At 61.8% G+C, this 56,248-nt stretch carries 56 protein-coding genes, 1 tRNA gene and 1 pseudogene (2 of these 58 running past the window's edge); 36 read left to right on the top strand and 22 right to left on the bottom strand.

Annotation, left to right across the window (positions count from 1 at the left end; all coding sequences use genetic code 11):
* Positions 1–121, bottom strand: partial view of an alanine dehydrogenase gene (ald, locus tag NKJ94_RS06905; RefSeq protein WP_352523821.1) — the beginning only. 995 nt of this gene lie to the left of the window's left edge; 121 of the gene's 1,116 nt are visible here — the first part of the coding sequence; its start codon is at positions 119–121; its stop codon lies beyond the left edge, outside the window.
* 155 nt (positions 122–276) lie between these two features.
* On the opposite strand from ald, the gene NKJ94_RS06900 reads away from it, so the two are divergent.
* Positions 277–750 carry an Lrp/AsnC family transcriptional regulator gene (locus NKJ94_RS06900; RefSeq protein WP_023675099.1) on the top strand — a complete coding sequence of 158 codons (474 nt, stop codon included), beginning with the start codon at positions 277–279 and terminating at the stop codon, positions 748–750.
* On the opposite strand, the gene NKJ94_RS06895 is transcribed toward NKJ94_RS06900, so the two are convergent.
* Positions 747–1,403: a 5-formyltetrahydrofolate cyclo-ligase gene (locus tag NKJ94_RS06895; RefSeq protein ID WP_352523819.1), complete on the bottom strand. Its 657-nt coding sequence runs from the start codon at positions 1,401–1,403 to the stop codon at positions 747–749. The genes NKJ94_RS06900 and NKJ94_RS06895 overlap by 4 nt on opposite strands.
* A gap of 180 nt (positions 1,404–1,583) precedes the next feature.
* Between NKJ94_RS06895 and NKJ94_RS06890 the strand changes: the two genes are divergently transcribed.
* Positions 1,584–2,849: an NAD(P)/FAD-dependent oxidoreductase gene (locus NKJ94_RS06890; protein WP_352523818.1), complete on the top strand. Its 1,266-nt coding sequence runs from the start codon at positions 1,584–1,586 to the stop codon at positions 2,847–2,849.
* Positions 2,850–3,000: 151 nt separating this feature from the next.
* Positions 3,001–4,980, top strand: coding sequence for a bifunctional 2',3'-cyclic-nucleotide 2'-phosphodiesterase/3'-nucleotidase (locus tag NKJ94_RS06885; protein ID WP_352523817.1), 1,980 nt, complete (start codon positions 3,001–3,003; stop codon positions 4,978–4,980).
* A gap of 56 nt (positions 4,981–5,036) precedes the next feature.
* On the opposite strand, the gene NKJ94_RS06880 is transcribed toward NKJ94_RS06885, so the two are convergent.
* Positions 5,037–6,026, bottom strand: coding sequence for a glycerophosphodiester phosphodiesterase family protein (locus NKJ94_RS06880; protein WP_352523815.1), 990 nt, complete (start codon positions 6,024–6,026; stop codon positions 5,037–5,039).
* A 199-nt stretch (positions 6,027–6,225) separates the two neighbouring features.
* On the opposite strand from NKJ94_RS06880, the gene NKJ94_RS06875 reads away from it, so the two are divergent.
* Both NKJ94_RS06875 and NKJ94_RS06870 read left to right on the top strand, forming a co-directional pair.
* The gene (locus NKJ94_RS06875) at positions 6,226–6,360 is read left to right on the top strand and encodes a hypothetical protein (protein WP_352523813.1); all 135 of its coding nucleotides are present in this window, start codon (positions 6,226–6,228) and stop codon (positions 6,358–6,360) included.
* A gap of 102 nt (positions 6,361–6,462) precedes the next feature.
* Positions 6,463–6,750: a Dabb family protein gene (locus tag NKJ94_RS06870; RefSeq protein ID WP_352523812.1), complete on the top strand. Its 288-nt coding sequence runs from the start codon at positions 6,463–6,465 to the stop codon at positions 6,748–6,750.
* Positions 6,751–6,802: 52 nt separating this feature from the next.
* On the opposite strand, the gene NKJ94_RS06865 is transcribed toward NKJ94_RS06870, so the two are convergent.
* Complete coding sequence (locus NKJ94_RS06865; protein ID WP_352523811.1) at positions 6,803–6,928, bottom strand: hypothetical protein; 126 nt, start codon at positions 6,926–6,928, stop codon at positions 6,803–6,805.
* 127 nt (positions 6,929–7,055) lie between these two features.
* On the opposite strand from NKJ94_RS06865, the gene NKJ94_RS06860 reads away from it, so the two are divergent.
* The 14 genes from NKJ94_RS06860 (at position 7,056) to NKJ94_RS06795 (ending at position 19,903) form a co-directional block, all read left to right on the top strand.
* Complete coding sequence (locus NKJ94_RS06860) at positions 7,056–7,940, top strand: VOC family protein (RefSeq protein WP_352523810.1); 885 nt, start codon at positions 7,056–7,058, stop codon at positions 7,938–7,940.
* On the top strand, positions 7,937–8,788 hold the full coding sequence (gene kdsA, locus NKJ94_RS06855) for a 3-deoxy-8-phosphooctulonate synthase (RefSeq protein ID WP_352523808.1): 852 nt from the start codon (positions 7,937–7,939) through the stop codon (positions 8,786–8,788). Before NKJ94_RS06860 ends, kdsA begins: the two co-directional genes overlap by 4 nt.
* A gap of 130 nt (positions 8,789–8,918) precedes the next feature.
* Positions 8,919–9,284, top strand: a complete 366-nt coding sequence (locus NKJ94_RS06850) for a PRC-barrel domain-containing protein (protein ID WP_023717559.1) — start codon at positions 8,919–8,921, stop codon at positions 9,282–9,284.
* Positions 9,285–9,672: 388 nt separating this feature from the next.
* Positions 9,673–10,947, top strand: coding sequence for a phosphopyruvate hydratase (gene eno / locus NKJ94_RS06845; RefSeq protein WP_352523807.1), 1,275 nt, complete (start codon positions 9,673–9,675; stop codon positions 10,945–10,947).
* A gap of 135 nt (positions 10,948–11,082) precedes the next feature.
* Positions 11,083–11,403, top strand: a complete 321-nt coding sequence (locus NKJ94_RS06840) for an FtsB family cell division protein (RefSeq protein ID WP_352523806.1) — start codon at positions 11,083–11,085, stop codon at positions 11,401–11,403.
* Positions 11,404–11,574: 171 nt separating this feature from the next.
* The gene (pdhA, locus tag NKJ94_RS06835; protein WP_352523804.1) at positions 11,575–12,615 is read left to right on the top strand and encodes a pyruvate dehydrogenase (acetyl-transferring) E1 component subunit alpha; all 1,041 of its coding nucleotides are present in this window, start codon (positions 11,575–11,577) and stop codon (positions 12,613–12,615) included.
* Positions 12,616–12,630: 15 nt separating this feature from the next.
* Positions 12,631–14,016, top strand: a complete 1,386-nt coding sequence (locus NKJ94_RS06830) for a pyruvate dehydrogenase complex E1 component subunit beta (RefSeq protein ID WP_352523803.1) — start codon at positions 12,631–12,633, stop codon at positions 14,014–14,016.
* A gap of 18 nt (positions 14,017–14,034) precedes the next feature.
* On the top strand, positions 14,035–15,441 hold the full coding sequence (locus NKJ94_RS06825) for a pyruvate dehydrogenase complex dihydrolipoamide acetyltransferase (RefSeq protein WP_352523802.1): 1,407 nt from the start codon (positions 14,035–14,037) through the stop codon (positions 15,439–15,441).
* 18 nt (positions 15,442–15,459) lie between these two features.
* Positions 15,460–15,879 (top strand): hypothetical protein, encoded by a 420-nt coding sequence (locus tag NKJ94_RS06820; RefSeq protein ID WP_352523800.1) that lies wholly within the window; start codon positions 15,460–15,462, stop codon positions 15,877–15,879.
* Entirely contained in the window at positions 15,876–16,514 is a 639-nt protein-coding gene (locus tag NKJ94_RS06815) for an SGNH/GDSL hydrolase family protein (protein WP_352523799.1), read from the top strand. The genes NKJ94_RS06820 and NKJ94_RS06815 overlap by 4 nt, the downstream gene beginning before the upstream one ends.
* Positions 16,515–16,525: 11 nt before the next feature.
* Positions 16,526–17,971 (top strand): dihydrolipoyl dehydrogenase, encoded by a 1,446-nt coding sequence (gene lpdA, locus NKJ94_RS06810; RefSeq protein ID WP_352523798.1) that lies wholly within the window; start codon positions 16,526–16,528, stop codon positions 17,969–17,971.
* Between the two features lie 98 nt (positions 17,972–18,069).
* Entirely contained in the window at positions 18,070–18,327 is a 258-nt protein-coding gene (locus tag NKJ94_RS06805; RefSeq protein ID WP_352523796.1) for a GlsB/YeaQ/YmgE family stress response membrane protein, read from the top strand.
* A 136-nt stretch (positions 18,328–18,463) separates the two neighbouring features.
* Positions 18,464–19,429 (top strand): lipoyl synthase, encoded by a 966-nt coding sequence (lipA, locus tag NKJ94_RS06800; protein WP_352523794.1) that lies wholly within the window; start codon positions 18,464–18,466, stop codon positions 19,427–19,429.
* Between the two features lie 12 nt (positions 19,430–19,441).
* Positions 19,442–19,903 (top strand): type II toxin-antitoxin system RatA family toxin, encoded by a 462-nt coding sequence (locus NKJ94_RS06795; protein WP_352523792.1) that lies wholly within the window; start codon positions 19,442–19,444, stop codon positions 19,901–19,903.
* Here the strand turns inward: NKJ94_RS06795 and NKJ94_RS06790 are convergent.
* Both NKJ94_RS06790 and NKJ94_RS06785 read right to left on the bottom strand, forming a co-directional pair.
* A complete protein-coding gene (locus NKJ94_RS06790) occupies positions 19,879–20,388 on the bottom strand; it encodes a CinA family protein (protein WP_352523790.1) in 510 nt (169 codons plus the stop codon). The genes NKJ94_RS06795 and NKJ94_RS06790 overlap by 25 nt on opposite strands.
* On the bottom strand, positions 20,385–21,605 hold the full coding sequence (locus tag NKJ94_RS06785) for a bifunctional 2-C-methyl-D-erythritol 4-phosphate cytidylyltransferase/2-C-methyl-D-erythritol 2,4-cyclodiphosphate synthase (protein WP_352523788.1): 1,221 nt from the start codon (positions 21,603–21,605) through the stop codon (positions 20,385–20,387). Before NKJ94_RS06785 ends, NKJ94_RS06790 begins: the two co-directional genes overlap by 4 nt.
* Before the next feature lie 181 nt (positions 21,606–21,786).
* Between NKJ94_RS06785 and dusB the strand changes: the two genes are divergently transcribed.
* From dusB to hflX, 8 genes are all read left to right on the top strand, one after another.
* Positions 21,787–22,812, top strand: coding sequence for a tRNA dihydrouridine synthase DusB (gene dusB, locus NKJ94_RS06780; protein WP_352523787.1), 1,026 nt, complete (start codon positions 21,787–21,789; stop codon positions 22,810–22,812).
* On the top strand, positions 22,809–23,951 hold the full coding sequence (locus NKJ94_RS06775) for a two-component system sensor histidine kinase NtrB (RefSeq protein ID WP_352523785.1): 1,143 nt from the start codon (positions 22,809–22,811) through the stop codon (positions 23,949–23,951). The genes dusB and NKJ94_RS06775 overlap by 4 nt, the downstream gene beginning before the upstream one ends.
* Positions 23,948–25,408, top strand: coding sequence for a nitrogen regulation protein NR(I) (ntrC, locus tag NKJ94_RS06770; RefSeq protein ID WP_254817199.1), 1,461 nt, complete (start codon positions 23,948–23,950; stop codon positions 25,406–25,408). The genes NKJ94_RS06775 and ntrC overlap by 4 nt, the downstream gene beginning before the upstream one ends.
* 126 nt (positions 25,409–25,534) lie before the next feature.
* Positions 25,535–27,820, top strand: coding sequence for a sensor histidine kinase NtrY-like (locus tag NKJ94_RS06765; protein ID WP_352523784.1), 2,286 nt, complete (start codon positions 25,535–25,537; stop codon positions 27,818–27,820).
* Complete coding sequence (ntrX, locus tag NKJ94_RS06760; protein ID WP_352523783.1) at positions 27,810–29,171, top strand: nitrogen assimilation response regulator NtrX; 1,362 nt, start codon at positions 27,810–27,812, stop codon at positions 29,169–29,171. The genes NKJ94_RS06765 and ntrX overlap by 11 nt, the downstream gene beginning before the upstream one ends.
* 190 nt (positions 29,172–29,361) lie before the next feature.
* Complete coding sequence (locus tag NKJ94_RS06755) at positions 29,362–30,225, top strand: D-amino-acid transaminase (RefSeq protein ID WP_352523781.1); 864 nt, start codon at positions 29,362–29,364, stop codon at positions 30,223–30,225.
* Positions 30,226–30,370: 145 nt separating this feature from the next.
* On the top strand, positions 30,371–30,616 hold the full coding sequence (gene hfq / locus NKJ94_RS06750) for an RNA chaperone Hfq (RefSeq protein WP_006202172.1): 246 nt from the start codon (positions 30,371–30,373) through the stop codon (positions 30,614–30,616).
* Positions 30,617–32,008, top strand: a complete 1,392-nt coding sequence (hflX, locus tag NKJ94_RS06745) for a GTPase HflX (RefSeq protein ID WP_352523780.1) — start codon at positions 30,617–30,619, stop codon at positions 32,006–32,008.
* Positions 32,009–32,014: 6 nt separating this feature from the next.
* Here hflX and mazG read toward each other — a convergent pair whose 3' ends face one another.
* A complete protein-coding gene (gene mazG, locus NKJ94_RS06740) occupies positions 32,015–32,839 on the bottom strand; it encodes a nucleoside triphosphate pyrophosphohydrolase (protein ID WP_352523778.1) in 825 nt (274 codons plus the stop codon).
* Positions 32,840–32,922: 83 nt separating this feature from the next.
* Positions 32,923–34,107, bottom strand: coding sequence for an amino acid aminotransferase (locus tag NKJ94_RS06735; RefSeq protein WP_352523777.1), 1,185 nt, complete (start codon positions 34,105–34,107; stop codon positions 32,923–32,925).
* Positions 34,108–34,324: 217 nt separating this feature from the next.
* Here NKJ94_RS06735 and NKJ94_RS06730 point away from each other — a divergent pair, with 217 nt between their 5' ends.
* The 4 genes and pseudogenes from NKJ94_RS06730 to NKJ94_RS06715 all read left to right on the top strand — a co-directional run.
* Positions 34,325–34,855, top strand: a complete 531-nt coding sequence (locus NKJ94_RS06730) for a sigma-70 family RNA polymerase sigma factor (RefSeq protein WP_502896076.1) — start codon at positions 34,325–34,327, stop codon at positions 34,853–34,855.
* A complete protein-coding gene (locus NKJ94_RS06725; protein ID WP_352523869.1) occupies positions 34,855–35,628 on the top strand; it encodes an anti-sigma factor family protein in 774 nt (257 codons plus the stop codon). Before NKJ94_RS06730 ends, NKJ94_RS06725 begins: the two co-directional genes overlap by 1 nt.
* Before the next feature lie 27 nt (positions 35,629–35,655).
* Entirely contained in the window at positions 35,656–36,363 is a 708-nt protein-coding gene (locus NKJ94_RS06720; RefSeq protein ID WP_352523774.1) for a Bax inhibitor-1/YccA family protein, read from the top strand.
* A 21-nt stretch (positions 36,364–36,384) separates the two neighbouring features.
* Positions 36,385–36,864: pseudogene (locus tag NKJ94_RS06715) on the top strand (DUF2076 domain-containing protein); the annotation flags it as partial.
* A gap of 89 nt (positions 36,865–36,953) precedes the next feature.
* Here the strand turns inward: NKJ94_RS06715 and NKJ94_RS06710 are convergent.
* From NKJ94_RS06710 to NKJ94_RS06670, 9 genes are all read right to left on the bottom strand, one after another.
* On the bottom strand, positions 36,954–37,553 hold the full coding sequence (locus NKJ94_RS06710; RefSeq protein ID WP_352523772.1) for a hypothetical protein: 600 nt from the start codon (positions 37,551–37,553) through the stop codon (positions 36,954–36,956).
* Between the two features lie 399 nt (positions 37,554–37,952).
* Positions 37,953–38,771: an MBL fold metallo-hydrolase gene (locus NKJ94_RS06705; protein WP_352523770.1), complete on the bottom strand. Its 819-nt coding sequence runs from the start codon at positions 38,769–38,771 to the stop codon at positions 37,953–37,955.
* Between the two features lie 3 nt (positions 38,772–38,774).
* Entirely contained in the window at positions 38,775–39,569 is a 795-nt protein-coding gene (locus tag NKJ94_RS06700; RefSeq protein ID WP_352523768.1) for a TatD family hydrolase, read from the bottom strand.
* Positions 39,569–41,155 (bottom strand): methionine--tRNA ligase, encoded by a 1,587-nt coding sequence (gene metG, locus NKJ94_RS06695; RefSeq protein WP_352523867.1) that lies wholly within the window; start codon positions 41,153–41,155, stop codon positions 39,569–39,571. The genes NKJ94_RS06700 and metG overlap by 1 nt, the downstream gene beginning before the upstream one ends.
* Before the next feature lie 120 nt (positions 41,156–41,275).
* Positions 41,276–42,331: a DNA polymerase III subunit delta' gene (locus NKJ94_RS06690; RefSeq protein ID WP_352523766.1), complete on the bottom strand. Its 1,056-nt coding sequence runs from the start codon at positions 42,329–42,331 to the stop codon at positions 41,276–41,278.
* Complete coding sequence (tmk, locus tag NKJ94_RS06685; RefSeq protein WP_352523865.1) at positions 42,328–43,002, bottom strand: dTMP kinase; 675 nt, start codon at positions 43,000–43,002, stop codon at positions 42,328–42,330. The genes NKJ94_RS06690 and tmk overlap by 4 nt, the downstream gene beginning before the upstream one ends.
* A gap of 64 nt (positions 43,003–43,066) precedes the next feature.
* Positions 43,067–44,197 carry a D-alanyl-D-alanine carboxypeptidase family protein gene (locus NKJ94_RS06680; protein ID WP_352523863.1) on the bottom strand — a complete coding sequence of 377 codons (1,131 nt, stop codon included), beginning with the start codon at positions 44,195–44,197 and terminating at the stop codon, positions 43,067–43,069.
* A gap of 130 nt (positions 44,198–44,327) precedes the next feature.
* Entirely contained in the window at positions 44,328–45,545 is a 1,218-nt protein-coding gene (locus tag NKJ94_RS06675) for a septal ring lytic transglycosylase RlpA family protein (RefSeq protein WP_352523765.1), read from the bottom strand.
* 279 nt (positions 45,546–45,824) lie between these two features.
* Positions 45,825–46,709, bottom strand: a complete 885-nt coding sequence (locus tag NKJ94_RS06670; protein ID WP_352523763.1) for a GNAT family N-acetyltransferase — start codon at positions 46,707–46,709, stop codon at positions 45,825–45,827.
* A 323-nt stretch (positions 46,710–47,032) separates the two neighbouring features.
* Between NKJ94_RS06670 and NKJ94_RS06665 the strand changes: the two genes are divergently transcribed.
* From NKJ94_RS06665 to rimO, 4 genes are all read left to right on the top strand, one after another.
* A tRNA-Ser gene (locus tag NKJ94_RS06665) sits at positions 47,033–47,122 on the top strand.
* 67 nt (positions 47,123–47,189) lie between these two features.
* Entirely contained in the window at positions 47,190–47,597 is a 408-nt protein-coding gene (locus NKJ94_RS06660) for a DUF930 domain-containing protein (RefSeq protein WP_352523762.1), read from the top strand.
* A 182-nt stretch (positions 47,598–47,779) separates the two neighbouring features.
* On the top strand, positions 47,780–48,439 hold the full coding sequence (locus NKJ94_RS06655) for a TerC family protein (protein WP_352523761.1): 660 nt from the start codon (positions 47,780–47,782) through the stop codon (positions 48,437–48,439).
* A 158-nt stretch (positions 48,440–48,597) separates the two neighbouring features.
* Entirely contained in the window at positions 48,598–49,911 is a 1,314-nt protein-coding gene (gene rimO, locus NKJ94_RS06650; RefSeq protein ID WP_352523759.1) for a 30S ribosomal protein S12 methylthiotransferase RimO, read from the top strand.
* Between the two features lie 27 nt (positions 49,912–49,938).
* On the opposite strand, the gene NKJ94_RS06645 is transcribed toward rimO, so the two are convergent.
* On the bottom strand, positions 49,939–50,847 hold the full coding sequence (locus NKJ94_RS06645) for a LysR family transcriptional regulator (protein WP_352523758.1): 909 nt from the start codon (positions 50,845–50,847) through the stop codon (positions 49,939–49,941).
* 202 nt (positions 50,848–51,049) lie between these two features.
* Between NKJ94_RS06645 and NKJ94_RS06640 the strand changes: the two genes are divergently transcribed.
* Positions 51,050–52,267: a beta-propeller fold lactonase family protein gene (locus tag NKJ94_RS06640; protein WP_352523756.1), complete on the top strand. Its 1,218-nt coding sequence runs from the start codon at positions 51,050–51,052 to the stop codon at positions 52,265–52,267.
* 111 nt (positions 52,268–52,378) lie between these two features.
* Here NKJ94_RS06640 and NKJ94_RS06635 read toward each other — a convergent pair whose 3' ends face one another.
* The 4 genes in view from NKJ94_RS06635 to NKJ94_RS06620 are tightly spaced (at most 48 nt apart) and all read right to left on the bottom strand, a layout consistent with a single transcriptional unit that may run on beyond the window.
* Positions 52,379–53,446 carry a BMP family ABC transporter substrate-binding protein gene (locus NKJ94_RS06635; protein ID WP_352523755.1) on the bottom strand — a complete coding sequence of 356 codons (1,068 nt, stop codon included), beginning with the start codon at positions 53,444–53,446 and terminating at the stop codon, positions 52,379–52,381.
* Positions 53,447–53,494: 48 nt separating this feature from the next.
* Positions 53,495–54,415, bottom strand: a complete 921-nt coding sequence (locus tag NKJ94_RS06630) for an ABC transporter permease (RefSeq protein ID WP_352523754.1) — start codon at positions 54,413–54,415, stop codon at positions 53,495–53,497.
* Positions 54,415–55,527: an ABC transporter permease gene (locus NKJ94_RS06625; RefSeq protein WP_352523861.1), complete on the bottom strand. Its 1,113-nt coding sequence runs from the start codon at positions 55,525–55,527 to the stop codon at positions 54,415–54,417. Before NKJ94_RS06625 ends, NKJ94_RS06630 begins: the two co-directional genes overlap by 1 nt.
* A protein-coding gene (locus NKJ94_RS06620; protein ID WP_502904171.1) for an ABC transporter ATP-binding protein crosses the window boundary here: on the bottom strand, positions 55,524–56,248 show its 3' end. 868 nt of this gene lie beyond the right edge of the window; 725 of the gene's 1,593 nt are visible here — the last part of the coding sequence; the start codon falls outside the window, past its right edge; its stop codon occupies positions 55,524–55,526. The genes NKJ94_RS06625 and NKJ94_RS06620 overlap by 4 nt, the downstream gene beginning before the upstream one ends.

Raw genomic sequence — 56,248 nt, 5'->3', positions numbered from 1 at the left:
CGCCAGCCCCGGTCTCGACCAGCACTTCATGGCCATGAGCGACATATTCGCGGACCGAGCCCGGCGTCAGCCCGACGCGGTATTCGTGATTCTTGATTTCCCGGGGGCAACCGACGCGCATCTTTTTCTCCTGATCCGGCCCTTTGGGCTCGTTCCCTGTCTAGGGATAGTGAACCACGAATCGTTCGGTAAGTGTTTGCGAATGCGCTTGCCTGAGAGGCCGCTGTTCGATAATCGTTGCGCGAAACAGTAGAATTATCGCAGGAACCCGCAAAAATGCCGCTCGACAGGATCGATATCGCCATTCTCGAGACGTTGCAGAAAGATGGGCGGATACCGAACGCAGCCCTTGCCGAGAAGGTCGGCCTGTCGCAGTCGGCCTGTTCGCGGCGGCTGGACAATCTGGAGAAATCCGGAACCATCCGCGGCTATCATGCCCGGCTGTCCAATGCTGCACTTGGGCACCAGATGACGGCGATCGTGCATATATCGCTGTCCGGGCAGTTCGAGAAGACGTTGTCGGATTTCGAAGCGGCGATAAAGCGCTGCCCGAACGTGCTGTCCTGCCATCTGATGTCGGGCGAATATGACTACATCCTGCGCATCGCGGCGAAGGATCTCGTCGACTACGAACGCATCCACAAGGAGTGGCTTTCGGCAATGCCGCATGTGACGAAGATCAATTCGTCTTTTGCCTTGCGCGAAATCGTCGATCGCACAGCCGTGGGAATGAAGCCTGAACTCGCCTAGGCTTTGAATGCCTCGGTCACCACACGGTCCATCTGAATATCGTGCGGCTGCGGGTAGATGGTGACGATGCGCTGCAACTCGTAGCCGACGCCGATGACCAGCGGCTTGAACGGCATCGCGGCAAGCGTGCGATCGAAGAAGCCGCCGCCATAGCCGAGGCGAAACTGTCCGGGATCGATGCCGACGATCGGCGAAATGACGATGTCGGGCAGCACCGGATCGCCCTCGGCCGGTATCGGGATATTCCAGACGCCCTTCTCCAGCCGGTCTCCGTGAATATAGGCGCGAAAGACAAGCGGCCGGTCTTTCTCGACGACGACGGGCAACGCCGTGCGGCCGCCCCGCGCGTTAACGGTTTCCATCCACGGGCGCAGGTCCGGCTCGCCGCGAAACGGCCAGTAGAGGCTGACCATGCGGCCGGCGATGTCGCCGATCACCGCGTCGAGACTTTCGGCAATGCGCTGCGACATGGCCGTGCGCACGTCGGCGGAAACTGCAAGGCGGGATGCGATCAACCGCTCGCGCTCGGCCTTGCGCCAGCGCTTTACGTCGGTCCAGTCGGAGAGCGGCGCTTGGAACTCCGGATCGAGCTCGTGCATAAAACAAGGCGGCGAGGCGTACTGCGCAGAGCCTTCATCGTCATACCTAGCCATGCTTCACCTGCAATATACTGTTCCAATCAAGCCATATCTGGGACGTAAGCTATATCTGGGAATGAGTCTGCAGCATGCGTATTCACGACATCAAGCGACGAGTCCCAGGCAGTTGCAGCACAGGCATTGCTGCACTGCACAACGATGCTTACATCAGTTTTGGCGAGAGGGATGAGTGAGATGAACACAGCCAACCATCACGTCGTCGTCGTTGGCGCCGGTTTCGGCGGCCTCGAATTTACCCGCGCGCTTGCCGGCGCGCCGGTGCGCATCACCATGATCGATAGGCGTAACCACCATTTGTTTCAGCCGCTGCTCTACCAGGTGGCGACGACGGCGCTGGCCACCTCCGAAGTGGCCTGGCCGATCCGCCATCTTCTGCGCAAACGCAAGGACGTGACGACGCTGCTCGCCACCGTGACCGGCATCGACCGCACCGGCAAGCGCGTGCTGCTGCGGGATGGCGGCGCGGTCGCCTACGACACGCTGCTGCTGGCCACCGGTGCACGGCACGCCTATTTCGGCCATGACGAATGGGAGCCGTTCGCGCCGGGCCTGAAGACGCTGGAGGACGCCACCACCATTCGACGGCGTATTCTTTTGGCTTTCGAGCAGGCCGAGCGGGAAACCGATCCCGCCAAGCGCCAGGCACTGCTGACACTCGCGATCGTCGGCGGCGGGCCGACTGGCGTGGAACTGGCCGGCACCATTGCCGAACTGGCGCATGAGACGCTGCGCGGCGAGTTCCGCAACATCGACACGCGCGAGACGCGCGTGGTGCTGATCGAGGCCGGCGACCGCGTTCTTGCCAATTTCGCGCCGGAACTCTCCGATTATGCAATGAAGGCGCTCGAACGGCTCGGCGTGACGGTCGAACTCGGCCGGGCGGTTACGCGCTGCGATGCCGAGGGTGTCGTCTTCGGCGACACCCACTTGCCGGCCAGGACAATCCTTTGGGCGGCAGGCGTCGCCGCTTCGCCGGCCGCCGAGTGGCTCGGCGCGGCAGCGGACCGCGCGGGCAGGGTGCTTGTCGAGCCCGACCTCACTGTACCGGGAGACCCGGAGATTTTTGTCCTCGGTGACGCAGCGCACGTCCTGCGGCCGGATGGCCGGTTGGTGCCGGGCGTCGCGCCCGCTGCCAAACAGCAGGGACGGCATGTCGCCGCGACGATCAAGGCCAGGCTCGCCGGCGACGCGACACCGCGTCCGTTCCGCTACAGGCATGACGGCGACCTGGCGACGATCGGCAAGCGCGCCGCGGCCATTGATTTTGGCTGGATCAAGCTCACCGGCCGACCTGCCTGGTGGCTGTGGGGCTTCGCGCATATTTACTTCCTGATCGGCTTTCGTAACCGGCTTGCGGTTTCTCTGAGCTGGCTATGGATCTACTTCACCGGTCAGCGCAGCGCCCGGCTGATCACGCAGGGCGACGACGACAAGGGCTGATTTTTCGGTGGCGGATGTTCATCCGCCGGTCACCTTTTCCTGATCGACTGGACTTGCTGTTGGACCGGACTTCCTAATGGACTTGAGGGAATTTCGGCGCGAAGCTTTGCTTCGGGCAGGACTTGCCACGCCGTGGAAGAAAGAGAAACGAATGTCCCAATTGCGCCACCTCGTCTCACGCCGCGATTTCCTCGCCGCCGCCGCCGCCGGCGGAGCGCTGATCATGTTTCACCCGTTCTCCGCCCGGGCTCAAGTCAACCAGGCGCATCTGAGGATCATGGAGACGACCGACATCCACGTGAACGTGCTGCCTTACGATTACTACGCCGACAAACCTAACGACACGATGGGGCTGTCACGAACGGCATCATTGATTGAAGCGGTGCGCAAAGAAGCCACCAATGCGATGCTGATCGACAATGGCGACCTTCTGCAAGGCAACCCGATGGGCGACTACATCGCCTATGAGAAAGGCATGAAGGACGGCGACCTTCATCCGGTCATGAAGGGTATGAACCTGCTTGGCTACGAATGCTCGACGCTCGGCAACCACGAGTTCAACTACGGCCTGTCGTTCATGGACAAGGTGCTGGCCGGTGCCAATTTCCCCTTCGTCTGCGCGAATTTGATCCGCGGCACGGAACTTGCCGCGAACCCGCGCGACGACAAGCTCTATCTCAAACCCTACGTCATCCTCGATAGGAAGATCAAAGACGGGTCGGGCGCCGAGCAGCCGATCAGGATAGGCATCATCGGCTTCGTGCCGCCGCAGATCATGGTCTGGGATCTGAAAAATCTCGAGGGCAACGTCAAGACGCGCGACATCGTCGAGTCGGCCAAGGCGTGGGTGCCGCAGATGAAGGAAGAAGGCGCCGATATCGTCATTGCGCTCTCCCATTCCGGCATCGACGTGAAGCAGGGCGACATGATGGAGAATGCCTCCTTCTTCGTCGCCGGTATCGAAGGCATCGATGCGGTGTTCACCGGTCACCAGCATCTCGTCTTCCCTGGCAAGAAGGACTTTCAGTCGCTGGAGGCCGTCGATGCGGCAAAAGGCACGTTGCAAGGCAAGCCCGCCGTCATGGCTGGCTTCTGGGGTTCGCATATGGGGCTGATCGATCTGTTGCTGGAGCGCGACGGATCGACATGGAAAATCGTCTCGGCGACCTCTGAGGCAAGGCCTATCTTTGAACGGGTCGACAAGGCGAACAAACCGACGGTCGCGGACGACCAGCGCATCGTCGACGCGCTCAAGCTGGATCACGAGGCGACGCTTGCCTATGTGCGCCGGCCGGTCGGCAAAACCTCGGCGCCGCTCTATTCCTATTTTGCGCTGGTCGCCGACGATTCGTCGGTACAGATCGTCAGCCAGGCGCAGACCTGGTACTTGAAGGACATCCTAAAGAACACCGAGTGGAAGGATTTGCCGCTGCTTTCGGCGGCGGCACCGTTCAAGGCGGGCGGGCGCAACGGCGCCGATTATTATACTGACGTGCCGGTGGGCGATATCGCCATCAAGAACGTCGCCGACCTCTATCTCTATCCAAATACGGTGCGCGCCGTCGAAATTACCGGGGCTGAGGTGAAGGAATGGCTGGAAATGTCGGCCGGCATCTTCAACCGGATCGAGCCGGGCAAAGCCGACCAGGCGCTCATCAACACCGATTTCCCGTCCTATAATTTCGACGTGATCGATGGCGTCACCTACAGGATCGACCTGTCGCAGCCGCCGAAATATGATCCCAAGGGCGGGCTGGCGAATGCCGGCTCGAACCGCATCATCGAGTTGATGTTCGACCGAAAACTGATTGATCCGGCACAGAAATTCGTCGTCGCCACCAACAACTATCGCGCCGGCGGCGGCGGCAACTTCCCGGAGATCAATGCCTCGAAGGTCATCTACGAAGCGCCCGACACCAACCGCGACGTGATCGTGCGCTATATCATCAGCAAAGGCACCATCAACCCGTCGGCGGACGCCAACTGGTCGTTTGCACCGCTGCCGGGAAGCAGCGTCGTGTTCGAGACCGGCGCCAAGGCGAAGGAATTTATTGCGCAGGTGACGTCGCTGAAGATCGAGCCGGCGGGCGAGGGCGAAGCGGGGTTTTCCAAATACCGCATCACTCTTTGAAGCGAGGATTTGAGCGTCGGCTCGAGCTACTCCGGCGTAAACGTTCTGTCCCGTCCTCAAGCAGGTGGTGCGAAACGCCGCTTGACGGCAGGCATGACCAGATCCAGCGCGTCCGTCGAAATCCCACCGGAATAATCGTCCGGCAGTTGGTCGATCGAGGCGGGATCGTCGAGGCCTTGCGAAAAGTCGCCACCGAAATAGGGACCGAGCAGGTAGACGCGGCTGCCGACGCTGTCCATACGGTCGAGAAAACGGTCGGGCCAGCCCCACATCCAGTTTGCGACATTGACAGGAACGAGCAAGGTGCCTTGGCGGCAGGCATCCGGAACGTAGCCGCTCCAGCCGAGCGCAGCATAGCGAAGAATGCAGCGCGTCAGGGATGCGCGGCTCAGCGTATGCATGTCCGGCAACGCTGCCTTCACGGCTTCTATAGGTCTGTCCCCGCCGTAGACGGCCAGATCGGCGCGCTCGGCCGGCGTCAATGTGGCGAGCCAGCCGGCCAGCATTTCGCCTTCCTTGGGATCGTTGCTTTTGATGTTGATGTTGAAGCGCCGGTTCGGGAAGCGTTGCAAGACTTCGTTCAGCGACGGCATCATGCCGATTCCCTTGCCGCGAAACGGAAAGGTCCTGCCGCCGTCCGCCGTGTAGCCATAGCCGACATCGAGCTTCCTCAATTCGGACATTGCATGGCTGCGCGTTTCTCCCTTGCCGTCGGCGCGACAATCCAGCTTCCAGTCGTGGAAGACAGCGAACTTGCCGTCCGTGGTGGGATGGACATCGGGTTCGAGCGCGTCCGCGCCGAGTGCGAAGGCGGCCTCCATCGAGGGTATCGTGTTTTCGAGGAAGGAATGGCGCGGCGGCAGCATGCGATCGGCCGTGCATGTTTCCGGTCCGAGATTCGTGCGGTCGAAATCCTGAGCCAAGCCGCGATGGGCAAGTACCGAAGGGGTACCGGCCGGCCGGCTTGACAGCAGCGAGGTATTGTTGAGCCAGATGCCGCCCGCAGCGACAAGAATTGCAACGAGGAAGATTTTCCGTTTGCGCATAATGTGATTCCGATTGACCCGTAAAAGCCCGATCCTGGGTCACGATCGGGTTTTTTGACGGCCGCGAGCTTTTTAAAGCGATCGGCCCAAGCACGCATCGCGGCAAAGCAGATTTAACCACGCAAAAAATTTCAGGGGAGGGTCCCGGCAGCGCTGGAATCGCTATGGTTGCAACCGGCCATATGCGATAGTTTTAGCCATGCGTTATGTTATCGTTATCACGGCCGTCACTTTCTTCCTGATCTGGGACGGCATTTACAACCAAGGCCGTTACCTCGACAGGACCGTCAGGGAGGTAACCCGCGTCGTGCAATATGTAACCAGCATGGTGTAGTTTCTCTTCTTCGCCACGGGTCGCCGACGCGACATCCTGCCGATTGACGGCACGCTCCAGCTGACACAAAAGGACGCCGGTCCAACGGTCCAGGAGGCTGGGTTGATCCGGCATATCGTTTTCTTCAGCGCGCGGCGTAAAGTGGACGTCGAAGCAGTGCGTACGGGTCTGCTGGCGCTCGGCAAGATACCCCACTCGCGCCATTTCGAGGTGATGCTCAACACCAAGGTCGACCCGCTTTCGGATGAAATCGATGTGGTCGTCTACGCCGAGTTCGAGAACGAAGCAGCGCTCGCCTCCTACAAGGCGCATCCGCTCTATGCAGAGACGACCAGCCGGGTAAAACCGCTGCGCGAATTGCGTTATTCCGCCGATATCGTGGCAAGTTGATAGGCCCAAGGCAGATTTCACGTTGCGGAACGGGTTCGCGCCGCAGCCGGATTCATTCCGTCTGAGCCGCGGAGGTCTCGGTCGGATCGACGCCCGGCCGCTTTGGCGCGTTCCAGATCAGCACGACGATGATTGCCATCGCAATAACGGCCAGGGCGATGAAAAGGTCTCTTCCCATGGCAATGAGCTAGGATGATTTTTGACGGCGGCAAGTCGGCTCCTCGCCGGCCGGGCACTGCGATCGCCGCCGAGGCGCCGGGTAAGCCCTTGAACCATTTTCAGGAATGAGGCACACCGCGCGGGACATGACCGAGAACACGCCCGCAAGCCCTCTTCCGCTCGATCACCTTGTGCTGCCGACCGCGAGCCTCGATGTTGCGCGGGCGCGCTTGACCTTGCTCGGCTTTACCGTCGCGCCGACGGGTATCCATCCCTTCGGAACGGAAAACTGCTGTGTCTTCCTCACCGACGGTACCTATCTCGAGCCGCTCGCGGTTGCCGACCGACAGGCCGTGGCAACGGCGATCGGGAACCGCAATGTTTTTGTCGCGCGGGATCGCACCTATCGCGAAAGAAACGGCGATGAAGGATTTTCTGCCGTGGTGCTGGGCACCGAAAGCGCCGCCGCGGACCACGCGCGCTTCATCGAAGCCGGCCTGTCGGCGGGAGACACGCTCAGCTTTTCGCGCGCCTTCGCCGATGCGACAGGAAAGAGCGACACCGCATCGTTCAAGCTGGCCTTCGCGGCTCCAGGCAGGACAACGGACGCTTTTCTCTTCGCCTGCGAGCGGATCAATGCGCCGAAGGTCGACCGCTCCGCGTTGCAGTCCCACACCAACGGCGCAACGGGCACTGTCGAAGTCGTGGCAGTCAGCGGCGAACCTTCCGAACAGGGCCATGTGATTTCGATCGCAGCCGGGATCGAGGCGCAGAGCGGCACTGTCTATAAGCTGCCGAATACCGCTGTGACCGTTCTGGATCCTGCAGCCTTTGCGGCACGCTTCGGCATTCCTGCCGGCGCGCCGTCTGAACTCCGCTTTGCTGGGATCGTCTTTTCGGTTAAGCACGGCGACACCGTCGCAAAGCTGCTTGCAGCCAATTCCGTCGAACACGACATACGCGGCGGTGATATCATCGTGCCGCCGGCGTCAGGGCAGGGCGCAGCCTTCATTTTCCGGGAGATCGCATGAACAAGCTCAATCCTCTGATGCCAAATTCTTCCGTTGCGATCGGCAAAGTTATCTTCGGCAACAGCGCGCCCCTATCGTTGATCGCCGGTCCGTGCCAGCTGGAATCGCGGCAGCACGCTTTCGACATGGCTGGCGCGCTGAAGGAATTGACCGAAAGGCTCGGAATTGGGCTTGTCTACAAGACCAGCTACGACAAGGCCAATCGCACCTCGCTTGGCGGCACGCGCGGTGCGGGACTTGAAGCGGCAATGCCGATCTTCGACGATTTGCGCAAGAATTTTTCGCTGCCGATCCTGACCGACGTCCACACCGAGGAACAGTGCGCGATCGTCGCGCCGCATATCGACATTCTGCAGATTCCTGCGTTCCTCAGCCGGCAGACCGATTTGCTCATTGCCGCGGCAAGAACAGGCAAGGTGGTCAATGTAAAAAAGGGCCAATTCCTCGCGCCGTGGGACATGAAGAACGTCGTCGCCAAGATCACCGGCTCCGGCAACGCCAATGTCTTGGTGACCGAGCGCGGCGCATCGTTTGGTTACAACACGCTGGTGTCCGACATGCGGGCGCTGCCGATCATGGCCGAGATCGGCGCGCCGGTCATTTTCGATGCCACCCATTCCGTGCAGCAGCCGGGCGGGCAGGGCGGTTCGTCTGGAGGCGACCGGCGCTTTGTCGAGACGCTAGCGCGGGCGGCTGTCGCGGTTGGCGTCGCCGGTGTCTTCATCGAGACGCACCAGGACCCCGACAACGCGCCTTCCGACGGCCCCAACATGGTGCCGCTGAGGGATCTTCCAGCATTACTCGAACGGCTGATGGCGTTCGATCGCATCGCCAAGAGCGCGGGTTGAACCAGCAGTTGCGGTCTAGCGCCACAGTAGCGTCGCCAAGAAAACTTTGAAGAATTTCGAACCCGCCTGGAACCTTAGACCGCGGCCCTCATTGTCAAAATCTAATGTCAACGACGATGAGGAGCACACCATGACGACCCAGACAGGACACACCGAAGCCATTGCCGCTTCGCGGGTTATCGGCACATCGGTCTACAACACGGAAGGCACTCATATCGGCGACATCGAGGACGTCATGCTCGACAAATTATCGAACGGAATCATGTTTGCCGTGATCGGTTTTGGCGGTTTTCTCGGCATTGGCGAGAAATACCACGCCATTCCGTGGGCGAGCCTCGATTATGACGAGAACAGGGGCGGCTATGTCGTGCCGTTCACCAAGGACCAGCTGATGGCCGCTCCTTCCTATTCGATCAACGAACTGACCGGCGCCGACGGCGAGGCCGCGCGTGACGCCTCATACAACTACTACAAGGTCGAGCCTTACTGGCACTGACCAAGTCGCCTGGAATCAAAAAGGCCCCCGCGAAATCGGGGGCCTTTCGATGTGGCAGGATGCTACTGCGCAATTTGCAGGGCCGGCAAAGGCGACGATCCCTGCGGGGGTTGCTGATTGTCGCACGACGTCAGGAACGCAGCCGCAATCAGGAACAAACTCACAATACCGCTCAACTGGGACATGGCGAAACTCCTCCTGTTTCGCCCCGCGCGACAATAGCCATAAACCAGGAACCGGCATGCCGCGCATGACAAATGATAACAGCGCTTTGTGCTTCGTGAATCCCGTAGCGCGCGGGCAATATTTGCAAGTGCCCCGATTGCGTTTTGCAGCGCTTTGGCTAAGAGGTGCGCGACGCTTCAATCGATCAATCGGGGACATCGCAATGACGGCCATCATCGACATTGTCGGGCGTGAAATCCTGGACAGCCGCGGAAATCCGACCGTCGAGGTCGACGTCGTACTCGAAGACGGTTCTATGGGCCGCGCCGCGGTGCCGTCCGGCGCCTCGACCGGCGCGCATGAGGCGGTCGAACTGCGCGATGGCGGCCCCCGCTATCTCGGCAAGGGCGTGCTCAGGGCGGTCGAGGCAGTGAACGGCGAGCTGTTCGAAGCGATCGGCGGCATGGAGGCCGAGAATCAGATCCATATCGACCAGACCATGATCGAGCTCGATGGTACGCCCAACAAGAGCCGGCTCGGCGCCAATGCCATTCTCGGTGTGTCGCTGGCGGTGGCCAAGGCTGCGGCGGAAGCGGCCGGCCTGCCGCTCTACCGTTATGTTGGCGGCACCAAGGCGCATGTGCTTCCGGTGCCGATGATGAACATCATCAACGGCGGCGCGCATGCCGACAACCCGATCGATTTCCAGGAATTCATGATCCTGCCGATCGGCGCGCCGACGCTGCGCGACGGCGTGCGCTGGGGCTCGGAGATCTTTCATACGCTGCGAAAGAAGCTGAAGGATGCTGGCCACAACACCAATGTCGGCGACGAGGGCGGCTTTGCTCCCAACCTGAAAAGCGCGCCGGCCGCGCTCGACTTCATCATGGAATCGATCGAGAAGGCCGGCTTCAAGCCAGGCGAGGAGGTCGCACTCGGACTCGACTGCGCGGCGACCGAGTTCTTCAAGGACGGCAACTACGTCTATGAAGGCGAGAAGAAGGCCCGCGACCCGAAGGCGCAAGCCAAATATCTGGCTAAGCTCGCCGCCGACTACCCGATCATCACCATCGAGGACGGGCTGGCCGAGGATGACTGGGACGGCTGGAAAATGCTGACCGATCTCATCGGCAAGCAAACGCAGCTGGTTGGCGATGATCTGTTCGTCACCAACACGGCGCGGTTGCACGACGGCATCCGCATGGGTGTCGCCAATTCGATCCTGGTCAAGGTCAACCAGATCGGCTCGCTTACCGAAACGCTCGACGCCGTCGAGACCGCGCACAAGGCCGGCTACACGGCGGTGATGTCGCACCGCTCGGGCGAGACCGAGGATTCGACCATCGCCGACCTCGCCGTTGCCACCAATTGCGGGCAGATCAAGACGGGCTCGCTGTCACGCTCGGACCGCATGGCCAAGTACAACCAGCTCATCCGCATCGAAGAGGAGCTGGGCAAGCAGGCGCGATATGCCGGCAAGTCGATCGTGAAAAGCTGATTTTCGAGAGAAAATCCGGGACGGCGAGGACGGGGGACATTCCCGCCCTTTTGCTTTCAGGGCTCCGAATCCAACAGTCCGTAACCGTCCATTAAGCACAATCGGGCGAGAAAGGTACCATAGAGGATTCGGACCATGTGGACACGCCAGCACAAGCAAAGAAATACCGGCCGGCTTATCATCCCCTCGCTCTGCGTGGTGTTCCTGACCTATTTCGGCTTCCATGCCTATCATGGCGAGTTCGGCATTTATTCCAAGTATCGGCTCGAAGCCGAGACTGTCGAATTGCAGGGCAGGCTCGATGCCGTCAAGGCACGCCGGATCGACCTGGAGCGCCGCGTCCAGCTGATGCACGAGGGCACGCTCGAGAAGGACATGCTGGACGAGCAGGCGCGCAAAGCGCTTAATCTGTCCCATGCCGACGAGATCACCATCATGCTGCCGGCCGCAAGGTAACTTGATTTCAGTTAATCGGCGATATTTGCAATGATTTTAATCGCTTAGATGCATGACAGCCATGCGTTTTCGGCATGGCGAAAGCCTTCCCTGCATGTTAGCCTGCCTCAAATCGGTGGGAGAACTGATCTCCCTCGCTGTCCGCCAAGAGACGCCAACAGGGAGTGATGCATGGCCACCGCCGCCAGAAAAGCGCCTGCCAAATCCAAATCCGACGGCAAAACGCCGGGCCTTTCCACCCCAAAGCCTGTTGAATTCACTAAAGACCAGGAGCTTGCCGCCTACCGGCACATGCTGCTCATCCGCCGCTTCGAGGAAAAGGCCGGTCAGCTTTACGGCATGGGCTTCATCGGCGGTTTCTGCCATCTCTACATCGGCCAGGAAGCGGTCGTTACCGGCATGAAGATGGCGCTGATCGATGGCGACCAGATGATCACCGCCTATCGCGACCATGGCCACATGCTGGCCATGGAGTTGTCGCCGCGCGGCGTCATGGCCGAACTGACCGGGCGCCGTAGCGGCCTGTCCAGAGGCAAGGGCGGCTCCATGCACATGTTCTCCAAGGAGAAGCATTTCTACGGCGGCCACGGCATCGTCGGCGCGCAAGTGTCGCTCGGCACCGGCATTGCCTTCGCCAATCGCTATCGCGGCAACAACAATGTGACGCTGACTTATTTCGGCGATGGCGCTGCGAATCAGGGCCAAGTCTACGAAAGCTTCAATATGGCCTCGCTGTGGAAGCTTCCGGTGGTCTACATCATCGAGAACAACCGCTACGCCATGGGCACCTCGGTCTCGCGCTCGTCGGCCGAGACGGATTTTTCGCATCGCGGCGCCTCCTTCAAGATTCCAGGCATCCAGGTCGACGGCATGGATGTGCGCGCCGTAAAGGCAGCCGGCGACCTCGCCACCGAATGGTGCCGCGCCGGCAACGGGCCGCTCATTCTCGAAATGCAGACCTATCGCTACCGCGGCCATTCGATGTCGGATCCGGCAAAATACCGCTCCAAGGAAGAAGTACAGAAAATGCGCTCCGAACGTGACCCGATCGAACAGGTCAAAGCGCGGCTGCTCGATAAGAAATGGGCGAGCGAGGACGAGCTCAAGGCGATCGACAAGGAGGTCCGCGACGTTGTCGCCGACGCCGCAGAATTTGCCCAGAACGACGCGGAGCCGGATCCGTCCGAGCTCTGGACCGATATCGTACTTTAACGAGAGGGCAAGGACATGCCGATCGAAATTCTCATGCCCGCCCTCTCGCCGACCATGGAAGAGGGTAGTGTTTCCAAATGGTTGAAGAAAGAAGGTGACAAGGTCGCCGCCGGTGACGCTATCGCCGAGATCGAGACCGACAAGGCGACGATGGAAGTCGAAGCCGTCGATGAAGGCACGCTTGCCAAGATCGTGGTTCCTGCCGGCACGGAAGGTGTCAAGGTCAACAGCGTGATCGCTGTGCTGGCCGTCGATGGCGAAGACATCGACGAGGCACGCGAAGGCATCGGCGAGGAGCCTGCCAAGGCTGAAATAGCAGAGCCGGCGCCTGCCGCGGCCAAGAGCGAAGTTGCAGCACCTGTTGCCGCCGCGCCCAAGCTGGAAATTGCCGCCGATCCGGACATCCCGGCTGGCACTGAAATGGTCTCGACCACGGTGCGTGAGGCGTTGCGTGATGCCATGGCCGAGGAAATGCGCCGCGACGGCGACGTCTTCGTCATGGGCGAGGAAGTCGCCGAGTACCAGGGCGCCTACAAGATCACGCAAGGCCTGCTGCAGGAATTCGGTCCGAGGCGCGTGGTCGACACGCCGATCACCGAGCACGGCTTTGCCGGCGTTGGTGTTGGCGCGGCGATGGCCGGCCTGAAGCCGATCGTCGAATTCATGACCTTCAACTTCGCCATGCAGGCGATCGACCAAATCATCAATTCAGCCGCCAAGACGCTCTATATGTCCGGCGGCCAGATGGGCGCTCCGATCGTCTTTCGCGGCCCGAACGGCGCGGCTGCCCGCGTCGCCGCGCAGCATTCGCAATGCTATGCCGCCTGGTACAGCCATATTCCCGGCCTGAAGGTGGTGATGCCTTATACCGCCGCCGACGCCAAGGGCCTGCTGAAGGCGGCGATCCGCGATCCGAACCCGGTCATTTTCCTCGAGAACGAAATCCTTTACGGCCACTCCTTCGACGTGCCGAAGATGGACGATTTCGTGTTGCCGATCGGCAAGGCGCGCATTCACAAATCCGGCAAGGACGTCACCATCGTCTCGTTCGGCATCGGCATGACCTACGCGATCAAGGCGGAGGCGGAGTTGCGCGGCATGGGCATCGATGCCGAGATCATCGACTTGCGCACCATCCGCCCCCTCGACTTCGACACGATCATCGCCTCGGTCAAAAAGACCAATCGCCTGGTGGTGGTCGAGGAAGGCTTTCCGCAGAACTCGGTCGGCGACCATATCGCCAACCAGGTCTCGCAGCGCGCCTTCGATTTCCTCGACGCACCGGTCATCACCATTGCCGGTAAGGACGTGCCGATGCCTTATGCGGCGAACCTCGAAAAGCTGGCGCTGCCCAATGTCGGCGAGGTCGTCGAGGCGGTCAAAGCCGTCACGTATCGCTGAGCAGGGCGGGAGGACAAAATGCCGATCAACATCACCATGCCAGCCCTGTCGCCCACGATGGAAGAGGGCAATCTTTCCAAGTGGCTGGTCAACGAGGGCGACAAGGTCTCGCCGGGCGACGTGATCGCCGAGATCGAGACCGACAAGGCAACGATGGAAGTCGAAGCTGTCGACGAAGGCACGGTCGCCAAGCTGGTGGTTCCGGCCGGCACTGAGGGCGTCAAGGTCAATGCGCTGATTGCGGTGCTTGCGGCCGAAGGCGAGGATGTGAGCGCTGCCGCGAAGGCTGGTGACGGTACTGCATCGGCAAAGGCCGAGGCCAAGCAGGATAAGGCGCCAATCTCCCCACCCGTGGGGGAGACGTCGACGAAGTCGACAGAGGGGGGCGCTGTCCCGCCAGCCGCACGGAGCGAGGCGCCCCCCTCTGGCCTGCCGGCCATCTCCCCCATAGGGGGGGAGATCAGCCAATCGGACGGCCGCACCTTCGCTTCGCCGCTTGCCCGCCGCATCGCCAAGGAGGCCGGTGTCGACGTAGCGGCGGTGACCGGCTCCGGCCCGCATGGCCGCGTCGTCAAGGCCGACGTGGATGCCGCGATTTCCGGCGGTGGCAAGACGGCGCCGGCAGCAAAAGCGGCCCCTGCGGGCGCCCCGGCTCCGGCTGCCGCGCCAAGGCCGATGTCCGACGAGCAGGTGCTCAAACTGTTCGCCGAAGGCTCCTACGAGCTTGTCCCGCATGACAATATGCGCAAGACAATCGCGCGGCGGCTGGTCGAGGCCAAGACCACCATCCCGCATTTCTATCTAACGCTCGACTGCGAACTCGATGCGCTTCTGGCGCTGCGCACGCAGATCAACACGGCAGCCCCGGTGAAGAAAACCGAGAAGGGCGAAACGCCGGCCTACAAGCTATCGGTCAACGACATGGTGATCAAGGCTCTTGCCATGGCACTGATGGCGGTGCCGGATGCCAATGCCTCGTGGACCGAAAACGCCATGGTCAAGCACAAGCATGCCGATGTCGGCGTTGCCGTGTCGATCCCCGGCGGTTTGATCACGCCGATCATCCGGCGTGCCGACGAAAAGACGCTGTCGGTCATTTCCAATGAGATGAAGGACCTTGCCGGCCGTGCCCGCAGCCGCAAGCTGAAGCCGGAAGAATACCAGGGCGGCACCACGGCAGTGTCCAATCTCGGCATGTTCGGCATCAAGGATTTTTCTGCCGTCATCAACCCGCCGCATGCGACGATCCTGGCGGTCGGCGCCGGCGAGCAGCGCGCGGTGGTCAAGAACGGCGAGATCAAGATCGCGACTATCATGTCGGTGACGCTGTCGACCGATCACCGCGCCGTCGACGGTGCGCTCGGCGCCGAACTGCTCGTCGCCTTCAAGCGCATGATCGAAAATCCGATGGGCATGCTGGTTTAAGAGAAGGGAAACGGGGCGGTGCGGAAATTCTTCACCAGCCTTTTTGCCTTCTTCCTTTCCGGTTTGGCCGGCGGATTGGTGGCGCAGCAATTGGCGGTCATTACCGACGCTCAGGAAGAATACATCCTCGTTTTCATGACGTCGGTATTAGTAACCGTCATCCTGACAGCCGTGTTTTTCATCGCGCAGTTTATGCCGAACCCGCAAAAGGCAATAAATCTGACGATGTTTGTCGCGGTTGGATTTTTTCTGCTCGTCGGGGTTGGCCTGATCGGCTGGACTTTCTCCCAGCCGCCGGGCAAGCGCCAGTGGTCGGGCGATCTTCCCATTGTCGCCAGTCTCGTCCTGCCGGGCATCGCTACGGTGCTGGTCCAGTGGCTTTTCGTGCGCTGGCTATTGGGGCGCTCCCAACCAGGTTTCGGCGGGGCAGGCACATGAAGACGGTCCTCTGCTACGGCGATTCGCTGACCTGGGGCTATGACGCGGCAAGCCTCGGCCGTCATCGGCTGACGGATCGCTGGCCGAGCGTGCTGCAGGCAGAACTGGGCAGCGGCGTCGAGGTCATCGCCGAAGGCCTGAATGGCCGAACCACCGCCTTCGACGATCATTTGGCCGGGGCGGACCGCAATGGCGCAAGGCTGTTGCCGACGATCCTGACGACGCATGCACCGATCGACCTGATCGTCATCATGCTCGGCGCCAACGACATGAAACCGTGGATCCACGGCATTCCGGTCGCGGCCAAGCAAGGCATGCAACGCCTGATCGATATCGTGCGCGGTCACGATTACCCGTTCGATTGGCCGGCGCCGCAGATCCTGATCGTCGCGCCGCCCATAGTCAGCCGCACGGAAAACGCCGAGTTCAAGGAAATGTTCGCCGGCGGCGATGACGCGTCAAAGCGGCTGGCGCCGCAATATTCCGCCCTTGCCGACGAGGCCGGCTGCGGCTTCTTCGATGCGGGCACGGTGGCCGAAACGACGCCGCTCGACGGCGTCCACCTCGACGCGGAAAACACGCGGAACATCGGGCAAGCGCTGGCGCCGCTCGTGCGCGTCATGCTGGAATTGTGAAGGAGAAAGCCGTGGCTGAGAACTACGACGTCATCATCATCGGCTCCGGCCCCGGCGGCTATGTCACTGCCGTGCGTTCGGCGCAACTTGGCTTCAAGACGGCGGTTGTCGAGCGCGAGCACTTGGGCGGCATCTGCCTGAACTGGGGCTGCATCCCGACCAAAGCGCTGCTGCGCTCGGCCGAGATCATGCACTATTCGGATCACCTGAAGGACTACGGCCTGAAGATCGACGGCAAGGTCAGCGTCGACACAGCCGCCGTCGTCGATCGTTCGCGAAAGGTCTCGCTGCGGCTCAACGGCGGCGTCGGCTTCCTGATGAAGAAGAACAAGGTCGACGTCATCTGGGGCGAAGCCAAACTGACGAAACCTGGTGAGATCGTCGTGTCGAAGTCTTCGAAGAAGCCGATGGAGCCGCAGCCGCCGGCGCCGAAGGGCGTCAAGGGCGAAGGCACCTACAGCGCCAAGCACATCATCCTGGCGACCGGCGCCAGGCCGCGCGCGCTGCCCGGCATCGAGCCGGACGGCAAGCTGATCTGGACCTATTTCGAGGCCATGGTGCCGAAAGAGATGCCGAAATCGCTGCTGGTGGTGGGCTCGGGCGCCATCGGCATCGAGTTCGCTTCGTTCTACCGCACCATGGGCGCCGAGGTGACCGTGGTCGAGCTGCTGCCGGCGGTAATGCCGGTCGAGGACGCCGAAGTCTCCAAATTTGCGCAAAAGCAGTTCGAAAAGCAAGGCATGAAGATCATCCTCGAAGCCAGGGTGACAAAAGTCGAGAAGGGCGCCAATTCGGTCACCGCGCATGTCGAGATGAAGGACGGCAAGGTCGAGAAGATCACCGCCGACCGCATGATCTCGGCCGTCGGCGTGCAAGGCAATATCGAGAATCTCGGCCTCGAGGCGCTCGGCGTGAAGACCGAACGCGGCTGCGTCGTCGTCGACGGCTACGGCAGGACCAATGTGCCCGGCATCTATGCCATCGGCGATGTCGCCGGACCGCCGATGCTCGCCCACAAGGCCGAGCATGAGGGCGTGGTGTGCGTGGAAAAGATCGCCAATTTCCCCGGCGTGCATGCCATCGACAAGCTGAAGGTCCCGGGCTGCACCTATTGCAATCCGCAAGTCGCGTCGGTCGGACTGACGGAAGCCAAAGCGAAAGCCGACGGCAAGGACATCCGCGTCGGCCGCTTCCAGTTCGCCGCAAACGGCAAGGCGATTGCGCTCGGCGAGGACCAAGGCTTCGTCAAGACCATTTTCGACAAGAAGACCGGCCAGTTGCTGGGTGCCCACATGGTCGGCGCAGAAGTAACCGAACTGATCCAGGGCTTCGTCGTGGCGATGAACCTGGAGACCACCGAGGAAGAGCTGATGCACACGATCTTCCCGCACCCGACGCTGTCGGAGATGATGAAGGAGAGTGTGCTCGACGCCTATGGTCGCGCGCTGAATGCATGATAAATTAGTTGCGCGAGACTCACACGGAAGGCCCAAAGGAACTCGACGGCAAGGCAATTCGTTTCGCACGCATCATCCATCATACAAGGAGAGGGCATATGGAAATGAACGGCGTGGGCTGGGTAGCAGCCATCATCATTGGTGGCCTGGCGGGGTGGCTCGCCGAGATGGTCATGAAGAGCAATACCGGCGTCCTCATGAACATTATTCTCGGCATTGTCGGCGCCATCGTGCTGAATGCCATCTTGCAGGCACTGAACATCGGCATCTTCGGCGTCGGCTGGATCGCCTATCTGATCACCGGCTTCATCGGCGCCTGCATTCTGATTGCGGTCGGACGGCTGGTGCGCCGCTAACCTCTGTCGGCACTTGCTATGCGAAAAAGCCACCGCGGCATGCGCGATCGCGGCCTTTTTCTTTTCGCCGAAAAGTCCTAGATGACGTGGGTAGAGCGAGCGCCGGATAGGCGCTCGCGAATGAGCCGGGTTTCACATGGTCACCGTCCTCGACACGATTGCCAATGCGCCGCGCCCGCGGCATCCCGAAAAGGCGCACAAGCCGGATCAGGACGTGCTGCGCAAGCCTGACTGGATCCGCGTCAAGGCGCCGATGTCGAAAGGCTATGCCGAGACGCGCGAAATCGTGAAGTCTCACAGACTGGTAACCGTGTGCGAAGAGGCCGGCTGCCCCAATATCGGCGAGTGCTGGGAGAAGAAGCACGCCACCTTCATGATTATGGGCGAGATCTGCACGCGGGCCTGCGCCTTCTGCAACGTCGCCACCGGCATCCCCACTGCACTCGATCCCGACGAGCCGACGCGTGTCGCGCATGCGGTCAAGCAGATGGGCTTGAGTCATGTCGTCATCACCTCCGTCGACCGCGATGATCTCGCCGACGGCGGAGCCCAGCATTTCGCCGAAGTTATCCGCGCAATCAGGGCGGCGACGCCGTCGACGACGGTCGAAATCCTGACGCCCGACTTCCTGCGCAAGGACGGCGCGCTGGAGATCGTCGTGGCGGCCAAGCCGGACGTTTTCAACCATAATCTAGAGACCGTGCCGTCGAACTATCTGACGGTTCGGCCGGGTGCGCGCTATTTCCACTCGATCAGGCTCTTGCAGCGGGTCAAGGAACTCGACCCCTCGATCTTCACCAAGTCCGGCATCATGGTTGGCCTTGGCGAGGAGCGGAACGAAATCCTGCAACTGATGGACGATCTGCGTTCGGCCAATGTCGACTTCATGACCATCGGCCAATATCTGCAGCCGTCGAAGAAGCACCATCCGGTGATCCGCTTTGTCACGCCGGAGGAGTTCAAGTCCTTCGAGACGATCGGCAGAACGAAAGGCTTCCTGCTGGTGGCGTCGAGCCCGCTGACGCGCTCGTCGCACCATGCAGGCGACGACTTTGCCAGGTTGCGCGCGGCGCGCGAAGCTTTTCTCAGGAAGTCCGCCTAATACACTGGTTTCATGCCACAATTCGAAGCCAATCGCCGCGTTTCGCATACGCCGGAGCAGATGTTCGCTCTGGTCGCCGATGTCGAATCCTATCCGCAATTCCTGCCGCTTTGCGAGGCACTTACGGTTCGTTCGCGCAAGGAACGCGACGGACGCACCCTGCTCATCGCCGACATGAGCATCGGCTACAAGGCGATCCGCGAGACCTTCACCACGCAGGTGCTGCTGAAGCCGGACGAGAACGCCATCGACGTCAAATATATCGACGGCCCGTTCAAATATCTGAGCAATGTCTGGCGCTTCGACCCGGCGGACGGCGGCGGTTGCAACGTCTGCTTCTTTATCGACTATGAGTTCAAGAGCCGCATTTTGGGTGCGCTCATGGGAACCATGTTCGACCGCGCCTTCCGCATGTTCTCCGAGGCGTTCGAGAAACGTGCCGAAATCATCTACGGTGCGCCATCGGCAGCCTGATCCGCAGCGAGCGCGCGCAAACCCAGTTCAAGCGCATGCCGGACCGTCTCCCGGCGGATGAAATCACGGCCCTTGTCGGCGAACAGCTGGCATTCGCTGACCACCGGCCGGCCAGCCACGGCAACGCCGAACCAGACCAGGCCGACAGGTTTTTCCGCCGAGCCGCCGCCCGGACCAGCGATGCCTGTCACCGCCAGGGCGAGCCCGGCCGGCGAATGGGCCAAGGCGCCGGCCGCCATCTCCACCGCCGTCTCGCGCGAGACCGCGCCGTGCGCCTCGAGCGTGGCGGCTGAGACGCCGAGCATCTCGGTCTTGGCCTGGTTGGAATAGGTGATGAAGCCGCGATCGACCACCGTGGAAGAGCCGGCGATGTCGGTCAGCGCGGCGATGATCATGCCGCCGGTGCAGCTCTCGGCCGTCGCCAGCATGATGCCGCGCTGCTGGCAGGCCTGAAGCAGGGCATCTGCGAAATCGTTGTTGCTCATTCGGGGACGTCACCTGGAAATACGACGCTGGCGGTCGCGATGGCCGCTATGCCTTCCTCGCGGCCGATAAAGCCGAGCTTTTCGTTGGTTGTCGCCTTGATCGAGATGCGGTCCCGGGAAATTCGCAGTATTGCGGAAAGCGTTTCGGTCATGGCCTCGCGATGCGGGCCGACGCGCGGCGCCTCGCAGATCAGCGTGATGTCGGCATTGGCGATGCGCCCGCCGCGCTCGCGCACCAGCTTCGCCGCGTGTTCGACGAAAATGCGTGAAGCGGCCCCTTTCCACTGCGGGTCGGAGGGCGGGAAATGCGTGCCGATGTCGCCGGCGCCGCAGGTGGCGAGCAACGCGTCAGTCAACGCATGCAGGCCGACATCGGCATCCGAATGGCCGGATAATTTCCTGTCGTGTGGAATGGCGACGCCGCACAGGGTGACATGGTCTCCGGGCTCGAAGGCATGAACGTCGTAGCCATTGCCGGTTCGGATGTCCGGAAACCGTGACCCGCCGGAAAGCCGCTGATCCGCCATTGCAATATCCCGTGCCCAGGTCAGCTTGACATTGTCCGGCGAGCCGGGAACGATCTTCACCGGAATATGCGCCCATTCGGCGATTGCCGCATCGTCGGTGAAATCCGCTTTGCCCAGATGATGAGCCTTTTCGTGCGCGGCTAGGATCGGCCAGAACGGAAAGCCTTGCGGTGTCTGTGCGGCATGGAGCCCGGCCCTGGACACCGTTTCGCCGATCATGCCTTCGGCCGTTTCGCGCTTGAGCGTATCGGCAACAGGCAAAGCAGGCAGTGCTCCCTGGCGCTCTTCAATGGCGGCGATCGTGCGGTCTATCAGTTCCGCATCGACAAACGGCCGAGCCGCATCATGGATCAGGACCCGGCCCGGCGCGTGGCTTCTCAGCGCCAGCAGCCCAAGCCGGACGGACTCCTGCCGTGACGTACCGCCGGTCACAGCGACAACACGGTCGGCATTCGCGCCGGCGGCGCGACGGAAAAGCGCGCCGTCGTCGGCATGAACAGCAACGACGACAGGTCCGATCTTCGGATGCGTCAGAAAGGCGTCGAGCGTGCGTGCGATGACAGCGCCGCCGCCAATCTGCTGGTACTGCTTCGGCCCATTGGCCTGTCCGGCGCGCGCGCCGCGGCCGGCCGCAACGATGACCACGGCGACCTTGTCGTCCGCAGCTTGCTTTTCGCTCACATCTCTCATGCCGAGACGCTTAGCGCATGATCCCGAAAAGTGGTATCGCTTTCGGAAGACCTAGGGTTGGTGCGGTCCGGCGATCCGTATTTTTCCCAAATGCGCCTTAATGTCACGACATTGCGCGTTGCACATTGCCGTCGTTCTGGCTAGAGAATGTGCAGCAATCGAAGGTGCTTGGTTTTTGTGCATGCCTGATGTGACCAAATTGGCCTCGCCGCTGGACGTGGGTGGCGTGAGAATCCGCAACCGCGTGTTTCTCGCGCCGATGTCGGGCATTACCGACGAACCGTTCCGGCAGCGCGCCCATGCGCATGGCGCCGGGCTGGTGGTGTCGGAAATGGTGGCGAGCGGTGAGCTTGCAAAGGGCAGGGCCGGTTGCGGCCTGCGCATCCGTCATTCCGGGCTGCCTGTCCACATGGTCCAGCTTGCCGGCCGCGAGGCGGTGCACATGGCCGAGGGCGCGCGAATCGCAGCCGGCGAGGGCGCCGACATCATCGACATCAACATGGGCTGTCCGGCCAAAAAGGTGACGGGCGGCTATGCCGGTTCGGCACTGATGCGAGACCTCGACCACGCACTGTCGCTGATCGAAGCGGTAGTCGGCGCGGTCGAGGTGCCGGTCACGGTCAAGATGCGGCTCGGCTGGGACGAAGGCGCGCTCAACGCGCCGATGCTGGCGCGACGCGCCGAGCAGGCCGGCGTCAGGATGGTGACGGTGCACGGCCGCACACGTTGCCAGTTCTATCAGGGCAAGGCCGACTGGCGTGCCATCGCACGCGTCAAGCAGGCCGTCTCGATCCCGGTCGTTGCCAATGGCGATGTCGGCTCGCCGGCAGAGGCAGCGTTGATCCTCGAGCAGTCTGGCGCCGACGCGGTGATGATCGGCCGCGCGCATTATGGCGCGCCGTGGACTGCCGGCAGCATCGTAGCGGCCGCGCTGGCCGAGCCAGTATCCGGCATGCCGGAAAGCCCGGGGGCGCTGTCGGACTACGTCGTTGCCCATTACGAAGACATGCTGACGCTCTATGGCGTGGAAAGCGGATTGCGCCAGGCGCGCAAGCATCTCGGCTGGTATCTCGACCGGCATACCGCCGCAAGCGACGACCGGCGCAGGGCCATACTCACGTCTTTCGGGCCTGGGCGTGTCATCGCCTTGCTGCGCGACATGTTTTCAAGCGCTCCCGAAGCGGCGAACCTGCGGAGTGCGGCATGAACGCCACCGTCACACAGAGCACGGATATGGCGGACGCCGCGCATATTGTGCTCAACACCATTCGTCGGCCGGTGATCATGGTCGATCCGCAAGGCTTCATCACCTTCGCCAATGCCGATGCCGAGGATTTTTTCCGCTCGAGCGCCACGATGCTCGCCCGCAACACGCTGCACAAGCTCATTCCTTTCGGCAGTCCGCTGCTGACGCTTGTCGACCAGGTTCGCGAGCGCCGAGCGCCGGTCAACGAATACCGAGTGGACGTGTCGTCGCCGCGTCTCGGCATCGAGAAGGTGGTCGACCTCTACGTTGCGCCGGTGACGGAATTTCCAGGCTCCGTCGTGGTGATGTTCCAGGAGCGCTCGATGGCCGACAAGATCGATCGGCAGATGACGCATCGCGGTGCCGCGCGCTCGGTCACCGGCCTCGCCGCGATGCTTGCCCATGAGATCAAGAACCCGCTGTCCGGCATTCGTGGTGCCGCCCAGCTGCTAGAGCTGTCGGCATCCGACGAGGATCGCGCGCTGACCAGGCTGATCACCGACGAGACCGACCGCATTGTCTCGCTGGTCGACCGCATGGAGGTGTTTTCCGACGAGCGGCCGATCGACCGCTACCCCGTCAACATCCATATCGTGCTCGACCATGTCAAGGCGATCGCCAAGAACGGTTTTGCCAAGCGGATCAAGATATTAGAGGACTATGATCCATCGTTGCCTCCGGTTTTTGCCAACCGCGATCAGCTCATCCAGGTATTCCTCAACCTAGTCAAAAATGCCGCCGAGGCGATCGGCAGCGATCCGCAGGGCGAAATCGTGCTGTCGACCGCCTTCCGGCCGGGCATCCGTGTTTCGGTGCCGGGAACGCAGGATCGCGTATCGCTGCCATTGGAATTCTGCGTGCGTGACAACGGCTCGGGAGTTTCGGAGGATATTCTGCCGATCCTGTTTGATCCCTTTATCACCACCAAGCCGAACGGCTCCGGTCTCGGTCTGGCGCTGGTCGCGAAGATTGTCGGCGAGCATGGCGGCATCATTGAATGCGAATCGACGCCGCGCGGGACCACCTTCCGCATCCTGATGCCGGCGTGGAAAGAAACTCAGTTTGGCACCGACGACGACGGTGAAGGAGACCGCAAATGACCGTTCGCGGCAATATTCTCGTCGCTGACGACGATGCGGCCATCCGCACTGTCCTCAACCAGGCGCTTTCACGCGTCGGCCATGACGTGCGTGTCACCTCCAACGCTTCGACGCTGTGGCGCTGGGTGGCGGCGGGCGAGGGCGATCTGGTCATCACCGACGTCGTTATGCCTGACGAGAACGCCTTCGACATGCTACCGCGCATCAAGAAGGCGCGACCGGAACTGCCGGTCATCGTCATGAGTGCGCAGAACACGTTCATGACCGCGATCCGGGCCTCCGAAACCGGAGCCTACGAATATCTGCCAAAGCCGTTCGACCTGACCGAGCTCCTCAATATCGTCAACCGCGCGCTTTCCGAGCCGAGGCGGCCGAAGATCGATACGCGTGCCGACGAGCCGCCGGAAACGATGCCGCTGGTCGGCCGCTCGGCGGCCATGCAGGACATCTACCGCATGCTGGCGCGCATGATGCAGACCGACCTGACGGTGATGATCTCAGGCGAGTCGGGTACCGGCAAGGAACTGGTGGCGCGCGCGCTGCACGAATATGGTCGTCGTCGTGGTGGTCCGTTCGTCGCCATCAACATGGCGGCGATCCCACGCGACCTGATCGAATCGGAGCTGTTCGGGCACGAGAAGGGCGCCTTTACCGGCGCGCAGAACCGTTCCACCGGCCGTTTCGAGCAGGCTGAAGGCGGCACGCTCTTCCTCGACGAGATTGGCGACATGCCGATGGAAGCGCAGACGCGGCTGCTGCGTGTGCTGCAGCAGGGCGAATACACCACGGTCGGCGGCCGCACGCCGATCAAGACCGACGTGCGCATCGTCGCTGCTACCAACAAGGACCTGCGCACGCTGATCAATCAGGGGCTTTTCCGCGAGGACCTGTTCTACCGCTTGAACGTCGTGCCGCTCAGGCTGCCGGCGCTGCGCGAGCGATCGGAGGACATTCCGGACCTCGTCCGTCACTTCTTCAAGCTCGGCGTCAGCGAAGGCCTGCAGACCAAGCGCATTTCCACCGGCGGCATCGAGTTGATGAAGCGCTACCCATGGCCGGGCAACGTGCGCGAACTCGAAAACCTCATCCGCAGGCTGGCTGCACTGTATTCGCAGGACGAGATTTCCGCCGAGATCATCGAGGCGGAGTTGAAGACTGGCGAAAGGCCGGTCGTTCCAGGTGGCGGCAACCTCATTCCCGACGACCTTTCCATCGGCCAGGCGGTGGAGCATTTCCTGCAGCGCTATTTTGCCTCGTTTGCCGGCGACTTGCCGCCAGCCGGGCTCTATCAGCGAATCCTTTCCGAGGTCGAGTATCCGCTGGTCCTCGCCTCGATGACCGCAACGCGCGGTAACCAGATCAAGGCCGCCGAACTGCTGGGACTCAACCGCAACACGCTACGCAAGAAGATTCGCGAACTCGGCGTCAACGTCTACAAATCCTCCAGGCAGGTCTAGACGAACCCTTACGAGCGCTTTCCAGGGGATCGATCGCCGAAAGATTTCCGTCTCGGCCACACTTGTTGCATAATCGCCACAATGCGTTGCATACATCCGACGCAATCACTGGCTCCAGACGGCGACATGGCTTCACAGACACCAATATTGAGAGAGCCGCTTTTCAGCGGTACCGGCGCGCGGGACGGGCGCCGGCTGCTTGCACTGCCCGGCGTGGTCGCCGTTGCCGGTGCGCTGGTGACGGCGGCAATCTCCTTCGCCATTCTTGTCGGCGCCACGCCGATCACGCCCGACGCGAGGACCACGCTGGCACTGATTGCGCTCAACGCCGCGTTCGTTCTGTTCCTGATTGCGCTGGTCGGCCGCGAAGTGCATCGCATCCTGATGGCACGCCGGCACGGCAAGGCTGCGTCGCGCCTGCACGTGCGCATCGTGGCGATGTTTGCGCTGGTCGCCGCCATTCCCGCGATCATGGTGGCGATCATCGCGTCGATCACGCTCGACATCGGCCTCGACCGTTGGTTCGAGATCCGCACCAAGACGATCGTTAATTCGTCGTTGTCGATCGCCGACGCCTATGTGCAGGAAAACGCACGGAATCTTCAGGGCACGACGTTGTCGATGGCTTACGACCTCGACGCTTCCCGTACGCTTTACGGCCTCGATCGCACCGGTTTCCTAGATCTTATGAACAAGGAGGCCGTAGGACGCTCGCTGGCACACGCAGCACTCATCAAGCCCGATGGTTCCTTTGTCATGAGCGCCAAGACCGACGCGGACTTTGCCATGCCGGAGCCGCCGGAGGGTGCCGTGGCAAGTGCTGCCGACGGCAAGCCGGTGCTGATCGAGCCGCGCACCCGCAACATCATGGGCGCCATCGTCAAGCTGCGCGAGATTGAAGGGCTCTATCTCTACACCATTCGCCTCGTCGATCCCGAGGTGATCAAGGCACGGCAGATCGTCAAATCCAACACCGCCGAATATCGCGGTCTCGAAGACAATCGCCGCACCTCGCAAGTGGCTTTCGCGCTTCCCTATCTATCACTGACGCTGATCATCATCCTGTCCGCCATCTGGACCGGCATTGCGGTGGCCGACCGCCTGGTGCGGCCGATTCGTCAGCTTATCGGCGCGGCCGACGAGGTGGCCACCGGCAATCTCGACGTAGCCGTGCCCGTCCGCCCTTCCGACGGTGACGTCGCCTCACTCGGCGACACCTTCAACAAGATGCTGATGGAGCTGAAATCGCAGCGCAACGAGATCCTGTCGGCCAAGGATTTGATCGACGAGCGGCGGCGCTTTTCGGAAGCGGTGCTTGCCGGCGTCACCGCCGGGGTCATCGGCGTTGATCCATATGGCATCGTCACTATCGTCAACCGTTCGGCCGAAACGATGCTGGCCATATCCGCTACGGCAGCGCTTGGGCAGAACCTTTCCGCCGTGCTGCCGCATGTCGGCCGCGTCTTCGAGATCGGCCGCAAGTCGGGCAAGCCGGTCTATCGCGAACAGGTCACCTTCTATCGTGCCGGCACTGAACGGACCTTCAACGTGCAGATCACGATCGAAGCCGGCGACGACGGTTCGGAGGATAAATCCTACGTCGTGACAGTCGACGACATTACCGACCTGGTCCAGGCACAGCGTTCCTCCGCATGGGCCGACGTGGCGCGGCGCATCGCTCACGAGATCAAGAACCCGCTGACGCCGATCCAGCTTTCGGCCGAGCGTATCAAGCGCCGTTACGGCAAAGTCATCACCGAGGACCGTGAGGTTTTCGATCAATGCACCGACACCATCATCCGGCAAGTGGAGGACATCGGCCGCATGGTCGACGAGTTCTCGGCGTTCGCCCGCATGCCGAAACCGGAAATGAAGGCCATCGATCTGCGTGATTCGTTGCGCGAAGCCTCGTTCCTGGTCGAAGTGAGCCGGGCCGACATCACCTTCGAGCGCGCCTTCGGCAGTGAGCCGCTCAAAGGCACGTTCGACAGCCGCCTGATGGCGCAGGCTTTCGGCAACGTCATCAAGAACGCTGCCGAAGCCATCGACGGACTTGATGCAGAGGATCGTCCGCACGGCATAATCCGGATTCAAGCCGGGCGTCAGAATGGCGCGATTCGAATCGACGTCATCGACAACGGCAGGGGCTTGCCGCGCGAAAACCGGCAGCGCTTGCTCGAGCCTTACATGACGACACGCGAGAAAGGCACCGGACTTGGCCTCGCTATCGTCAAGAAGATCGTGGAGGACCATGGCGGGCGACTCGAATTGCACGATGCTCCAGCGGAATTCCACGACGGGCGGGGCGCAATGATTAGCATCATCCTGCCGGTTGCCGCCACCGTTCCGATACGCGGCGAAGGTAAGACGGAACACGAAAGAGAAACTGAAAAGGTCGGTAATGGCGTCTGATATTCTCATCGTCGATGACGAGGAAGACATCCGCGAGCTTGTCGCCGGTATCCTGAGCGACGAAGGTCACGAAACCCGCACGGCATTTGATGCCGACAGCGCGCTGGCGGTGGTTGCCGACCGGGCACCCAGGCTGATCTTCCTCGACATCTGGCTGCAGGGCTCGCGCCTGGATGGCCTAGCCTTGCTGGACGAGATCAAGACGATGCACCCGAACCTGCCGGTGGTGATGATCTCGGGCCACGGCAATATCGAAACGGCGGTCTCGGCCATCCGCCGCGGCGCCTATGATTTCATCGAAAAGCCATTCAAGGCCGATAGGCTGATCCTCATTGCCGAACGGGCGCTCGAAACGTCCAAATTGAGACGCGAGGTTTCGGATCTCAAGCTGCGCAGCGGCGAGACTTTCGACCTCATCGGCATGTCGTCGGCGATGAGCCAGTTGCGCCAGACCATCGAGCGCGTCGCGCCGACCAACAGCCGCGTCATGATCATCGGCCCCTCCGGCTCGGGCAAGGAACTGGCGGCGCGCGCCATCCACGCGCTGTCGGCGCGCAAGAGTGCACCGTTTGTGACGCTGAGCGCCGCCAACATCACGCCAGAGCGCATGGAGATCGAGCTGTTCGGCACCGAATCGAACGGCGTCGAACGCAAGGTCGGTGCGCTGGAGGAAGCCCATCGCGGCATTCTCTACATCGATGAAGTGGCCGACATGCCGCGCGAGACGCAAAACAAGATCCTGCGCGTGCTGGTCGAACAGCAGTTCGAGCGGGTAGGGGGCACTAAGCGCGTCAAGGTCGACGTGCGCATCATTTCGTCGACCTCGCAGAACCTGGAAGCCATGATCGCCGACGGCCGTTTCCGTGAGGACCTTTATCATCGCCTGGCCGTGGTTCCGGTCATGGTGCCGGGACTGGCCGAGCGTCGCGAGGACATTCCTTATCTGGTCGACAATTTCATGAAGCAGATCGCTCGCCAGGCCGGCATCAAGCCGCGCCGCATCGGCGACGACGCGCTGGCGGTGCTGCAGGCGCATAACTGGCCGGGCAACGTTCGCCAGTTGCGCAACAATGTCGAGCGGCTGATGATCCTGGCGCGCGGCGACGATGTTGAGGCGCCGATCACCGCCGATCTCCTGCCTGCCGAGATCGGCGACGTCATGCCGCGCACTCCAAACAAGTCCGATCAGCACATAATGGCGCTGCCGCTGCGGGAAGCGCGCGAACAATTCGAGAAGGACTATCTGATCGCCCAGATCAACCGTTTTGGCGGCAACATCTCGAAGACGGCCGAGTTTATCGGCATGGAACGCTCCGCATTGCACCGCAAACTGAAGTCGCTGGGCGTCTGACAGCCAAACCAGTCGTGGCCCACGCAATTATCGGTTACGGCGGCCGTGGAATCGCATAAGAAAGCACTACAGCGCCGCGCGTCTTTTGGGACGCGCAAAGGACGCTGTAGCATTTTGATTTTTGCGCATGATCCTTTCCAAAAATCGATTCCGATTCGGGGTCATGCGCTGACTTCTCCAGGGATTACCCATGTCGCGCATTGCCTATGTGAACGGACGCTATGTCGCTCACGCCGAAGCTTCCGTGCATATCGAGGACCGTGGCTATCAATTCGCCGACGGCGTCTACGAGGTCTGCGAGGTGGCAAGGGGGTTCATCGTCGACATGCCGCGCCATCTCGCCCGTTTGAACCGCTCGCTCACCGAACTCTCGATCGACTGGCCGATCACGCGCGGCGTGCTGCCGCTCGTCATGCGCGAAGTGGTGCGCCGCAACCATGTCGTCGACGGCCTGGTCTATGTCCAGGTGACACGCGGTGTCGCCAGCCGTGAGTTTTTCTTCCCGCCGGCAGGCACGAAGCCGTCGCTGGTGGTGACCGCCAAAAAAGCCGATCCTGCAGCTGCCGTGAAGCGGGCCGAGAGTGGGATCCGGGTTATCACGGTGCCGGAGAACCGATGGGATCGGGTCGATATCAAGTCGGTCGGCCTGTTGCCGAACGTGCTGGCCAAGCAGAAGGCCAAGGAAGCCGGCGCCCAGGAGGCGTGGTTCGTCGATGTTGACGGCACCGTCAAGGAAGGCGGATCGTCGAATGCCTGGATCATCACCAGAGATGGCGTGCTGGTGACGCGTCCGGCCGAGCACGGCATCTTGCGCGGTATCACCCGCACGACGCTGTTCGACGTGGCCGCCAAGCTCGGCCTGAAGATCGAGGAGCGCGGTTTTTCGGTTGCCGAAGCCAAGGCCGCACGCGAGGTCTTCATCAGCTCCGCGACCACGATCGCCATGCCGGTGGTGGCAATCGATGGCGCTCCCGTCGCCAACGGCCACCCGGGTTCGATAACAGTTTCATTAAGGCAGGCCTTTTTTGACGTTGCGGAAAAAAGTCCAGCCTGATAACCGCACAGATGGAATGAACATCAATATATCTCGTTCTGCTTGTCGTTGCTGACGGCAAGATGGTGTTTGCGTGCTTGACATGTGCCGGCTAATTTGGCGCATTGGCTCGCAAACCGAAGGGGATCGGCGAAAGACAAGAACAATGGCGGAACGATCGCAAAATCTTCAGGACCTGTTCCTGAATTCAGTTCGCAAGAGCAAAAACCCACTCACCATCTTTCTCATCAACGGCGTGAAGCTGACCGGGGTGGTCACTTCGTTCGACAATTTCTGTGTACTGCTGCGTCGCGACGGCCATTCCCAGCTCGTCTACAAGCACGCCATTTCCACGATCATGCCGAGCCAGCCGGTTCAGATGTTCGATGGTGAGGAAAGCCAGGGCGCCTGATTGGCACGTGAGAAAGACGCGGACCGCAGCGTTCGCGGAAAACCAGCACATCAGACCGGGACAGTGGCCAAAGGTCCGACCCGGGCAGTGGTCATCGTGCCGGTGCTTACCCGGCAGCCGCGTGGCGACGACGACACCAATCGCCCGCGCCTGACCCGTTCCGCCGAGGCCCGTCGCGACGAGGCGGTCGGCCTTGCCAGCGCCATCGACCTTGACCTGGTTCACACGGCGGTGGTGACCGTCAACGATCCACGCCCTGCGACCTTGCTCGGCAGCGGCAAGGTCGCCGAGTTCGCCGAGATCGTCAAAGAGGGTCACGCGGAAGTGGTCATTGTCGATCATCCGCTGACGCCGGTACAGCAGCGCAACCTTGAAAAAGAGTTGAACGCCAAGGTGCTGGACCGCACCGGCCTGATCCTTGAGATTTTCGGCGAGCGCGCCCGCACCAAGGAAGGCACGCTGCAGGTCGATCTTGCCCATCTGAACTATCAGAAGGGCCGCCTTGTGCGGAGCTGGACCCACCTCGAGCGCCAGCGCGGCGGCGCCGGCTTTCTCGGCGGCCCCGGCGAGACGCAGATCGAGTCGGACCGGCGTGTGCTTCAGGACAAGATCACCAAGCTGAAGCACGAGCTGGAAACCGTGCGCCGCACCCGCGACCTGCACCGCGCCAAGCGCAAGAAGGTGCCGTTTCCGGTGGTGGCGATCGTCGGCTACACCAATGCCGGCAAGTCGACGATGTTCAACCGGCTGACCGGAGCGGGGGTGCTGGCGGAAGACATGCTGTTTGCCACGCTCGACCCGACGCTGCGCCGTGTGCGCCTGCCGCATGGCACGCCGATCATCCTTTCGGATACGGTCGGCTTCATTTCCGACCTGCCGACACATCTGGTCGCGGCCTTCAGGGCGACGCTGGAGGAGGTGGTCGAGGCAGACCTCGTCATTCATCTGCGCGACATCTCCGACCCCGATACGGCGGCGCAGGCCGAGGATGTCGAGCGCATTCTTGCCGACCTCGGCGTCGATGCCCGCGATAGCAAGCGCGTCATAGAAGTGTGGAATAAGATCGACCGGCTCGACGAAGGCAACCGGGCGCGGCTGCTTGCCGATGGCGCTGATGGCAAGAAGGCGCCGCCGATCGCCATATCGGCGGTTACCGGAGAGGGTATCGATACGCTGAAGGCGATCATCGAGACGATGATGTCGGGCGAACTGGAATCGTTTACCGTCACGCTCAAGCCCGACCAACTCGGCGTCGTCGACTGGCTCTACCGCAACGGCGACATTGCCTCGCGCGATGACAATGAGGATGGCAGCGTGACCATCTCGCTCAAGGCCACACACAGTGCTCGGCAAGAGATCGAAAGCCGATTGCGCCGTCAAAACAACGGGTAGGGGCTTTTATTTCGCGTTTTTTGCCTGCTGCCAAAGCGCTTCCATTTCGTCCAGCGTCGCCTCTTCGAGGGTGTTTCCCGACGCGTGCAGCGTCCGCTCGATATAATGGAAACGTGCCCGGAATTTTTCGTTGGTGCCGCTGAGTGCCGCTTCGGAATCGATTTTAAGGTGCCGGCCGAGATTGACGACGGCAAACAGCATGTCGCCGAATTCGTCCTTGATCGGCGCAGTGTCGCCTTTGGCCAGCGCCTCGCGCAATTCGCCGATCTCCTCCTCGATCTTGTCGAGGATCGGTGCCGCCTCGCTCCAGTCGAAGCCAACGCGGGCGGCCTTTTCCTGCAGCTTGAGCGCCCGGGTCAGCGCGGGCAGGGCGACCGGCACGCTGTCGAGAAAGCCTTGGCCGTGGTCTTCCGGGTGGAGCCCGCGGGCGAGGCGCGCACTGCGCTTCTCCGCCTTCTCCTCCGCCTTGATCTTTTCCCACATGCCCTTGGCCATGCCGGCGCTGCGCGCCTTCTCGTCGCCGAAGACATGCGGGTGGCGGCGGATCATTTTAGTGGTGATGGCCTGGACCACATCGCCGAATGAAAATTCGCCGGCCTCCTCGGCCATTTGCGCGTGGTAGACCACTTGCAGCAGGAGGTCACCGAGCTCATCGCGCAGATCGTCGAGGTCGCCGCGCGCGATTGCGTCCGCCACTTCGTAGGCTTCCTCTATCGTGTATGGCGCGATTGTCGAAAAGTCCTGCTCGACGTCCCACGGACAGCCGGTTTCCGGCGCCCGCAGCGCTGCCATGATCTCGATCAGCCGGGAAATGTCTTTCGATGGATTCATCTGGCGAACGCTATCCTGCGCCCGGCCGCGCGGCCAACGGCTTCAGCCGGCGAGGGCGCAATGTCCACAGTTGGACGCCTATGTCAGTCGAGCACGGAGACAATCGCCTTGGCGAGCGCGTCCATGCCGTCCTCAGGCAGGCCGGCAACGTTGATGCGGCTGTCGCCGACCATATAGATACCATGGTCGGCGCGCAGCCGCTCGACTTGCGCTTCCGACAGGCCAAGCCGGGAAAACATGCCGCGATGGCTGGCGACGAAATCGAAACGATCGGAGGTCGACTGCCGGCGCAGCGCCTCGGCGAACTGGACGCGAAGCCGCAGCATGCGCAGGCGCATCTCTTCAAGCTCTGCTTCCCAGTCGGCCCGCAATGCGGGGTCTTCAAGCACCATGCGCACCGCAGCCGCGCCATGGTCCGGCGGCATCGAATACATGGCGCGCGCCGCCGACAGCATCTGGCCCATCGCCACATCCGCCTGAGTGCCGTCTTTCGCCATGATCATGGCCGCGCCAACGCGGTCGCGATAGACGGCAAAGTTCTTCGAGCAACTCGAGGCAACGACCATTTCAGGGACTTTCGCCGCCAGCAGGCGCAAGCCGGCGGCGTCCGCATCAAGCCCCTCGCCAAAGCCCTGATAGGCAATGTCGACAAAGGGCAGCAGGCCGCGCTCGCTGACAAGATCCGCAACGGCAGCCCATTGCGCCGCGTCCAGATTGGCGCCCGTCGGGTTGTGGCAACAGCCATGCAGCAGCACGACGTCGCCGGGATGCGCGGTTCTCAATGCATTCAGCATGTCGTCGAAGCGCACCGCGCCCGAGGCAGCGTCGAAATAGGGATACTCGTGTATCTGCAGGCCAGCGGCGCGCATCACCGGCATGTGGTTCGGCCATGTCGGGTCCGACAGCCAGATCGTTGCCTCGGCGCGTGTCCTTTTCAGCAATTCGGCGACCAGCCGCAGCGCGCCGGAGCCGCCGGGCGCCTGCGCAGCGCGGATGCGCGTCATGTCGGCCGCCGGGCCGAACACCAACCTAGCCATTGCGGCATTGAAGGCGGTGTCGCCGGCAAGTCCGAGATAAGTCTTGGTGTCCTGGCTTTGCAGCAGGCGCTTTTCGGCTTCGCGCACAGCGCGCATCACCGGCGTCTTGCCGTCGCGATCCTTGTAGACGCCGACGCCGAGATCGACCTTGTCGGGACGCGGATCGGCGCGATAGAGGCCGATCAAGGCAAGGATCTTGTCGGCAGGCGCGGGCTGGAGATTTTCGAACATCGATAAGGTTCCGTTGGCGGCGGAGTGATACGCAAACCGGCCGTGCTTTGCCAGCGGTTTCATGTGCGCCAACTCGGCGCCGGTTTTCCTCGAGCCCGGCCGATACTATCTGCCGGACTAGGGCAGGCGCGATATCTCCCAGAAAGAGCGCAGCGAGCCGCGCAAGAAAAATTCGGGGAAGCGGGATTAAAATCCCGACCTGCTCCGTAAACAGGACATGAAACGGCCGATGCCACGCTTCGATATTCTGGGACAGCTTGGTTCGCTGCGCCGCTACGCACGCTCGCTGACACGCGACAGCGCCGATGCCGAGGATTTGGTGCATGATGCGCTGGTGCGCGCCTATGAGCGACGCGGCAGCTTTCGCTCCGGCGGAAATCTTCGCGTATGGCTGCTGTCGATCGTCCACAATGCGTTCATCGACGGCTTGCGATCCCGCAAATCCGAAGCGATGCGCGTCGAGCAGGCCGGCTATCTCGCCGAGGCCAGCGTCCAGGCTCCCCAGGAACATTCAGTTCGTCTGGCACAGGTGCGCGACGCCTTTTTCACATTGCCGGAAGAGCAACGTTGCGCGCTGGATCTCGTTGCCATCGAGGGGCTTAGCTACAGCGAGGCGGCCGAGGTCAGCGGCGTGCCGCTTGGCACGCTGATGTCGCGCATCGGCAGAGCGCGTGCGGCCCTCCGCGAGATGGAGGACGCGGCACCGGCATGCACGAAAGGCCATCTGAAGATCGTCGGAGGTCGATGATGAACCAACTGCGCGATCCTGTGACCGATACCGATCTCTATGCCTACGTCGACGATCAGCTGGACGTTGCGCGGCGCATCGAGGTCGAAGCATTTCTTTCCGCGCGCCCGCAAGCGGCGGCGCGCGTGATGTCCGATCTCCGGACGCGTGACGAGCTGCGCGTGGCGCTTGCCGGATCGAAGGCCATGGCGCAGCCGAGAACGACCGATGCGGCACGGCGGCTGGAGCGAGGCTTGGCGCGCGGCCGCGTTCTCGGTGCTTTGCAGCGGGCGGCGGCGGTCGCTGTTTTCGTTGCCGCCGGCTGGCTTGCGAATGGGCTCATCGGACCGATATCGGTGACGGAAGTCGTCGCCTCGACCCATCCGCCCGCTTTTGTGGAGGAGGCGATCCGGGCGCACCGGACGACGCTCGTGCGCGAAGCCATGTCGTCGCAATCCGAAGCGCCCAACTACAATGCCGACGAAATCCGCGCTGCCACGGCGATCATTATGCCGTCACTGCCAAAGGACTGGAAAGTCCGTGACGTGCAGATCTACCCGTCACAGTTCGGCCCGAGCGTCGAGATGGCTGTCGAGACAAGGGAGATGGGCCTGCTCTCGCTGTTCGCTATCCGGCCCGGAACATTCGACGTCGTCAGGCCGACTGTCGTTCCGTCGGGCGAAGTTTCCTCGGCCTATTTCCAGATCGGCGAGGTCGCCTACGCAGTCGTCGCACGTAGCGGCGTCCAGGGCCTCGATCGCACGGCCGAAGCGCTCGCCAGAACGCTTTACTAATCGACTACCTCGAAGAAGGAGAACCAAATGAACAATCTGGGATATATCGGGGCCGGAGCCCGAGCCGGAGCAGTCTATGACGAGGGCCTGCGCCGGCACATGCTGCGCGTCTATAACTACATGGGCCTTGGCCTCGTCGTCACCGGCTTGATCGCGTTCGTGGTGTCTTCCACGCCCGCCCTTTACGTGCCGATCTTCTCCACTCCGCTGAAATGGGTGGTGATGCTGGCGCCGCTGGCCTTTGTGCTGCTGTTCTCATTCCGGATGCAGACGATGTCGGCAGCCGGCGCGCAGGCGATGTTCTGGGCTTTCTGTGCGGTCATGGGCCTGTCGCTGGCTTCCGTGTTCCTGGTCTTTACCGGCACCAGCATCGCGCGCACCTTCTTCATCGCCGCCACCATGTTCGGTGCGACCAGCCTTTACGGCTACACGACCAAACGCGACCTGACGCAGTTCTCGTCGTTCCTGATCATGGGCCTGATCGGCGTGGTGATTGCCAGCATCGTCAACATCTTTCTCGGCTCGACTGCGCTGCAGTTCGCGATCTCGGTAATCGGCATCGCTGTGTTCATCGGTCTCACCGCCTGGGATACTCAGACGATCAAGGAGCAGTATGCGGAAAACTTCGGTGCGGAATCGCAGCAGAAGCTCGCTGTCTTCGGGGCATTCTCGCTCTATCTGAACTTCATCAACATCTTCCAGCTGTTGCTGAACTTCACCGGAGAGCGCGAATAGCCGCGTCGCCAGGCACCGCCGCGCGATGCCGAGGCGGAGCGCTTCATCCAGGACCAGATCGCCCGGCAGTCAGGGGCACCATACTACATGGCGCAGACGATCGTAGTGCAAGAGCAGGCCCTGAACGCAGCACAGGCGCGCATCGAAGAACTGGAAGAGCAGGCGCGGCAGCCTGCCGGCGGTGGACCGCTCAGCGGCTTCTTCGGCCGCAGCGGCGGCAGGCGTTCTGGCTCGGTTCCGCGGGTAGGGCGCACCGCTTCTGCTGCAGCGGGAGGACCACAAGACAACCCACAGCGGGCCGGCGGCGGTTTTCTTGCCGGCGCGGCGCAGACTGCGATGGGTGTGGCTGGCGGCGTGCTGCTCGGCAATGCGATCCCCGGCATGTTTGGTGGCAACGAAGCGCAGGCAGCCGAACAGCCGGCACCCCAACCAGACGAAGCTGGCCAGCCAGACGATGCTGGCTCCGATAATGGCGGTGACTTCGGCGATATGGAATTCTGACGAGCGACCCAGCCTGCGCCGGTGCTCGTGGCGTTGCCGGTCAGCAGACAGGCGAGGGCAGCATCCGGGAAGCGAGCCCTCGCCGGCGGCTAATAGCCCAAGCGCTTCAATTCAGCCTTGACCGCCGCGATTGTCTTGAAGCGGAAACGCTTTGTCGTGCCGTCGCGCCATCCGCAGTCGCAGGTGGCGTCGAACTTTTGGCTCACTTTCAATTGGGTCAACGCCTTCTGACCCGGTTTGGGGGTGTCGAAGAAGCGAACTTCATAGAGCGTACCCGAGACATCGTAGTGCGACACTGGCCAGGCAAGTATGACGATCAGCTCCTTTGCCGGATCGTGATCGGCGTTGACGAGGCCGAGCGCTGTAATCTCCGGCGTGCCGCCTTCGTGTTCGCCAACCGTGACCTGGATTGCACGGTACCCGTTGGGCTGCTGCTGTAGCGCGACGAGTGGGCGTTCCGGATATTCCTCGGTGGTCTGGTAATCGACGAACAGCGTCTGGAGCCCGTTCCAGGTCACGGCTGTCGTGTGCGGGTCAGCGTTGTCCGCGAACCCAACAACACGTTTCGCGAAAGCCAGGTCATTCTCGCCTGGAGCATGATTGAGATCCTGCGCTCGCGTGTCGGTGAATGCGCAGGCGACAGCGAAGACAAAACCTGCAAACGACCAAAGTCTCTTCATGATTCGCAACTTAGCATGCTGTTGCGAATGTTTGCGATCTCACTCCAACTAGAACTGCAATGCGGCGCTCAAGAAGTTTAGCTTTGAGCGCATGTCATGAGAACGAGCGTGCGCGACCTCTGCAAGCCTCGCTTGCGCCATACGGCCGGGGCACTGGGACACGATCGGCGATCACGTTGAAGCCGGAGAGACGCTGGAAAATGTCGCGTCTCTAACTTGCTCAACCGTCGCATTCCTAAAATGGCTACAAGCTTCAGTCGCATAAGATAGATTATGGAACTGACATGGCCGATAGGATGTGGCGTGGAGATAGCAAAAGCGAGCCGCTGGGCGGTTTTGGAGCGAGAATTGGTTTCATGCATCTCGCGAGACCTAATCCTGGAACCCAGCCATGAAAAACTTGGTCCTTCACGCTGATTTGTAAGGGATTTCGATCCTCATGCCGTCATAGGCAGGCTCGACGTTGACCGGCGTCTCGGCCATCACCGTGGCGTAGTCGAGCGGCACATGCATATGCGTCAGCACGGCGTTCTTCGGCGCCAGTCTTTCGATCCAGCCAAGCGCCTGGCCAAGCGACAGATGACTCGGATGGATGGTGTACTGCAGCGCATCGATGACCAGCATGTCCAGCCCTTGCAGACGCTCGGCGGTCGCTTCGGGAAAGTCGCTTATGTCAGGACAATAAGCGAGATTGCCGATACGAAAACCCAGCGAGATGATGTCGCCATGGATCTGCGGCAGCGGTTCGAGGGTGAGGGCACCGCCCTCGCCTCCGATCACCACCGGCCTGGCGTGGTCAATGATATGGGCGTTGACGATCGGCGGGTACGAACTGCCTTTCGGCGTTTCGAAACAGTAGCGAAACGCTTCCCGCAGCCGCGGCATGGTGGCCTGGTCGGCATGGATGTCGATCCGGTGGCGCTGCTCGATCACGAAGCCACGCAAATCGTCGATGCCGTGGATATGGTCGGCGTGCGGATGCGTATAGATGACCGCATCGATGCGCCTGACCGATGCCAGCAGCATCTGCTCGCGGAAATCCGGGCCGGTGTCGATGACGACAGTGGTCCGGGCGCCATTCGCCGCGATCCGCTCGACCAGCGCTGCGGTGCGCATGCGCCGGTTCCGGGGGTTCGCGGGATCGCAATTGCCCCAGTCGCCGGTGATGCGCGGCGTGCCTGGCGATGAGCCGCAGCCGAGGACGGTAAGGCGCAACCGGTCGCTCATGCGTCAGGCGCCCGGCGCGCTCGGGCGCGGCATTTTCCTGAACAACCGGAAGAAATTATCCGTGGTGACGGTCGCGATCTCGGCGTCGCTGACGCCGATCGTCTCGGCCAGCACCTTGGCTGTATGCGCGACAAAGGCAGGCTCGTTGCGCTTGCCGCGAAACGGGATCGGCGCCAGATACGGCGCGTCGGTTTCGACCAGCAGACGGTCGTGCGGCAGATCGGCGGCGATGGCGCGCAGCTCGGCGGAGTTCTTGAAGGTCAGGATACCCGAAAAGGAAACATAGCCGCCGAGCGCTACGCCGATCTCGGCCAGCCTGTGCCCCGACGAAAAACAGTGCAGGATGAAGGGGAAGGCGCCCTTCCCTGTTTCCTCTTCGAGAATATCAGCCATGTCGTCGTCGGCGTCGCGGGAATGGATGACCAGCGGCAGACCGGTCTCGCGCGCGGCGGCGATGTGGGTGCGAAAGCCCTGCGCCTGTGCATTGCGCGGCGCGTGATCGTAGAAATAGTCGAGCCCGGCCTCGCCGATCGCCACCACTTTGCGATGAGCGGACAGCCGGACCAGATCCTCAACCGTGACATCAAGCTCTTCAGCCGCATTGTGCGGATGAGTGCCGACAGAGCAATAGACATCGTCGAAAGTCTCTGCAATATCAACTATTTGTTGAAAACGCTTCACCCGTGTCGAGATCGTCACCATACGTCCCACCCCGGCCGCGAGGGCGCGGGCGACGATAGCCGCCCGCTCCTCGGCGAAATCCGGAAAGTCGAGATGGCAATGGCTGTCGACCAGCATCAGGCGTTCGCGTCCGGCTGTTCGACATAACGTGGAAACACCGGTTCCGGCACCGGCAGCGCCGTGCCGGGTACCAGCGCATCGCCTTCCGCGACATGCTCAAAATTACGGCTGTCTGCCGGCACCGCCAAAAGATCGAGCAGCTTTGCCGCCGAGTCTGGAATGAAGGGCTGGCACAGCAACCCGACACGCCGGATCACCTCAGCCGTCGTCCACAGCACCGTTTCCATGCGTGCCGGATCGGTCTTCTTCAGCGCCCACGGCTCCTGCCCGGCGAAATAGCGGTTGGCTTCGGCCACCACGCCGAAGATCGCCGCCAGCGCCAGATGGATACCCTGGTCGGCCATCGTCCTGCGCGCCGTGACAAGGGCGACATCTGCCTGATCGAGGATCGCCTTGTCGGCGTCGCTCAATTGGCCACGCTTCGGCACCACGCCGCCGCAGTTCTTGGCGATCATCGACAGCGAGCGCTGTGCCAGATTGCCGAGATCGTTGGCAAGGTCGGCATTGGTGCGGTTGACGATCGCATCATGGCTGTAGCTGCCGTCCTGGCCGAACGGCACTTCGCGCAGGAAGAAATAGCGCACCTGGTCGAGCCCGTAATGCTCGATCATGGCGAACGGGTCGATGACGTTGCCGACCGACTTCGACATTTTCTCGCCGCGGTTGAACAAAAAACCATGCGCGAACACGCGCTTCGGCAATTCGATGCCAGCCGACATCAGGAAAGCCGGCCAGTAGACCGCGTGGAAGCGCACGATATCCTTGCCGATGACGTGGACGTTTGCCGGCCAGAAAGACCATCTCTCATTGGCCGGATCCGGATAACCGGCGGCGGTGATGTAGTTGGTCAAGGCGTCGACCCAGACATACATCACATGCTTGTCGTCTCCCGGCACCGGCACGCCCCATTTGAACGTGGTGCGCGAGATGGACAGATCCCTCAGGCCGGATTTGACGAAGCTGACGATCTCATTGCGCCGCTCCGCCGGTCCGACGAATTCGGGGCTGTTCTCGTACAGTGCGAGCAGCCTGTCCTGATAGGCGGAAAGCCGAAAGAAGTAGCTTTCTTCTTCGGTCCATTCGACGGGCGAGCCGAGCGGTTCACGGCGCACGCCGTCGTCGCCGACCTTGGTTTCGGCCTCGTCGAAATAGGCTTCCTGCCGCACCGAATACCAGCCGCTGTAGCGGTCGAGGTAAATGTCGCCATTCTCAGCCATGCGTGTCCAGATCGCCTGGCAGGCCTTGTAGTGCCGCTCCTCGGTAGTTCGGATAAAAACGTCGTTCGAGCAGCCGGTCGCTTCGAGCATCGAACGGAAGATCGCCGAATTGCGATCGGCAAGCACCTTCGGCGTCAGGCCTTCGGCGTCCGCCGTCTGCTGCATCTTCAAGCCGTGCTCGTCGGTCCCCGAGACGAAGAAGACGTCCTTGCCGTCGAGCCGCTGGAAGCGGGCAAGCGTGTCGCTGGCGATCACATTGTAGGCATGGCCGATATGCGGCTTGCCGTTCGGATAGAAAATCGGCGTCGTGACGTAGTATTTTTCGCGTGACATGGATGAGCCGTCATGAATGTCAGAATGAAAGATGTCGCGGTGAGATATCGCATCGAAACGGCAATTGCCATCCGACGCCAATGTGGTGGATTCGAAGTTCCTGCCATTGGTTGGGATCAACGCTCAGGGACATCAAAGCCACGCCAGCGGCCGTCACATTCGCATTGCAGAATTCAGGCGGTCGATCATGGTCAGGGCGTGCTGCTTCTTGTCGAGATTGTAGGTCTCGGTTTCAGATATAGCGTTCAAAGCCTCGTGCCAAGTATCCGACAGCGTTTTGGCCCGCGCGAGATCGCCGGCCAGCGCGGCCTGGCTGGCGCCGGCCGACAGCAGATCAAGCGCTCGGCGATTGAAGATGTCGAATGGGATCGCCTGGTCACGGGCGGCGACCGCCTCGGCAAGACGGTAGGCGCCGGCGACATCTATTTTTTGGACCATCACCAGGGCGTCGAGGGTGGAGGCGATTTCCAGCCCGCCATATTGCGTCAACAAAATCGCGTTGCGGGCGCTGCCCCCTGCCCGTTCCGCCAGCGCCGCGCGCGCTGCGGGATCCTCCGGCGGCGGCGGCTCGATGCCCTCCAGAACCGTCATCAGGCTATCGGCGTCGAGCGGCGTCAGCCGCACCATCTGGCAGCGTGACCGTATCGTCGGCAGCAGGCTGCCCGGCGCATGGACGATGAGGATGAACAATGTCCGCGCGGGCGGCTCTTCAAGATTCTTAAGCAAGGCATTGGCGGCATTGGTGTTCATGTCGTCGGCGGGATCGACGATGACCACCCGGTAGCTGCCGTCATGCGAGGTCAGCGACAGAAAGCGGCTGACTCTGCGGATCTCGTCGACGGTGACCACGGTCTTGAAGCTCTTGGTCTTGTCGTTCGCGGGGCGCGTCAGATGCAGCACCGAAGGATGCGCCCCGGTGGCGATCTGGCGAAACAGCGACGAAGCCGGATCGGGAACGGCAAGGCTTTCCGGCGCCTGCTCGAAGACCGGGTGCTTCAACAGGTGATGCGCCAGGTGAAAGGCCAGCGTCGCCTTGCCGATGCCGACCGGCCCGGCAAAGATCAGCGCGTGCGGCAGCTTTCCCGAGCGATAGGCGGCGGCAAGCATGTTGGCCGCCGGGAGATGTCCGACGAGGCGCGGCGTTTCGGATGGCTCCGGCACCCCGTCCAGCGTGTCGTGCTGTTCAGGAGCGATCCGTTCGAAAATCATGCCGGCGCCGCCTGTCTGTTTTGCGCCGGCATCATCCTCTCGAGGGCCGCGAAGACGGTGGCGGTAACGACATTCTCCACCATGTCTGGGTCGGCGGATGCATCGATGACGGTGCAGCGTTCGGGTTCAGCCGCGGCGATCGCCAGAAAAGCCTCGCGGCGGCGCTGGTGGATCGCCAATGTTTCCTTCTCGAAGCGGTCCGGGCCGTCACTGCTGCCTCGCCGGGCGGTAGCGCGCCTCAGGCCTTCGGCGGGATCGATGTCCAAGATCAGCGTCATGTCCGGCACCATGCCGTTGATGGCAACCTTCTCCAGGGCGTCCATGAATGCCAGGTCGAGGCCACCGGTGACGCCCTGGTAGACGCGCGAGGAATCCATGAAGCGGTCGCAAAGTACGATCGAGCCGCGCTCGACTGCCGGCCGGATGACCTGTTCGACGTGGTCCGAACGCGCGGCGGCGAAAAGCAGCGCTTCCATCTTGGGGCCGAACGGCTCGGCCGCGCCTGAAAGCAGGACATGTCTGACCGCCTCCGCACCCGGCGAGCCACCTGGTTCACGCGTCACCAGCACATCGTATTTCTTGGCGCGCATCTTCTTTGCCAGCCGCTCGATCTGCGTCGACTTGCCTGCTCCTTCGCCGCCTTCAAAAGTGATGAAAAATCCGCGCGCCAAAGCCTCTGTCCATGCTTCGGGGACCGTATAGTCCCAGCGGGAAAAAAGGTCCACCGCGACCGCACTAACGCAGCCAGCCGACGGCCAGTTCCTTGGCGGCATCGAGAGCGCGTTGCGGCAGCGAGCCGACACCGATCGACTCGGCGGCAAAAAGCGGCGTCTCCTGGCTCAGCGTGTCGCCGATCCACACGCGCAGCGCACCCACCGGCTGCCCCTCCTCCACGGGCGCTGCAATCGGTCCGTCATAGACGATCCTGGCCGTGAGCTTGTCGCGGTTGGTGATCGGCAGGAAGATCTCCACCGGTCCTTTTGCCTTTAACGCGACGCCGGATTTGGCGCCGCCAAAGACCTGGGCTTCGCCAACCACTTCGTCGTTGGCGAATACCTCAGTCTTCTCGAACGAGCGAACGCCCCAGTCGAGCAGCTTTCGCGCTTCCTCGGCGCGCTCGCGGTCGTTTGCCAGCCCGCTCATCGCCGCCATCACCCTTGTCCCATTGTGGCTGACCGAGCCGACGATGCCGAATCCGGATTGCTCGCTGGCGCCGACTGCAAGGCCGTCGGCGCCTATATCCATGGCCAGCAACGGGTTGCGGTTCCTCTGGGAGATCTTGTTCCAGGTAAAATCCTTCTGGCCATAATAGCGGTAGAGATCCGGGTAGTTCCGCCAGAGATGCAAGGCCAGAAGCGCAAGCTCGCGAACGCTAGTTTGCTGCCCATCGGCCGGCAGACCGGTCGAATTGACGAATGTCGATTTCTGCAAGCCGATCTGGCGGGCGCGCTCGGTCATCTGCGCCGCGAAATTCGCCTCGGACCCGGCCATTCCTTCAGCGATGACTATACAGCCGTCATTGGCCGCCTGCACGGTCACGCCCTGGATCAGGTCTTCGAGCCGGATCGTCGACTTGAGTTTCGCGAACATGGTCGATGTCCCCGAAGGAGCGCCGCCCTTGCGCCAGGCGTTCTCGCTCACCACGAAGGTGTCGTCGAGCGTCATGCGCCCCGACTTGATAGCGTCGAAGACCACTTCCATCGTCATCAGCTTGGCCAGCGAGGCCGGCGGGATCAACCTGTCGGCATCCTTGGAAAACAGCACGGTGCCGGTTTCGGCATCGATCATGAAGGCCTGCGCGGCCTTGGTCTCGAAAAGCTGTGCTGAGGCCGGCATAAGCGAGAGCAGCAGCAGGCCGAGCGCCATGAGCCCGGTGAAAGGGTGGAAAAATTTCATCAGTTCGACCAATCAGCCGGCGCTTTTGCAAGTTGGGCCGAAGCTATCAGGCTTTTGCCTGGCGGATCAATCGTGCACGGAAAAACCAGGCAGCCCGAGGTCAGTTGCGTACAACAAGCGCATCCGGCGCACCATGCGACCACGCGGCTTTCAGCATCTCGTCCAGGCTGCCACGGCCGTCGGCATAGAGGTTGACCGAGTACCAGTCCTTGCCGTCGAGATCGGAGCGCTGGATCTCGGTCTTGCCGAAGCTGGAAAGCTGCGCCGCCACCCGCTCGGCCTCGGCGGCGTTCTCGAACGAACCCGCCGCAACATAGTCCATAGGCGACCCGGCTGGAGGAGCTTGCTGTCTCCACGATTGAAGAATCTCGGCGGGCGACATGCCGGCGCCATCCAGTGCGACAAAGGCGTTGGAGGCGCGCTGCACACGCTCATCGGCATAAGACAGCGACGCCACGGTGAATGGCGATTGCGCCGGCAGGTTGATCTCCGGACGCTCCGGCACGATCGGCCCGTAATCAGGTAGCGTCACATTGCCGGAGGCTGGTGCCTGCGTCGCAATGACTGCTTCCGACGCCTGCACGGAATTCGTCAGCTGACCGGGGAACGGCACCGCCGCGGCGCTCACCGGCAGGCTCGGCGACGGCCCATTCATGGCGACCATGACACCGCTCGGCAGACCGTCCGACGCATCCGGTGCCCTGTTGCCGGGATGGTACGAAGCCATCAGATATTGGCCGTCATTGCCTTCGAGCGGCGCACGGCCGACATATTCGACCTTCACCTCGGCCGTACCGACATTGGCGTAATCGAGCATTTCAGCAGCGCGCTTCGACACATCGATGATGCGCCCATCATGATAGGGTCCGCGATCGTTGACGCGCACGATCACCGAGCTGCCCGTCTTGAGATTGGTTACCCGCGCATAGCTCGGCAGCGGCATGGTCGGATGCGCCGCCGTCAGATCGGCCATGTCGTAGACTTCGCCGTTGGCGGTCAACCGGCCGTGGAAGGCCTCACCATACCAGGATGCGAGGCCAACCTTGGCGTAACGCTTGTCTTCCTTCGGATAGTACCACTTGCCGCGTACCTGATAGGGTTTGCCGAGTTGGTCGCGTCCGCGAGACGTCTTGAACAGCACGCGCGGGCTGGCTTTCACACCGTATTCGGCTTCGGAAAAATATTCCTTGGAGCGAGGTTTCTTGTTGACCATCGCCTTTTGCTGCGGCCCGGCACATGCCGCAAGAAAGGCTGCCGACAAGGCAAACAGCGCGAAAGCGGAAGCGCGACGAAGACGCGGGCGCGCCGTGGTCTGCATTTTTCGATTGTCCCCTACAGTCTCGACAAAGGCACCGCAACGTGAACGTCAGCGGTGCCAAAGCACCCACTCCAGAAACGCCGGCGACGCCCTACCCCAATCCTTTTGTGCGCAGGAATTGTTTATCACCGTATTAACCGATTGTGGTCGGAACCGGGCGAGATTGTGGCACGGGACCGTCTCGCCGATCGGCATGAAAATCATCGCCTATCGATCAGCAGCGCCATTCGTGCCGCACGCGCCTTGCGGCTAAGCGTTGGCGTGTCTGCGAGCGCAAATTCAGGGACCGAATATCACAAGTTCGGTGAACGTTAGATCTCCAAGTGCGGGTGGTCTGGGACCCTTGAAGTATTTCAGCCCCTTGTTGGGGCGGTACCACCCCGACAAACCTGGAATCGGCTCCTTGGCGTCGACAAAGCAAACCAGGATTCCGCTTCGCAAGAGAAAGCGCCCCATGGCACCGGCGCACCGGCTCAAATCCGTGAGCGAGCGGCAATAGATGATCTGATGGCATCGGATAAGACCGTGCAACATTCGGCGCGGCATCAACACCAAGGGGAACGCTGCTCCGTCGCAAATGCAGATCAACGACAGGCAGCCCAGCGCCGAGTGTTCCGAGAGTATGTATCTCTCACTCTCGGACAACATCGCCAATTCCGGAAGATCAGGACGGAATTCGAGCACGCGACATGATCGCTGCGCCGAATTCAAAGCCGGCAGGAAGGTAAATTGTCCCTTGGAAAAGAGGCGAAAGCCGAGCGCCCGGTTGGCTTTTAATGTCGCTTGTGCCGGCGAAATGTTCGTGTAGGTCACATCCCTCCGCTTGAGAACCGCCGCGACCAACATGGCGCCATAGGGACGGAATTCTGCGTCGACTGACCAGCTTGAAAGGTTGCAGCGGATTTCGTCGCCCTCCGGCCCCTGGTAACGGGCATAAAGGGTGAGCACAACGCCGACGATCCGACCGGCGTGCTCCAAAGCAAAGCCATATTGTGGGAGCTCGGCAACCGCAGGCCGCTGCGACAAACGGGTCAGAGCCTGTATCCAGTAACTCCGGTTACGCTGCGGAAAGCCCCTGCACAGGCAGTCGACCACTCCCTCCCAGTCGGTTTCGCGAATTGGTCTACAGCGAAGACCGGGCGGGAGAGCGCCAAGTACGGCCAAAATCAACTCCAGAATACGATTTTACTTAGACGTGCTTAACGCTCCAACATATCGGCGCACAACGATTAATAGTCTGTGCGGCTTTTAAAAACGATTTTCCACACTCGGCATAAAACACAAGTCGGATTGGCCATGACGCATCGATGACCGCCCCCCGTTCTGGCCCGCACCGAAACTTGCCGCCGGCGTGGTTGACTTGGCATTGAATGCGGCTTTACAGGAATGAAGCGCGAACCGGTCGGGGAACGTCCTGGTGCCAATCCGGTACCGACTGCTCGAACCCGCCCCTCTCGCGATATCCTAAGTGGTTGAAAAATCACCTTGGAGGGATGGCCGAGCGGTTTAAGGCACCGGTCTTGAAAACCGGCGTGGGTGCAAGCCCACCGTGGGTTCGAATCCCACTCCCTCCGCCATTGTAGCAACTTGCGTCGAGATGACCAGGAAGTGAGCCCACGATCGGGTTGATTTCTTCGCCCAAATATGGTGCTTCTCCCGCCCATGAATAAACTATTTTTTGCGGTCCTTGCATGGATGGCGCTGGCTTGGCCGGCCAGCGCGATGGACAGCGCATTGCGCACCGGCCTGCTCAAACTCGACCCGCAAACCCGGCTGGAGCAGCGATGCGACGCCGAAATTCTCGACCGGATTACCCGTGACGACCACAAATACAAAGCCGATCGCGTCGTCGCCTACGCCTTTGCGACGCCCGAAATGGGCGCCGATGCGATCAGGAGCCCGGGCGCTGCCTTTCGCAGCAAGGGACAATGGTACCGGCTGAAATTCAAATGCGAGACAGCGCCGGACCATATGCAAGTCCTGCAACTCCGCTACCGGATCGGCGAGGAAATTCCGGAAAGCGACTGGCCCAAATACAACCTCTACAACTAGACATCCGCGACCTCTGGCCCCATGTTTCGGGTCGATCGTCGCAAACTCCGTATGTTGCGGCCGCGACCGGCGGTTTACCGACCTTGTCTCAACCAGTCCCTTGACGCGCGGGAACCATACACGTTAGGGCGTCGAGGCACTCGACGCGAACGGTCGGCCAATCAGCAAGGGACTTCCAGTCGATGGAAATTTTCACCGCCGCAGGCCTCACGGCCCTGCTCCAGGTCATCGCCATCGACCTCGTGCTTGCGGGCGACAACGCCATAGTCATAGGCCTTGCCGCGGCCGGCCTGCCGATCGAGCAGCGCAAGAGAGCGATCCTTATCGGCGTGGTGGCGGCGACGGTGTTGCGCATCGGTTTTGCCGCGATCACTGTCACCCTGCTCCAGATTGTCGGCCTTCTGCTGGCCGGCGGCATCCTGTTGCTGTGGGTGTGCTGGAAGATGTATCGCGAACTGCGCACCTCCCATGCCGACGAAGTGGAGGCGACGGAGGCGTTGTCCAATTCCGATATCAACAGCGATAATATGGTGGCCGGCAAGGCGCGTAAGAAGACCCTGGGCCAGGCGGCATTGCAGATCGTCATCGCCGACGTTTCGATGTCGCTCGACAACGTACTGGCGGTCGCCGGCGCGGCACGCGATCACTTCCAGGTGCTGGTGATCGGCCTCGTGCTGTCGATCGCGTTGATGGGCCTTGCCGCGACCTTCATCGCCAAGCTGCTGCACCGCCATCGCTGGATCGCCTATATCGGCCTTTTGATCATCTTCTATGTTGCACTCGACATGATCTATCGAGGCGCGGTCGAAGTGTTGCCGCATGTCAGCAATGCGGTGAGCTGACGCTTCGACAGGATTTTCGCATCGACGCCGGCCTTCGAATTCGAATCGACCAGCCTTTGGCGACGTCGGCGGTTGCGTTTCGCCGCAGCCGCTGCCCATACCAATGCCGCGACAAGTGTGGTAGTGCGCCGCCAATCCTGAAATCTGGAAAAGCTTTGATGTCCGCCCCTCGCGTCAGTTTCGTCAGTCTTGGATGCCCGAAGGCCCTCGTGGATTCCGAGCGCATCATCACGCGCCTGCGCGCCGAAGGCTACGAGATCGCGCGCAAGCATGACGGCGCCGACCTGGTCGTCGTCAACACCTGTGGCTTCCTCGATTCGGCCCGCGACGAATCGCTCAATGCCATCGGTTCCGCACTTTCGGAGAATGGCAAGGTCATCGTCACCGGCTGCCTCGGCGCCGAGCCGGACGTCATCCGCGAAAGACATCCCAACGTCCTCGCCATCACCGGCCCGCAAGCTTATGAAAGCGTGATGGCGGCAGTGCATGAGGCTGCTCCCCCGAGCCACGATCCCTACATCGACCTCTTGCCGCCGCAAGGCGTCAAGCTCACGCCGCGCCACTACGCCTACCTCAAGATTTCGGAAGGCTGCAACAACCGCTGTACCTTCTGCATCATCCCGGCGCTGCGCGGCGATCTCGTCTCGCGGCCGGCCGCCGACGTCCTGCGCGAAGCCGAGAAGCTGGCCAATGCCGGCGTCAAGGAGATCCTCGTCATCTCGCAGGATACCAGCGCCTACGGCATCGACATCAAATACCAGACCAGCATGTTCGGCGATCGCGAAGTGCGGGCGAAATTCCTCGATCTGTCGCAAGAGCTGGGCAAGCTCGGCGTCTGGGTGCGCATGCATTACGTCTATCCCTACCCGCATGTCGCGGACGTCATCCCGCTGATGGCCGAAGGAAAGATCCTTCCCTATCTCGACATTCCGTTCCAGCACGCCTCGCCGCAGGTGCTGAAGAACATGCGCCGGCCCGCCCATGGCGAAAAGACGCTCGAGCGCATTCGTGGCTGGCGCGAAGTTTGTCCGGACCTTGCCATCCGCTCCACCTTCATCGTCGGCTTCCCCGGCGAGACGGACGATGATTTCGAGATGCTGCTCGATTGGCTGGACGAGGCCAAGATCGACCGCGCCGGCTGTTTCAAATACGAGCCGGTCAGAGGTGCCCGCTCCAACGACCTCGGCCTCGAGCAGGTATCGCAGGAGATCAAGGAGGCCCGCTGGCACCGCTTCATGCAGCGCCAGCAGAAGATTTCGGCAACGCAGCTCACCAAGAAAATCGGCAAGCGCCTGCCGGTCCTGATCGATGAGGCGCATGGCAATTCGGCCAAGGGTCGGACCAAATACGACGCGCCCGAAATCGACGGTTCGGTCCACATCCAGTCACGGCGGCCGCTGCGCGCCGGCGACATCGTCACGGTCAAGATCGATCGCGCCGACGCTTATGACCTCTACGGCTCGGCGGTCTGACGATCGACAGGTGCGAGGGCCTTTCTGCTAGGACGTGACTGTTTCGCTTACGCGGATAAGCATCCGCCGGAGCCAGGCGTGACCGGGATCGCTGTCGTTCCTCCGGTGCCAGAGCAGGGTTTCCTGATAGCCGGGGTAATCGAAGGGTAGCGGAAAAGAGCGCACACGCGGCCAATCCGCAAGGCGAATCACGTTTGCCGACAACGTGCAGATCATGTCCGTATCGGCGATGATGGCCGGCACGGCGAGCGCATAAGGCAGGCTCATTGCAACGGTCCGCTTTAGGCCGCGGTCGTCCAGCAGGCGATCGATGTAGCCCTTCAGGTCGCCGACGTGAGTGACCAGCAAATGCGGATATTTCAGGAAGAGTTCGAGCGTCAGCCCGTCGCGGATTTCAGGATGTTCGGTCGAGACGATCGATATCCAGTTCACGTGGAAGAGCGATGCACGTTTGATCGTCGTCGGCGCGTCTGGCAGGATAGTGATCGCAAGATCGATCGAGCCCTTCTCGAGGCAATCGACGATCTCCTGGCGGTGCAAGCTGCGCAAGACAATCGAAATTGTCGGCGCCGCTGAACGGAGCATCGGAATCAGCCTAGGCATCAAGGTCGACGCGATATGGTCAGTGGTCGCGATCCTGAAGACGCGCCCCGACCGCTCCGGCGAGAAATGGCCGAAACCTCCCAACGCATCCTGGATCTGACGCAGCGCGGCCCGGATCGGATCGGCGAGGTCGAGCGCCTTTTCGGTTGGCCGCACGCCCTCCGCATGACGGATGAAGAGATCGTCGGCGAAAAGCCGGCGCAGATTGGCGAGGCGCTTGCTCATCGCCGGCTGGCTGAGCCCGATGCGAGCCGCCGCGCCGCTCACGCTCCGTTCACTGAGCAGCGCGTCGAAGGCGACAAGCAGGTTCAGATCGACTGCAGCCAGATTCACACCGACCTCCGGTCGAAGCGTCATTACCAGCAGGAATATGGGGATACCAAATATCGATTGGACGACTGAAAGCAAACTTGGAAATTGGCGTATGACGCAAATGGAGACAGACCCGATGCGACGCCGGTTTCTCATAGCAATTGCTTTTTTTCTAATGCCGAGCTTTCCCAGCGCACAGCCGTCCGAAGACCGGGGCGAAACCGTGTTTGTACTCTCCGACATCGATATGGCGCCGACCGTGTACGAGACGGGGGAGCTCGGGCCTCCCGACCTGGACCATCGCGATACGCTCTCAGTCGTCACCTCGCCGGCGGAGAAATCCCGCTCTATCGCGATGATCGAAGTTTCGAATTCGACCTACGGGCCGCCGGGAGCACTCGACATCTCCTTGGGCGGCCAGTTCGCTTTCGTCGCCGAGACTTTGCGCCAACGGCCCGAAGGGGCCACCCGCCTTGATGAGCTGCAGCAAGGCGACACGATCCGATCGTTGCGGCTGGATGGCGGCCGCTCGGCGGTGGTCGACAGCGTTCGGATCGGAATACAACCGCAGGCGATACATCTCAATCCAGCAGGTGATCTCATCGTTGCAATCACCAGTGATGCCGACCGCGAACTCTCTTTTGTTCCGGTCAGGGAGGGCCGGTTCGGTCCTGTCTCCAGTTTCGGTCTGGACCTTGAGCCGTCAACGGGTTTCATTCCGTTGAAGGCGACCTGGGTGCAGTGGCATCCAAGCGGCCGGTATATTGCGGTCAATCTCGTTGACCGTGGCCAGGTTGCCTTCTACGAGGTCCTGCGCGCGCAGAACGGAGCGATTTCGGGCATTCGTCCCTGGGGCAATCGCGTCCAGACGAACAAGTTCCCCTTTGTTGGCCGCTTCTCGCCGGACGGCCGCCATTATATCACCTCCGATGTCCAATGGGGTATCGATACGGTCGGTTTCTATGGGGTTCAGGAGGGCGTTCTCACCACGGTCCGGCTCGCCGATGTCGGGGCGACGGGCGACGCTGCACGGCATACCGTGCCTCACATCGCACTTGGCGGCTGGGGCGCTGAGACGATCGCCTTCAGCCCTGATGGCCGCTTTCTCGTCACGTCCAATCTTCGCGGCACCGGCAAGCCGGACGGCTCGCGCGACCGGACCGAGCACGCGTCGCTCAGCCTCTATCAGCTGGACGCTGAAACAGGGCGGCTGATACCACACGGCGAATGGCCGCTCGCAGGCGTTCTGCCGCAAGGATTGGCTTTTGATCGGATGGGACAGAAGCTCTTCGTTGGCGTCAATCGTTACCGCAATGACGAAACGCCGTTGGGCGGTGCCGTCGAGATATGGGGGATCACTACGGAAGGGCGCCCTGCGCTCGCTCCCACGTCAGATCGCATCAGGCTGCCCGCGGGCGTCCACACCATAGTCGCCCGCTGATACCAGCGGGCAGTCCGCTTCCAGCTGACGCGTACGAAAAAAGGGCGCACAAAGGCGCCCTCTTGGTTCCGACGAAGCGGACCGGAACCAGGGTCGGCATAGCGCGGCTGCTTACTGCGGCAGCTTGTCGTCGACGCCCTTCACGTAGAAATTCATCCCGAGCAGCGTGCCGTCGTCGGCGACCTCGCCGTCCTTCAGCCACGGTGTGCCATCCTGCTTGGCGATCGGCCCGGTGAAGGGGTTCCAGCCGTCGGCGATCTTCTTGGTGGTGGCTTCGGCCATCGCCTTCACGTCGTCGGGCATGTTGGTGAACGGCGCCAGCTTGACGGCGCCGTCCTTGATGCCCAGCCAGACATTGTCGGGCTTCCAGGTGCCGTCGAGCGCCGCCTGGACCCGGCTGATATAGTACGGACCCCATTCGTCGGTGAGCGAGGTCAGTTGCGCGTGCGGTGCGAACTTGATCATGTCGGAGGACTGGCCGAAGCCGTGCAGCTTGCGCTCCTCCGCCACCTGCAAGGCAGCGGTCGAGTCGGTGTGCTGGACGATGATGTCGGCGCCCTGGTCGAACAATGCCTTGGCGGCGTCGGCTTCCTTGCCCGGATCGAACCAGGAGTTCACCCAGACGATCTTCGCCTTGAAGTTCGGGTTGATCGACTGCGCGCCGAGCATGAAGGAATTGATGCCCATCACCACTTCCGGGATCGGGAAGGAAACGATGTAGCCGGCGACGCCCGACTTCGATTGCTTGGCGGCGATCTGGCCAAGTACGTAGCGGCCTTCATAGAAACGCGCATTGTAGATGCCGAGATTTTCGGCCGTCTTGTAGCCGGTGGCGTGCTCGAACATCACCTTGGGGAATTTCTTGGCGATCTTCACTTCCGGGTCCATGAAGCCGAAGGACGTGCCGAAAATGATCTTGCATCCCTCGCGTGCCAGGCGTTCGAAGGCGCGGTCGGCATCGGGGCCTTCGGAGACATTCTCGAGATAGGCGGTCTCGACCTTGTCGCCGAGTGCCTTTTCCACCTCGAGCCGGCCCTGGTCGTGCTGGTAGGAGTAGCCGAAATCGCCGATCGGGCCGGTATAGACCCAGCAGGCCTTCAGCTTGTCCGCCGCCTCGGCTGAGGCCGCCAGCGACAATGCGGCCGTCGTCGCCATCATGGCAATAAGTAGTCTTTTCATTGTGTTACCTCTCTGAGTTAAGCCTTGGAGCTTCCGTCTTTTTGTTTGTCAACGATCCGGAACGAATGGCTGCCCCAGGCAAGCCGGCGTGTTCATCATCGTCAAACGCTTGTTGCGCGAGATTAGAACGAGAACCACGATGGTTGCCAGATAGGGCAACGAAGAAAGCAGTTGCGAGGGGACCGGAATGCCAAAAGCCTGTGCATGAAGCTGGCCGATCCACACTGCACCGAAGATATAGGCGCCGGCCAGCACCCGCCATGGCCGCCAGGAGGCGAAGACGACCAGAGCCAGCGCGATCCAGCCACGACCGGCGGTCATATTCTCCACCCATTGCGGCGTGTACACCAGCGACAGGTGGCCGCCGGCAAGCCCTGCACAAGCGCCGCCAAAGATCACCGAAAGATAGCGGTAGCGGATGACGTGGATGCCGAGCGCATGGGCGGATGTGTGGCTGTCGCCGATCGAGCGCAGAGTGAGCCCGGTGCGGGTCTTGAACAGGAACCACATGACGACGGCAGTCAGCGCGATCGAGATGTAGAAGATCGGATCCTGGCCGAACAGCAGCCTGCCGACGATCGGGATTGCGGTGAGGCCGGGAATATCGAGGTTTGGCAGCCTCTCGCCGGGCTGGCCGACAAAATTCGTCCCCATCATGCCGGAAAGGCCGAGGCCGAGCAGCGTCAGCGACAGGCCGGTGGCCACCTGGTTGGTGGCCAGCGACAGCGTCATCACGGCGAACAGCAGCGAGAACACTGCCCCCATGGCAATTGCCGCCAACAGCCCTATCCACGGCGAGCCGGTGAGATAGCCGGCGCCGAAGCCGCCGACCGCGCCCATGATCATCATGCCTTCGACGCCGAGATTGAGCACGCCGGAGCGCTCGACCACCAGCTCGCCGATCGCCGCGATCAGCAGCGGCGTCGCCGCCGTCGCGATGGTCAAGAGGATGTTGACGGTAATGTCCATCAGCGGGCTTCCTCCAGCTTCGGCGCTGCATCGAGTTTCGGCGCGGCAAAGCCAATCAGGCGAATGCGATAATGAATGAGCGTGTCGCAGCCGAGCACGAAGAACAAAAGCATGCCCTGGAACACCCGCGCCACCTTGTCGGAGATGCCGAGCGCGCTTTGCACCGCCTCGCCGCCGAGATAGGTCAGCGCCAGCACAAGGCCTGCGGCGACGATGCCGAGCGGATTGAGCCGGCCGAGGAATGCCACGATGATGGCGGTAAAGCCGTAGCCCGGCGAGATCACCGGCTGCAGCTGGCCGATGGCACCAGAGACCTCCGAAATGCCGGCAAGCCCGGCCAATGCGCCGGACAGCAGGAAGGCAAAGAAAACCATGCGGCTGAGGCCGAAACCGGCAAAGCGCCCTGCCCTTGGGCTCGAGCCGAGCACGCGGACCTCGAAGCCTTTCAGCATACGGCTCATCAGGATCCAGATCAGCACCGCCGCGACCAGCGCGAAGACAAATCCCCAGTTTGCCCTGCCGGAATCCGGGAGGATCTCCGGCAGTATGGCCGAGTCGTTGAACTGGATGGTCTGCGGGAAACCATGGCCCTGCGGATCGCGCCACGGCCCGCGCACCAGCCAGTCTAGGAAGAGCTGGGCGACATAGACCAGCATCAGGCTGGTCAGGATCTCGTTGGTATTGAAGCGCGTCTTGAGCAGTGCGGGGATTGCGGCATAGGCCGCCCCGCCGACCATGCCGAGCAGAAGCATCAGCGGCAACACCAATGGACCTTCGAACTGCGGAAACAGCACGGGGATGATCGAGCCGACAATACCGCCCAGTATGAACTGGCCTTCGGCGCCGATGTTCCAGATGTTGGCCTTGTAGCAGACCGACAGCCCGACCGCGATCAGGATCAGGGGGGCGGCCTTGATCGCCAGCTCATGCAGCTGCCAGACCTGGCTGATCGGTTCGATGAAGTAGATATGGAAGGCGGTCAACGGGTTGACGCCGAGCAGCGCGAACATGATGGCGCCGGCAATGATCGTCAAAACGAAAGCGATGAAAGGCGACAGTGCTGAAAATAGCATCGAGCGCTGCGGGCGTTTGACGAGTTCGAGGCGCATCAGGCCGTCTCCAGCGTGTGTTCGGCGTGGCCGGGCTCGGCGCCGCCCATCAGCAGCCCGATCTTCTCGAACGTCGCTTGGGCTATCGGCAGCGGCTTCGACAGTTCGCCATTGTGCATGACCGCGATCGCATCGGATATCTCGAACAGTTCGTCGAGGTCCTGGCTGATCACCAGCACCGCCGAGCCGCTACGCGCCAGTTCGATCAGCGCCTGGCGGATGTGGGCCGCCGCACCCGCGTCGACGCCCCAGGTCGGCTGATTGACCACCATGACGCTTGGCCGGCGGTCGAGTTCGCGGCCGACGATGAATTTCTGCAGATTGCCGCCCGAAAGAGCCGCAGCCTCCGGATCCGGCGCGCTCTTGCGCACGTCCATCGCCTTGATGATGCGCTGGGCAGCAGTATAGATCGCGTCGTTTTTGACCATCCCGCCGGCGCCGACAAACACCTTGCCGTCGGTGGCGTGGCGCGACAGAAGCAGGTTTTCCGAAAGCTTCATGCGGGGTGCTGCGCCATGGCCGAGCCGCTCTTCCGGGACGAAGGCAGCGCCCATGAGGCGCCTGCCGGTGATGGTGAGGCCGCCGGCATCCTTGCCGCGGATGCGGACAGAGCCGGCATCCTGCTGCAGCACTTCGCCGGAGACGGCTTCGAAGAATTCGCCCTGGCCATTGCCGGCCACACCGGCAATGCCGATCACCTCACCGGCGCGGACTTCAAGATTGA

The organism is Mesorhizobium sp. M0060 (genome assembly GCF_040323155.1).
Lineage (GTDB): Bacteria > Pseudomonadota > Alphaproteobacteria > Rhizobiales > Rhizobiaceae > Mesorhizobium.
This window is presented reverse-complemented; position numbering and strand designations above follow the sequence as displayed.

Bases quoted from the DNA above. Each gene is read 5' to 3' on its own strand.
- NKJ94_RS06875 (WP_352523813.1), top strand. From the start codon at position 6,226: ATGCGTTATGTTATCGTTATCACGGCCGTCACTTTCTTCCTGATCTGG.
- NKJ94_RS06755 (WP_352523781.1), top strand. From the start codon at position 29,362: ATGTCGCGCATTGCCTATGTGAACGGACGCTATGTCGCTCACGCCGAA.
- rimO (WP_352523759.1), top strand. From the start codon at position 48,598: ATGTCCGCCCCTCGCGTCAGTTTCGTCAGTCTTGGATGCCCGAAGGCC.
- NKJ94_RS06700 (WP_352523768.1), bottom strand. From the start codon at position 39,569: ATGCTGGTCGACAGCCATTGCCATCTCGACTTTCCGGATTTCGCCGAG.
- NKJ94_RS06805 (WP_352523796.1), top strand. From the start codon at position 18,070: ATGGAAATGAACGGCGTGGGCTGGGTAGCAGCCATCATCATTGGTGGC.
- NKJ94_RS06690 (WP_352523766.1), bottom strand. From the start codon at position 42,331: ATGATTTTCGAACGGATCGCTCCTGAACAGCACGACACGCTGGACGGG.
- ntrX (WP_352523783.1), top strand. From the start codon at position 27,810: ATGGCGTCTGATATTCTCATCGTCGATGACGAGGAAGACATCCGCGAG.
- NKJ94_RS06655 (WP_352523761.1), top strand. From the start codon at position 47,780: ATGGAAATTTTCACCGCCGCAGGCCTCACGGCCCTGCTCCAGGTCATC.
- NKJ94_RS06775 (WP_352523785.1), top strand. From the start codon at position 22,809: ATGAACGCCACCGTCACACAGAGCACGGATATGGCGGACGCCGCGCAT.
- NKJ94_RS06720 (WP_352523774.1), top strand. From the start codon at position 35,656: ATGAACAATCTGGGATATATCGGGGCCGGAGCCCGAGCCGGAGCAGTC.
- pdhA (WP_352523804.1), top strand. From the start codon at position 11,575: ATGGCCACCGCCGCCAGAAAAGCGCCTGCCAAATCCAAATCCGACGGC.
- NKJ94_RS06890 (WP_352523818.1), top strand. From the start codon at position 1,584: ATGAACACAGCCAACCATCACGTCGTCGTCGTTGGCGCCGGTTTCGGC.
- dusB (WP_352523787.1), top strand. From the start codon at position 21,787: ATGCCTGATGTGACCAAATTGGCCTCGCCGCTGGACGTGGGTGGCGTG.
- ntrC (WP_254817199.1), top strand. From the start codon at position 23,948: ATGACCGTTCGCGGCAATATTCTCGTCGCTGACGACGATGCGGCCATC.
- NKJ94_RS06885 (WP_352523817.1), top strand. From the start codon at position 3,001: ATGTCCCAATTGCGCCACCTCGTCTCACGCCGCGATTTCCTCGCCGCC.
- NKJ94_RS06785 (WP_352523788.1), bottom strand. From the start codon at position 21,605: ATGAGAGATGTGAGCGAAAAGCAAGCTGCGGACGACAAGGTCGCCGTG.
- NKJ94_RS06850 (WP_023717559.1), top strand. From the start codon at position 8,919: ATGACGACCCAGACAGGACACACCGAAGCCATTGCCGCTTCGCGGGTT.
- NKJ94_RS06895 (WP_352523819.1), bottom strand. From the start codon at position 1,403: ATGGCTAGGTATGACGATGAAGGCTCTGCGCAGTACGCCTCGCCGCCT.
- NKJ94_RS06675 (WP_352523765.1), bottom strand. From the start codon at position 45,545: ATGCAGACCACGGCGCGCCCGCGTCTTCGTCGCGCTTCCGCTTTCGCG.
- NKJ94_RS06725 (WP_352523869.1), top strand. From the start codon at position 34,855: ATGAACCAACTGCGCGATCCTGTGACCGATACCGATCTCTATGCCTAC.
- NKJ94_RS06730 (WP_502896076.1), top strand. From the start codon at position 34,325: ATGAAACGGCCGATGCCACGCTTCGATATTCTGGGACAGCTTGGTTCG.
- NKJ94_RS06860 (WP_352523810.1), top strand. From the start codon at position 7,056: ATGACCGAGAACACGCCCGCAAGCCCTCTTCCGCTCGATCACCTTGTG.
- NKJ94_RS06705 (WP_352523770.1), bottom strand. From the start codon at position 38,771: ATGAGCGACCGGTTGCGCCTTACCGTCCTCGGCTGCGGCTCATCGCCA.
- NKJ94_RS06765 (WP_352523784.1), top strand. From the start codon at position 25,535: ATGGCTTCACAGACACCAATATTGAGAGAGCCGCTTTTCAGCGGTACC.
- NKJ94_RS06840 (WP_352523806.1), top strand. From the start codon at position 11,083: ATGTGGACACGCCAGCACAAGCAAAGAAATACCGGCCGGCTTATCATC.
- NKJ94_RS06815 (WP_352523799.1), top strand. From the start codon at position 15,876: ATGAAGACGGTCCTCTGCTACGGCGATTCGCTGACCTGGGGCTATGAC.
- lipA (WP_352523794.1), top strand. From the start codon at position 18,464: ATGGTCACCGTCCTCGACACGATTGCCAATGCGCCGCGCCCGCGGCAT.
- NKJ94_RS06635 (WP_352523755.1), bottom strand. From the start codon at position 53,446: ATGAAAAGACTACTTATTGCCATGATGGCGACGACGGCCGCATTGTCG.
- NKJ94_RS06900 (WP_023675099.1), top strand. From the start codon at position 277: ATGCCGCTCGACAGGATCGATATCGCCATTCTCGAGACGTTGCAGAAA.
- eno (WP_352523807.1), top strand. From the start codon at position 9,673: ATGACGGCCATCATCGACATTGTCGGGCGTGAAATCCTGGACAGCCGC.
- NKJ94_RS06865 (WP_352523811.1), bottom strand. From the start codon at position 6,928: ATGGGAAGAGACCTTTTCATCGCCCTGGCCGTTATTGCGATGGCAATC.
- NKJ94_RS06735 (WP_352523777.1), bottom strand. From the start codon at position 34,107: ATGTTCGAAAATCTCCAGCCCGCGCCTGCCGACAAGATCCTTGCCTTG.
- NKJ94_RS06790 (WP_352523790.1), bottom strand. From the start codon at position 20,388: ATGAGCAACAACGATTTCGCAGATGCCCTGCTTCAGGCCTGCCAGCAG.
- NKJ94_RS06680 (WP_352523863.1), bottom strand. From the start codon at position 44,197: ATGGCGCTCGGCCTGCTGCTGCTCTCGCTTATGCCGGCCTCAGCACAG.
- mazG (WP_352523778.1), bottom strand. From the start codon at position 32,839: ATGAATCCATCGAAAGACATTTCCCGGCTGATCGAGATCATGGCAGCG.
- NKJ94_RS06630 (WP_352523754.1), bottom strand. From the start codon at position 54,415: ATGGACATTACCGTCAACATCCTCTTGACCATCGCGACGGCGGCGACG.
- NKJ94_RS06795 (WP_352523792.1), top strand. From the start codon at position 19,442: ATGCCACAATTCGAAGCCAATCGCCGCGTTTCGCATACGCCGGAGCAG.
- NKJ94_RS06830 (WP_352523803.1), top strand. From the start codon at position 12,631: ATGCCGATCGAAATTCTCATGCCCGCCCTCTCGCCGACCATGGAAGAG.
- NKJ94_RS06880 (WP_352523815.1), bottom strand. From the start codon at position 6,026: ATGCGCAAACGGAAAATCTTCCTCGTTGCAATTCTTGTCGCTGCGGGC.
- hfq (WP_006202172.1), top strand. From the start codon at position 30,371: ATGGCGGAACGATCGCAAAATCTTCAGGACCTGTTCCTGAATTCAGTT.
- kdsA (WP_352523808.1), top strand. From the start codon at position 7,937: ATGAACAAGCTCAATCCTCTGATGCCAAATTCTTCCGTTGCGATCGGC.
- NKJ94_RS06660 (WP_352523762.1), top strand. From the start codon at position 47,190: ATGGTGCTTCTCCCGCCCATGAATAAACTATTTTTTGCGGTCCTTGCA.
- NKJ94_RS06825 (WP_352523802.1), top strand. From the start codon at position 14,035: ATGCCGATCAACATCACCATGCCAGCCCTGTCGCCCACGATGGAAGAG.